This window comes from Nocardioides sp. OK12 (genome assembly GCF_024341885.1).
GTDB classification, from domain to species: Bacteria; Actinomycetota; Actinomycetes; order Propionibacteriales; family Nocardioidaceae; genus Nocardioides; species Nocardioides marinisabuli.
Genome location: NZ_BNET01000003.1, coordinates 272201 through 328943, shown reverse-complemented (window position 1 = coordinate 328943; position 56743 = coordinate 272201). Strand labels below are relative to the sequence as shown.

Genomic DNA, 56743 nt, shown 5'->3' with positions numbered 1-56743 from the left:
TGCATGCCGTAGGTGTCGAGGTAGTAGGGGAACCGGCTGGAGCAGCCGATGCCCGAGACGAAGACGATGTTCTCGCGGCGCAGGCCCAGGTCGGGCAGGAACGACTGCACGGCCTTGAGCACGGCGTAGTCGCCGCAGCCGGGGCACCAGCGCACCTCCTGGTCGGAGGTGAAGTCCTTGCCGGTCTGCGGGGCGGCGCCCTCGTAGGCGGGCACCGAGTCGGTGCCCGAGCGCAGGCCCGGGGTGGGCAGGTCGGTGCGGTTCGGGGTGAGCGTCACTGGTGGACCTCCTGGCTGGTCGCGACGGAGAGGTCGAGCTGGTCGGCGGGGATGCCCTCGGCCTGGGCGACGAGCTCGCCGATGACCTGGGCGAGCTCGGCGGCCTTGAGCGGCATGCCGTTGACCTGGTGGTGGCCGATGGCGTCGACGAGGTACTTCGCGCGCAGCAGCATCGAGAGCTGGCCGAGGTTCATCTCGGGCACGAGGACCTTGTCGTAGCCGGCGAGGATCTCGCCGAGGTCCTTCGGGAACGGGTTGAGGTGGCGCAGGTGCACCTGCGCGACGTCGTAGCCGGCGCGGCGCACGCGACGTACGCCGGCGCCGATCGGGCCATAGGTCGAGCCCCAGCCCAGCACCAGCACCTTCGCGCGGCCGGAGGGGTCGTCGACCTGCAGCGGCGGCAGCGACTCGGCGATCCGGTCGACCTTGGCCTGGCGGGTGCGCACCATCCGCTCGTGGTTGGCGGGGTCGTAGGAGATGTTGCCGTGGCCCTCGCCCTTCTCGAGCCCGCCGATGCGGTGCTCGAGACCGGGGGTGCCGGGCACGGCCCAGGGCCGCGCCAGGGTCTCCTCGTCGCGCAGGTAGGGCCAGAACTCCTCGGTCTCGGTGACCGTGCCGTCCTTGGCCGTGCTGGTCGAGGTGTGGTTGGTCGCGGTCGCGAAGGCGGGGTCGATGCTCGGCAGGTCGGCGACCTCGGGGATCCGCCACGGCTCCGAGCCGTTGGCCAGGTAGCCGTCGGAGAGCAGCATCACGGGGGTGCGGTAGGTGATGGCGATGCGCGCCGCCTCGATCGCGGCGTCGAAGCAGTCGCCGGGCGACTGCGGGGCCACGATCGGCACCGGCGCCTCGCCGTTGCGCCCGAACATCGCCTGGAGCAGGTCGGCCTGCTCGGTCTTGGTGGGCAGGCCGGTCGAGGGGCCGCCGCGCTGCACGTCGACGACCAGCAGCGGCAGCTCGGTCATCACGGCCAGGCCGATGGCCTCGGACTTCAGGGCCACGCCGGGCCCCGAGGTGGTGGTCACGCCCAGCGCGCCCGAGAAGGAGGCGCCGATGGCGGCGCCGACGCCGGCGATCTCGTCCTCGGCCTGGAAGGTGGTGACGCCGAAGCCCTTGTGCTTGCTGAGCTCGTGGAGGATGTCGCTGGCCGGGGTGATCGGGTAGGAGCCCAGGAACAGCGGCAGCCCCGACTGCACGCCCGCGGCCACCAGGCCGTAGGACAGCGCCAGGTTGCCGGTGATGTTGCGGTAGGTGCCGGCCGACATCGGGGCCGGCTTGACCTCGTAGCGCACCACGAACGTCTCGGTGGTCTCGCCGAAGTTCCAGCCGGCCCGGAAGGCCGTCAGGTTGGCGTCGCGCACGGCGGCGTTCTTGGCGAATTTGCGGGCCAGGAAGGTCTCGGTGCCCTCGGTGGGGCGCCCGTACATCCACGACAGCAGGCCGAGGGCGAACATGTTCTTGGCCCGGGCGGCGTCCTTGCGCGAGAGGCCGAACTCCTTGACCGCGCCGACGGTCATGCCGGTCAGGTCGACGGGGTGCACGTTGAAGCCGTCGAGCTCGGAGCCCGGGGTGTCCAGCGCCTCGAGCGGGTTGGCGTCGTAGCCGGCCTTGGTCAGGTTGCGCGCCGAGAAGTCGTGGGTGTCGACGATGATCGTGGCGCCCTTGGGCAGGTCGCCCAGGTTCGCCTTGAGCGCGGCCGGGTTCATCGCCACCAGCACGTCGGGGGCGTCACCGGGCGTGAGGATGTCGTGGTCGGCGAAGTGCACCTGGAAGGAGCTGACGCCCGGCAGCGTGCCCTGGGGGGCGCGGATCTCGGCCGGGAAGTTGGGCAGCGTCACCAGGTCGTTGCCGAAGGAGGCCGACTCGGCGGTGAAGCGGTCGCCGGTCAGCTGCATCCCGTCGCCGGAGTCGCCCGCGAAGCGGATGATGACGCGGTCGAGCTGCTTGACCTGCTTGGTGTTCTCGGACACGAGGTGCCACTCCTGTGGTTGCTGCGCGGACAGACCGGCCGAGCATACTGCGGGTATGTCGGAATGAGAACTCGTTCTAGTTCTCGTGACTCCGGGCTCGCCGGACGCCCTCCACTGTACGGCGGGGGCGTAGCAGGACCGCGCCCCAGCCGAGGAGTGAACGGTGTCCGCGGCGACCGCCCGGACGTGCTCTCAGCGGTAGTTGGTGAACTGCACCGCGAAGTCGTAGTCCTGCGCCTTGACCAGCGCGATGACCTGCTGCAGGTCGTCGCGCTTCTTGGAGGAGACGCGCAGCTCGTCGCCCTGGATCTGCGCCTTGACGCCCTTGGGGCCCTCGTCGCGGATCAGCTTGGAGACCTTCTTGGCGTCCTCGGAGGAGATGCCCTCCTTGAGCGCGATCGAGATCTTCGACTGCTGGCCCGAGGGGCGCGGCTCGGAGGCGTCGAGCACCTTGAGCGAGACGTCGCGCTTGACGAGCTTGCCCTTGAAGACGTCGAGGACGGCGCTGGCGCGGTCGTCGGCCGAGGCGCTGATCTCGATGGCGTGCTCGCCGGACCACTCGATGCTCGCCCCGGTGCCCTTGAAGTCGAAGCGGGTCGCGATCTCGCGGGCGGTCTGCCCGAGCGCGTTGTCGACCTCCTGGCGGTCGATCTTGGAGACGATGTCGAAGGACGAGTCGGCCATGGGGTCCACCTGGTTCTCGGTCGTAGCGGTCTGGTCGGGGCGCGCGGGGTGCCTGCGCGGGGTGCCGCGGCAGTTTGCGGTCGCGCCCGGGGGCTGCGCTATTGTTTCGTCTCGTTGTCGCGTGGCCAAACGCCCGCACGGCAGCACCCTGGCAGATTGCCCGAGCGGCCAATGGGAGCGGACTGTAAATCCGTCGGCTTTTGCCTTCGAAGGTTCGAATCCTTCATCTGCCACAGCACCACCGAGGAGCCCCCGAGCAGCGCCTGGCGCCGCTCGGGGGCTCTTCTGCTGTCCGCCGCGTAACCGCAGCCGTCCCCTCCCGTTGTCCGGGCATGACCCGACGCGCCGGCTCCGCCCTGCTCGCCCTGACCCTGGCCGCCCTGGCCCCCGTGCTCGCCGCCCCCTCGGCGCTGGCGCACCAGGGTGGTGACCTGCCCACCAACACCCGGGCCGCCGAGGTCGCCACCGAGGGCGAGGGCGTGGCGATGGAGTACGTCGCCAACCTGCAGTACGACGACAGCGGCGAGGCGCAGAACGGCTCCGACATCGAGTTCATGCGCCTGGGCAAGCGGGAGTACGCGCTGGCCGGCACCCTGCGCGGTGGCCTGCAGATCATCGACATCACCCGGCCCCGCAGGCCCAAGCCGGTCGCGGTCTACGACTGCGACATCTCCCAGGGCGACATCCAGGTCTGGAAGCGCCGCGGCCGGGTCCTGGCCAGCTACACCGCCGACGGCACCGTGGGCGCCGCCGGCGCCGCGTCGCGCTGCGGCACCGAGCTCGGCCTCGAGGCCGGCGACGCCGGCACCGTGATCGTCGACGTCACCGATCCCAAGCGCCCCGGGACCGTGAGCTGGCTGCCGGTGCCCGCGGGCTCGCACAACATGACGATCCACCCCAGCGGCAAGTGGCTCTACAACTCCAACTCCGACCTGCTCACCGCCGGGCCCGAGCCGATCATCACCATCTACGACATCCGCCGCCCGACCCGACCGGTGAAGGTGCAGGACTTCGCGATCCCCTTCGTGCCGACCTCGCTGGGCTCGGAGTCGCACGACATCACCTTCAGCGCCGACGGCACCCGCGCCTACTCCGCGGCGCTCTCGCAGACGCTGGTGCTCGACACCACCGACCCCGCGGACCCCGCGATCATCGGCCAGATCGTCGACCCGGCCGTCAACGTCTCCCACCAGGCCGACCCGGTGACCCTCAAGGACTCCGACGGCGTCAAGCGCACGATCCTCATCGTCACCGACGAGCGTGCCGGCGCCGCGGCCTCGGTCGAGTGCCCCGGCGGCGGCCTGCACCTCTACGACATCACCGGCGACCTCGAGACCGCGCCCGCCAAGATCGGCACCTGGTTCGCGCCGGCCTACTCGGTCCAGGACGGCGCCACCTGCACGTCCCACGTGCTGCGCATCTACCCGCGCCAGAAGCTGCTGACCATCGCCTGGTACGCCAAGGGCGTGCGGGTGCTCGACATCTCCGGGCTCGCCGACGCCGCCAGCGACCCGCTGGCCGGCCCGGCCGCGATCGCCTTCGGCGACGGGGTGGGCATGAAGGAGGTCGGCCACTTCGCGATGCCCGACTCCGACGCCTGGTCCTTCAAGACCAACAAGATCAAGCGCAACGGCTCGTTCTTCGGCTACGCCAACGACCTGGTCCGCGGCTTCGACGTCTTCCGGTACGACGGCTCGACCATCGGCGACGTCAAGCCCCTCAAGCCCCGCGACCTCAAGCCGCGCCGCCAGCGCAGCGTGGGCGCCGACCGGGTCGACGCCTCCACCGCCGCCGGTCTCGCGCTGGTCGTGCCGGCGACGCTCGGGGCGCTGCTCCTGCACCGCCGGGCCGCGCGCCGCCGCCGCGACTGAGAGGTCACTCGGAGGGCAGCAGGCCGGCGTTGAAGGGGGAGTCCTTGCGCGAGATCAGCTCGCGGCGCTCCTCGGCGCTCAACGCCTCCAGCTGGGCCACCACGTCGGCCGGGAAGCCGCTGACCTCGGGTGCCGCGGCCAGCGGGACGACCGTGTGCACCACGCGGTCGGCGTACACGTGGACGGTGTTGAGGCCCTGGTGGCCGTCGACGCCGGAGACGAAGCGCTCCAGCGGCGCCGGGTCGGTGGTGTAGCACGACGCGGAGGCGACGCTGACCGGGATGCCGGCCAGCGTCGAGTGGCTGGAGTAGTGGTAGTGACCGCCCAGGATGGCGCGCACGTCGGAGCCCGCGAGCACCTCGGCCAGCAGGTGCTGGTCGGCCAGCTCGATGGTCTCCGCGGCCCGCAGCATCGGCAGCGGGATCGGTGGGTGGTGCATCGCCAGCACCGTGCCGTGCGGCGCCGGCACGGCCAGCTCCTCGGCCAGCCAGACCAGCTGGGCCGGGGTGATCTCGCCGTGGTGGTAGCCGGGCACCGTCGTGTCCAGGGCGATCACCCGCAGCCCGTCGACGTCGTGCACCCGGTCCTGGGGGGCGTGGGGGTCGGCGTCGTCGCCGAAGAGCCCGCGCGCGTAGGGCTCCCGCTCGTCGTGGTTGCCCATCACCCACACCACCTGCGCACCCATCTGGGCCGCAGCGGGCTCGACCAGCTCGCGCAGCCGGGCGTACGCCGCCGGCTCGGCCTTGTCGGCCAGGTCGCCGGTGAGCACCAGCGCCTGCGGGGCGGGGTGCACCCGCCGCAGCCGCTCGAGGGCCAGCCGCAGACCCGCCTCGGGGTCCACGACGCCGTACTGCAGGGCGCCGCCGGCGAGCAGGTGCGGGTCGCTGAGGTGGGCCAGGACGTGGCCGGCGGGCGGGTGCTGGCCCAGCTGCACGGGGGAGGTCACCCCGTCGAGCCTAGGCGACCGGCTGGGGGTGGGCGGCGGCCTTGTAGAAGCCGGAGAAGGTGATCCGCGAGGCGGGCAGCCCGAGCCGGCGCAGGTGCCGGCGCCCACCGGTGGCCAGCGACGACTCGCCGACCACGAAGGCGTAGTCGCGGGGGTCGACCGGTCCGGTGCGGCTCTCCAGCACCTCGAGGGCCCCGGCGCCCGGTCGCCCGTGGTGCCCGCCGCGCCTGACCCAGGTGACCTCGACGCCGGCGGGGTGCACCAGCCGGTGGTCGACGTCGTCGTCGGTCGGCACCTCGAGCACGGCGGTCCCCACCGCGGTGGGGGCCAGGCTGCGCAGGATGCCGCGGACGCCCGGGAGCCCGGACTCGTCGGCCGCGAGGTGCACCCGCCGGGTGCCGGCCGGCGGGTCGAACATCGGCCCCTGGTCGAGCAGCGCCACCGGGCTGCCGGGGGTCGCGCCGACCGCCCAGCGCGCCACTCTGCCCGCGAGGTCGCCCGCGCCGTCGACGTGCAGCACCACGTCGAGGTCGATCTCGGTGCCCGTGCCGGTGCGCCGCAGGTCGGCGACGGTGTAGTTGCTGCAGTGCGGGCGCTGCTCCTCCGCGATCGCCAGGTAGGCCTGCCACCACGAGCGGCCCTCGACCTCGGGCAGCACCAGGGCGGCGCCCGGGGTGGCCGGCACGAAGAGCCGGAACCAGTGGTCGTGGCCCTGCCAGTCGAACCCGTCGAGGGCGGGCCCGCCGACGGTGACGCGCTGGAAGGACGGGGAGGTGCGGGTGGTGCGCAGCACCGTGGCGCGCGACATCCGGGGGTCCGAGGGCATCAGCCGGGGCAGCTCGCTCATGGCGGCACCCTACTTAGGCAAGCCTTGCTTTACTAGACGTCCCCGGGAGTTCGGGTGTCACTGGGCTCCAGCCCGGGCAGGATGGGTGCGTGTTCACCCCCCCACCTCACCGACCGGTACACCGGTCACACCCCTCGCCACGACGTCGCCGGCCTCCCCCTGGTGGTGGTGCTGCTCCTGGTGCTGCTGGCCGTCGCCCTGCCCGCGCTCGGGCTGCTCGCGGGGGCGGGGCTGATCGTGTCGGGTCGGACCCGGCAGGGGGCGCTGGTCCTCGCCGTGTCCGTCGTCTCCTTCGGCGGCTGGCTCCTCTGGCTCGTCTAGCGCGCCGGGAGCACCCGCCCGCTGACCTCGCCGAGGGTGATCCGCCCGCCGCCGGTGCCGGGAGCGCTGTAGCGCAGCACCACCTCGTCGCCGTCGTCGAGGAACCGCTCACCGCGCCAGAGCTCGATGAGCGAGCCGACCTCGTCGTCGCCCGGGCCGCTGATCGTGCCGCTGGCGTAGAGGTCGCCGGTGCGCAGGCTGGCGCCGTTGACGGTCAGGTGCGCCAGCATCTGCCCGGGTGACCAGTACGTCGTGCGGTAGCGCGGGCGGCTGACCACCTCGCCGTTGAGCACCACCTCGACGTCGACGTCGAGGCCCCGGGTGTGGCCCGGGTCGAGGTAGTCCAACGGCTCCGGGTCCTGGCCGGGCAGGTCGCACCACGCGGCCTCGAGCGCGGCCAGCGGGGTCACCCAGTGGCTCACCGAGGTCGCGAACGACTTGCCGAGGAACGGCCCGAGCGGGACGTACTCCCAGGCCTGGATGTCGCGCGCCGACCAGTCGTTGACGCCGACGACGCCGAAGACGTGGTCGGCCAGCCCGGCGGCCGGCACCGGGTCCCCCAGCGAGGAGGGGGTGCCGACGACGAAGCCGAGCTCGGCCTCGATGTCGAGGCGCTGGGAGGGGCCGAAGACCGGGGCCTCGCCCGCACCGGGCGCCGGGCGCCGCTGGCCGCGGGGCCGCACCACCGGCGTGCCACTGGGCACGACCGTGCCGGCCCGGCCGTGGTAGGCCACCGGCAGGTGCTTCCAGTTGGGCAGCAGCGGCTCGCTGTCGGGCCGGAACATCCGGCCCAGGTTGGTGGCGTGGTGCTCGGAGGCGTAGAAGTCGACGTAGTCGGCGACCTCGAACGGCTGGTGCAGCTCGACATCGGCGAGCGGGATGCCCTCGGTGGTGGCGGCCAGCGAGGCCGCCTGCTCGCGGGTCTGGCGCCACACCTCGGGACCCAGCGCCATGAAGGCGTTGAGCGAGGGCGCCGCCATCTCGGGGCGGCCGGTCGCCTCGTGCAGGTCGAGCACCGTGTCGCCGAGGCGGACCCCCACCCGGCGCGGGCCGCCGTCGCGCGAGAAGACGGCGTACGGCAGGTGGTCGGGGCCGAAGCCGCCCCTGTCCTCGTGCGTGAGGTCGGTCATGCGAGCACCCCCAGGGTGTCGAGGTCGGCGAGCGGTTCGGAGACCGAGCAGGAGCCGAAGGAGCGGAACCAGCGGCGGGCGCCGGCGAGGTCCTCGGCGGCCACCGCGGCGGCCAGGGCGGCGCCGTCGCGCTCCTCGAGGGTGGCGACCACGTCGTCGCGACCGGCGCCGTCGAAGGCGCGCCGGGTCGCGAGGAGCACGTTGAGGAAGCCGTGCCGCTCGGCGCCGTCGTCGGCGGTGTGGCGCACCGCGCGGTGCAGCCCCGCGGTGCACTTGAAGGCGGTCTCGCGGTCGAGGGCGGCGTCGATCCAGGCCGCCAGCGTCGTCGAGGTCGGGTGCGCGTCGGGGTCCAGCCCGCCGGTGCGGAACTTGAGCAGCAGCTCGGCCGAGGCGACCTCGTCGGCCGCGGCCAGCCAGCCGTACGTCGGCGGGCCGGGCAGGGCGGGCAGCTCGACGTGCACCGCGACCTCGTCGTCGAGGTCGCCCGCGGCGCGGGCCGCGTCGACCGCGGCGACGACGCGCCGGGCGTTGCCGGCCAGGTCGTCGAGGTCGCGCAGCGCGACCTCGAGCCGGGCCAGGGTGTGCCCGTGGCGGGTGGCCAGGGCGGTGGGGCCCCCGACCTGGCCGGCGCCGCCGGTCAGCACGACCGCGAGCGGTGGCCCGGGCTCGACCTGGGGCAGGTCGGTGTCGCGCAGCACGAAGGCGCCGACCAGCGGCTCCTCGCGCTCGCGGTAGGCAGCCAGGGCGGCGTCGAGCGGGGCGTCGCCGGGCGGGAAGACCGCAGCGTCGTCGACGAGGCCGCGCCAGAGAGGTTCCGTGGTGGCAGGCACGCCGCTACTCTTACCACGACGCGGATAGCGGACACATCTGTCCGACTTTCGAACAGTGAGGAGACGGCCGGTGGCCTACTACCGACGGCTCGGCGAGGTGCCGGGCAAGCGCCACACCCAGCTGCGCGACTCCGAGGGGGCGCTCTACCGCGAGGAGCTGATGGGGGAGGAGGGCTTCTCCTCCGACTCCTCCCTGCTCTACCACCGCGGCGTGCCCTCGGCGCTCGTGGCGACCGAGGTCTGGGAGCTGCCCGACCAGACCCGCACCCCCAACCACCCGCTCGCACCGCGCCACCTGCGCCTGCACGCGCTCGAGACCGGTCCCGACGCGGTCACCGGGCGCCGCCTGGTGCTCGGCAACAACGACGTGCGCATCGCCTACGTCGTCACCGGCACCGACGCCTCCCCGCTCTACCGCAACGCCATCGGCGACGAGTGCGTCTTCGTCGAGGCCGGCAGCGGGGTCGTCGAGACCGTCTTCGGGGCGGTGGCCTACCGCGCCGGCGACTACGTGGTGGTGCCGCGGGCGACCACGCACCGGTGGCTGCCCGCCGAGCCGAGCCGGCTCTACGCCATCGAGGCCAACAGCCACGTCGCCCCGCCGAGGCGCTACCTCTCGCGCTACGGGCAGCTGCTCGAGCACGCGCCGTACTGCGAGCGCGACCTGCACGGCCCCGCCGAGCCGCTGCTGGCCGAGGGGCGCGACGTCGAGGTGCTCGTCAAGCACCGCACGTCGGCCGGCGTGGTCGGCACCCGGATGGTCTACGACACCCATCCCTTCGACGTGGTCGCCTGGGACGGCTGCCTCTACCCCTACACCTTCAACATCGACGACTACATGCCGATCACCGGCAAGGTCCACCAGCCGCCGCCGGTGCACCAGGTCTTCGAGGGCCACAACTTCGTGGTCTGCAACTTCCTGCCCCGCAAGGTCGACTACCACCCGCTGGCGATCCCGGTGCCCTACTACCACTCCAACGTCGACTCCGACGAGGTGATGTTCTACGTCGCCGGCGACTACGAGGCCCGCAAGGGCTCGGGCATCGGGCTGGGCTCGGTCTCGCTGCACCCCGGCGGCCACGCCCACGGCCCCCAGCCCGCCGCCATCGAGGCCTCGCTGGGCGCGGAGGCCTTCGAGGAGTCGGCCGTCATGGTCGACACCTTCGCCCCCCTCGAGCTCGGCGAGGCCGCCCTGGCGGTCGAGGACCCCGACTACCCCTTCAGCTGGGCCGGGCGCCGCCTCTGACGGCCGAGCGGTCACTTTCGCACCACCGACCGGTCACTTTCGCACCGACCGGAGGTGCGGAACTGACTGCTGGGTGGTGCGGAAGTGACCGCTCGTGCGTCAGCGGCGGGTGCGCAGGTGGGCGTCGACGGCCGCGGGGGACAGGGCCGCGTCGATGGCCAGGGCGGCGCAGCCGAGCAGGCCCGCGGCCTCGCCGTGGGCGGCGGGCAGGAAGCGCAGGTCGCGCACCGCGCCGGGGTGGGCGCGGGAGTAGAGGCTCTCGCGCACGCCCGCGGTGTAGAGGTCGAAGGCCGCGCCCATGTCGCCGCCGACGACGACGGCCTCGGGGTGCAGCAGGTTGACCGCGACGGTGAGCACCTCGCCGAGCTGGCGCCCTGCCTCGCGCAGCAGGTTGCGCGCGAGCGGGTCGCCGTCGAGGGCGAGGGCGACCAGGTCGCGCACGTGGCGGGCCTCGATGCCGGCCTCCTGCAGCTTCCCCACCAGCGCCCACCCGCCCGCGACGGTCTCGAGGCAGCCGGTCGCGCCGCAGCGGCACAGCAGGTCGCCGGCCACGTCGACCCGCGTGTGGCCCAGCTCGCCGGTGGTGCCGCGGCGCTCGCCCACGATCCGCCCGTCCGCGACCAGGCCCATCCCCAGGCCGGTCGAGGCCTTGACCACCAGCATGGTCGCCGCGGCCGGCACCCGGCCGAAGAGCTCCGAGCGGGTCAGGGCGGCGGTGTCGTTGTCGAGGTGCAGCGGCGCGTCGGTCAGCGTGGCGACGTACGACGCCAGGTCGACGCCGTCCCAGCCCTTCAGCACGGGCGCGTCGACGCTGGTGCCGCGGGCCGGGTCGACGCTGCCGGGCAGGCTCATCCCCACCCCGACGACGGGGGGAGTGGTCCCCTCGAGCAACCGGCCCAGGCGGGCCACCACGTCGGGCATCAGCTCGGAGGCGGCGATGCCGGGCTCGTGGTCGCGGGTGTCGCTGCTGATCTCGCGCCCGGCGAGGTCGAAGACGCCGACCTGGCTGCGGGAGCGGCCGACCGCGATGGCGAGGACGACCGCGGCGTCGGGGTCGAGCGCCAGCGCGCCCGCGGGCCGGCCGCCGGTCGAGGTGCGCTCGCCGCCCTCGACCAGCAGCCCGGCGGCGAGCAGGGCGCCCAGGCGCGCGGTGACCGCGCCGCGCGAGAGCCCGCTCAGGCGCACCAGGTCCGCGCGGGTGCCGGCCTGGCCGGTGCGCACCAGGGTGAGGAGGTCGCCGGCGGTGGAGCCGGGGCTGCGCTCAGTCATCTGGCGATTACAGCACCGACTTTTGCCCGAAACAATCGGAAGAGGGCTTGTAACGATCCAAAGTCTTTGTCACTGTTGACCCATGACCTCTTCCGACGTCGCGGCGACGCTCCCCCAGGCGTGCGACTTCACCGTCTTCGGCGGCACCGGTGACCTGGCGATGCGCAAGATCCTGCCTGCGCTCTACCACCGCGACCTCGAGGGCCACCTGCCCCCCGACACGCGCATCATCGGCGTCTCGCGCTCCGAGATCGACGACGACGGCTACCGCGCCGAGGTGCGCGCCGGCCTCGAGACGTACCTGGCGCCCGAGCACCTCGACCCCGCGGCGGTCGAGCGGCTGCTCGAGCGCTGCCACCACCTGTGCCTCGACGCCGGCTCCAGCGAGGGCTGGCACCTGCTGCACGACCTGCTCAAGGACCGTGAGCACGCCGACGAGACGGTCCGGGTGTTCTACCTCGCCGTCGCCCCGCGGCTCTTCGGGCCCACCTGCGAGCGCCTCGCCGAGATCGACGTCGTCGACGAGCGCGCCCGGGTGGTGATGGAGAAGCCGATCGGTCACGACCTGGCCTCCGCGCGCGAGGTCAACGACGCGGTCGGGCAGGTCTTCGAGGAGCGCCAGATCTTCCGCATCGACCACTACCTGGGCAAGGAGAGCGTCCAGAACCTGCTGGTCACCCGCTTCGCCAACACCTTCCTCGAGCCGCTGTGGAGCTCGCGCTGGGTCGACCACGTGCAGATCACCGTCGCCGAGACCGTCGGTGTCGGCGGCCGCGGCGGCTACTACGACCACGCCGGCGCGCTGCGCGACATGGTGCAGAACCACCTGCTCCAGCTGCTGTGCCTGGTGGCCATGGAGCCCCCGACGTACGTCGGCCGCGAGAACGTGCGCGACGAGAAGCTCAAGGTGCTCCAGGCGCTCAAGCCGATGGCCCCCGAGGACGTCGACCGCGACACCGTGCGCGGCCAGTACGCCGCCGGGCTGACCGCCGAGGGCCCGGTGCCGTCGTACGCCGACGACCTGGCCGGCCCCGACCCGCAGGACGCGCCCGACTCGTGGACCGAGACCTTCGTGGCGCTCAAGGCCGAGGTGCGCAACTGGCGCTGGGCCGGGGTGCCGTTCTACCTGCGCACCGGCAAGCGGATGGACCGCCGCGTCTCCGAGATCGTCGTGGTTTTCAAGGAGCCGCCGCACGCGATGTTCCCGGGCTCGGAGGGCGCGACCACCCCCAACCGCCTGCACATCTGCGTGCAGCCCGACGAGGGCATGCGCCTGCACCTGACGGCCAAGGAGCCCGGCCCCGGCGGCATCCGCCTGCGCCCGGTCTCACTCGACCTCTCCTACGCCGACGCCTTCGACCAGCGCTCGCCCGAGGCCTACGAGCGGCTGCTGATGGACGTCATCCGCGGCAACCCGACCCTCTTCATGCGCCGCGACGAGGTCGAGGCCGCGTGGTCGTGGGTCGAGCCCGTCCTGGCCCGCTGGGCCGACTCGTCCGAGCGGCCGCGCCGCTACCCCGCCGGGACCCCCGGCCCGTACGCCGCCGCGGCGCTCCTGGAGCGTGACGGCCGAGCCTGGCAGGAGACCGACCAGTGAGCACCCCCATCGAGATCCACCCCGTCGTCGCGGCCGTCACCGAGCGCGTCGTGGCCCGCAGCGCCGCCACTCGCGCGGTGTACGTCGAGCGCAACCGCGCCGCGGCCCAGGCCGGCCCGGCCCGCACCCGTCTGGCCTGCGCCAACCTGGCGCACGGCTTCGCCGCCGCCGAGCCGGCCGACAAGGAGGCGCTGCGCGGCACGGTCAAGCCCAACCTGGCCATCGTCACCAGCTACAACGACATGCTCTCGGCGCACCAGCCGTTCGAGACCTACCCGCGCCAGCTCAAGAAGGCCGTGATCCGCGCCGGCGGCATCGCCCAGGTCGCCGGCGGCGTGCCCGCCATGTGCGACGGCATCACCCAGGGCCGCGCCGGCATGCAGCTCTCGCTGCACAGCCGCGACGTGATCGCGATGTCGACGGCGATCGGGCTCTCCCACGACATGTTCGACGCCGCGATGATGCTCGGCGTCTGCGACAAGATCGTGCCGGGCCTGCTGATCGGGGCGCTGTCCTTCGGGCACCTGCCGACCGTGTTCGTGCCGGCCGGGCCGATGGCCTCGGGGCTGGGCAACAAGGAGAAGGCCGCGGTGCGCCAGCGCTACGCCGAGGGCCTGGCCACCCGCGAGGAGCTCCTCGAGGCCGAGGCGGCGTCGTACCACTCGGCGGGCACCTGCACCTTCTACGGCACCGCCAACTCCAACCAGCTGCTGATGGAGGTCCTGGGCCTGCACCTGCCCGGCGCCTCCTTCCCCAACCCCGGCACCCCGCTGCGCTCGGCGCTCACCGACGCGGCGGCGGCCCGGGTGACCGCGATCGCCCGCGGCGCGGCCGAGCCGGCCGCGATCGGCGACGTCGTCGACGAGCGCTCGCTGGTCAACGCCTGCGTCGCGCTGCTGGCCAGCGGCGGCTCGACCAACCACACGCTGCACCTGGTCGCCATCGCGCGCGCCGCCGGGGTGGACCTGACCTGGGACGACCTGTCGGAGCTGTCGGCCGTGGTGCCGTCGCTGTGCCGGATCTACCCCAACGGCTCCGCCGACGTGAACCACTTCCAGGCCGCCGGCGGGATGCCGTTCCTGGTGCGCACCCTGCTCGACGCGGGGCTGCTGCACGAGGACGTGCAGACCGTCGCCGGGCCGGGGCTGCGCCGCTACACCGAGGAGCCGCGGCTGCTCGAGGACGGCACGGTGACCTGGGTCGAGGGCCCCACCGAGTCGCTCGACCACGACGTGCTGCGCCCCGCCACCGACCCCTTCGCCCCCGACGGCGGGCTCCGGGTGCTCGACGGCCCGCTGGGTCGCGCGGTCATCAAGACCAGCGCCGTGGCCGGTGAGCACCGGGTCGTCACCGCCCCGGCCGTGGTCTTCGAGGACCAGGCCGACCTGCTGGCCGCCTTCGAGCGCCACGAGCTCGACGGGCGCGACCTCGTCGCCGTCGTACGCCACCAGGGCCCGGCCGCCAACGGGATGCCCGAGCTGCACAAGCTCACCCCGGCGCTCGGCGTCCTGCAGGACCGCGGCCAGAAGGTCGCGATCGTCACGGACGGCCGCATGTCGGGGGCCTCCGGCAAGGTGCCCGCCGCCATCCACGTCACGCCCGAGGCGGCGCTCGGCGGGCCGCTGGCCCGCATCGTCGACGGCGACGTCGTCACCGTCGACGCCGTGGCCGGCACCCTCACGGTCGCCGACCCCGACACGGTGCTGGCGCGCCCCGCGGCCCAGCGCCCGGAGGCGGCCTCCGACCTGGCCGGCACCGGTCGCGAGCTGTTCGCCATGTTCCGTGGCACCGTGGGCCCGGCCGACGCCGGCGCCAGCGTCTTCCCCTTCCCCGCGGCCCAGGAGGCCCCCGTTGCCCAGCACGTCTGAGTCCCTGCTCGACCTCGCGCCCGTCATCCCGGTCGTCGCCGTCGAGACCGTCGCCGAGGCGGTCCCGCTGGCCCGCGCGCTGGTCGCAGGCGGGCTGCCGGTCATCGAGCTGACCCTGCGCACCCCCGTGGCCCTCGACGCGGTGCGCGCCGTCGCGGCCGAGGTGCCCGAGATCGCCCTGGGCGTCGGCACCGTCACCACGCCGGCCCAGGCCGAGCAGGCCGCCGAGGCCGGGGCGTCGTTCCTGGTCTCGCCCGGTGCCACGCCCGGGCTGCTCGCGGCGATGCTCGGCACCGGCCTGCCGTTCCTGCCCGGCACCGCCACGGTCTCCGAGGTGCTCGCCGCGCTCGAGGCCGGTGTCAGCGAGATGAAGCTCTTCCCCGCCGAGGCGTCCGGGGGAGTGGCGCTGCTGCGCGCGATCTCGGCCCCGGTGCCCGCCGCCCGCTTCTGCCCCACCGGCGGCATCACCGTCGCCTCCGCCCCCGACTACCTGGCCCTGCCCAACGTCGGCTGCGTCGGCGGCACCTGGATCACCCCCCGCGACGCCGTCGAGTCCGGCGACTGGGGCCGCATCGAGAAGCTCGCCGCCGAGGCCGCCGCCCTGCGCTGACCAGCCCCACCCCCGACCCGTCGCAAATCTCGCGCTGACCCGGCCCAAATCTCGCGCTGACCCGGCGCAAATGTCGCGTCGACCCGGCCCGGTCCCGCGGCATGATGGGCGGGTGAGCGAGGCGTGGGAGTTCGAGGCCGAGGTCTGGCTGGCCGAGGGTGGCTCGTGGGCGTTCGTGACCCTGCCCGGCGAGGTGGACGACGACGTACGCCTGCTGGCCGGGCCGCGCTCCGGCTTCGGCTCGGTGCGGGTCGAGGTCGTGCTGGGCGCGACCACGTGGCGCACCTCGGTCTTCCCCGACAAAGCGCGCGGTTTCGTGCTGCCCCTCAAGAGCCAGGTACGCCGGGCCGAGGGCGTCGACGTCGGCGACCGGGTGCGGCTCCGGCTGGTCCTGGTGTAGATCTGCGCCGGCTCGACGCGAAGTTCGGGACGGGTCGGCGCGAGATCTGGGCCGGGTCGGCTCAGGCCGCGACCTCCTGGCGGGTGAAGCGCTTGTAGGTGAAGGCCGTGCCGAGCAGGACGACCGGCACGCTGACCAGCGCGCCGACGCCGCAGAGGAGGAAGCCGGCGCCCGCGACCAGGGCTCCGACGACGTACCAGACGAGCGCGTTGGCGAGGTTGTCGATGACCAGCCGCACGCTGGACCCGATCGCCTCGACCGCGCCCATGTCGCGGTCGATGACGAAGTACATCGTGTACGACGTCGCGAAGCCGACCACCAGCCCGGGCAGGTAGCACAGCAGGGTGCCGATGAAGGTCAGCGCCGAGACGATGAGCGCGGCGAGGACGACCGGGCCGAGCTTGTCGGTGCGGACCACGTCGCTGAAGAGGAACGGCCGACCCTCGGTGACCGCCAGGCTGGCGCGCACGAGACCGGCGCCGATCACGAGCGCGACGAGCAGCATCAGCGCGCTGACCAGGGCGCTGACCACCAGCGAGGCCACGAAGCCGGTGCCGTCGGTGCAGACGAACTCGCCGGAGGCGTCGACCCCGCACTCCGCGTCGCTGGTCAGTGCGGCGCTCAGCCCGACCCCGATGCCCCCGACCACCCCGAGGGCCACGACGAGGACCAGCGCGGAGAGCAGGATCTGCGCGACGTTGGCCTGGAACTTCGCCCACCCGTAGGCGAGGGCCTCGCCGACCGACCAGGCCGGTGGTCCTCCCGGCTGCCCTCCGGGCGGTCCCGGCGGCGGAGCGCCGTACCCCTCTCCGGGCGGCGGCGGCGGTGGCGGCGGCTGGTTGACCGACATGGCGGACTCCTTGGCAGGGGAGGGCTGGCGTGCGTCCGGTCCGCGTCAACCTAGCCCCGGCCCGGTCCGCTCGCGAGGTGGTCCAGAGCGCTGCCGGTGCAGGTCCGGGCCGGGTCGACGCGAGATTCGGGCCGGGTCAGCGCGAGATATGGGCCGGGTCGGCGGCTAGTCTCGGGAGGGTGAGCAACCCCGACCCGGACCCCGACGAGGTCACCTGCACGCCGGGCCCCCCGGCGGCCGGGGTCGAGGTGCTGCCGCCCCGGGAGGTGCCGCTCGGCGGCCCCCGCGGCATGCTCGTACGACGCACGCTCCCGCAGCGCTCCCGGTCCCTGGTCGGCGCGTGGTGCTTCATCGACCACTACGGCCCCGACGACGTCGGCGCCACCGGCGGGATGCGGGTCACGCCGCACCCGCACACCGGGCTGCAGACGGTCAGCTGGCTGTTCACCGGGGAGGTCGAGCACCGCGACAGCGCCGGCCACCACGCGGTCGTGCGGCCCGGCGAGCTCAACCTGATGACGGCCGGGCGCGGCATCAGCCACTCGGAGATCTCGACCACGACCACCGGCACCCTGCACGGCGTCCAGCTGTGGGTCGCGCTCCCCGACGCAACCCGCCACGTCGACCCCGGCTTCGAGCACTACGCGCCCGAGCCCGTCGAGGGCGTCGGCTGGCGGGCCCGCGTCTTCCTCGGCGACCTGCTGGGGCAGCGCTCCCCGGTGCGCACCCACACGCCGCTCGTGGGGGCAGAGGTGCTGCTAGACCCCTTCGCGACGCTGCACCTCGACGTCGACCCCGACCACGAGCACGGCGTGCTGGTGGACCTCGGCGCCGTGCAGGTCGACGGGGTCGCGGTGGCGGCCCACGAGCTCGCGCACGTGCCGCTGGGCCGGGGCAGCACGACGCTGGTAGCCGGCGACGAGCCGGTGCGGCTGCTGCTGCTCGGCGGCACCCCGCTGGGGGAGTCGATCGTGATGTGGTGGAACTTCGTGGGCCGCAGCCACGAGGAGGTCGTGGGCTTCCGCGAGGAGTGGCAGGCGCAGGTCGAGCGCGACGGCGAGGTCGTCGCCGACGCCCAGCAGGTCGCGCCGGGCCGCTTCGGGGTCGTCACCGGCGACCACACGCGCCCGATCCCGGCGCCGGCGCTGCCCCACGTGCGTCTCAAGGAGCGCGGGTGAGCGCAGGCGTCGGGCCCGTGGTGGGCGCCGACGACGGCGTGCCGCGCTGCCCGTGGGCGGGCGCCGCGCCGAGCACCATGCGCGACTACCACGACGCCGAGTGGGGCCGGCCCGTGCACGGCGAGAGGGCCCACCTCGAGCGGTTGACGCTCGAGGCGTTCCAGTCGGGCCTGTCGTGGGCGACGATCCTGGCCAAGCGGCCCGCCTTCCGCGAGGTGTTCGCCGGCTTCGACGCCGAGCGGGTCGCGTCGTACGACGACCGCGATGTCGAGCGGCTGATGGCCGACGCGCGCATCGTGCGCAACCGGCGCAAGATCGAGGCGGCGCTGGTCAACGCCGCGGCCACCGTGGCGCTGCGCGCCGACGGGGGTCTGGAGGCCCTGGTGCGGTCGCACGCCCCCGCGGCCCCGCCGGCCCCGGCCACGACCGCCGAGCAGCAGACCACCTCGGCCGAGTCGCTCGCGCTGAGCAAGGAGCTCAAGCGCCGCGGCTTCGTCTTCGTCGGCCCGACCACGATGTTCGCGCTGATGGAGGCGATCGGGGTCTTCGACCCCCACCTGGTCGGCTGCCACCGCCGGGGCCGGTGAGGGGCCGGTGCTGACCGGACTGCTCTGGCTCCTGGGCTGCCAGCTCGTCGGCCAGCTGGTCGTCGACGCGACCGGCGTGCCGGTGCCCGGTCCGGTGGTCGGCATGGTGCTGCTGCTCGTGGTGCTGGTCGTGCGCGACCCGCCCGACGACAGCCCCGTGCACCGCACGGCCGACGCGGTGCTGCCGCACCTGCAGCTGCTGCTCGTGCCCGCGGGCGTCGGCATCGTGGCGTACGCCGGTGTGCTGCGCGACGACCTCGTGGCCGTGCTGGTGGCGCTGGTCGGGTCGTGGTTCCTGGGCCTGGCGGTGGTCGGGCTGCTCGCCGACCGCCTGGGCCGGCGCACCCGCGTCGTCGACGCCCCCGACCCGGGCCGCGCCCCGTGAGCGCCCTGCTCGACCAGCCCCTGCTGTGGCTGGTCGTCACCCTCGCCGCCTACCGGCTCGGCCTGTGGCTGCGCGACCGCACGGGGGCCCACCCCCTGGCCCAGCCCGTGCTGGTGGCGATCGTGCTGGTCGCGACCCTGGTCGTGCTCACCGACGTCGACTACGCGTCGTACGCCGACGACACGGCGCTGATCACCTTCGTCCTCGGCCCCGCCACCGTGGCGCTCGCCGTGCCGCTGCACCGCCAGCTGGCCCGGCTGCGCGGGTTCGTGCTGCCGCTGCTGACGGCGGTGACGGCCGGTGCCGTGGTCTCGGTGACGTCCGTGGTCGGGCTGGTGCGCCTGCTGGGCGGCGACGAGCTGCTCGCGCGCAGCATGGCGCCCAAGGCCACCACGACCCCGGTCGCCATCGCCGTGTCCGACACCCTCGGCGGCCTGCCGCCGCTGACCGCCGCGGTGACGATCACGGCCGGCATCCTCGGCGCGGTCGCCGGTCCGTCCGTGCTGAGCCTGCTGCGGGTCCGCGACCACCGCGCCCGCGGCCTCGCGGTCGGCTCGGCCTCGCACGGCATCGGCACCGGCCGGATGATCGTCGACCACCCGGTCGAGGGCGCCTTCTCGGGCCTGGCGATGGGGCTGACCGCGCTGGCCACGAGCCTGGTGGCGCCGCTCCTCGTCGCGCTGATGCTCTGACGCGGGGCGGTCGCGCCGCTAGGTTCGGCCCCATGCCGGCTCCCGAGACCCCTTCGCGCGTGCACGCCGTCACCGACGACGCCCTGGGCCACCTCGACGCGGTGGGCGTCGTGGAGGCGATCGCGTCCGGCGCGGTCGGTGCGACCGAGGTGGTGGAGGCCGCCATCGCCCGGACCGAGGCCGTCGACCCCGTGCTGGGGGCCGTGGCCTGGCGGGTCTGGGAGCGGGCCCGGGCCGAGGCGGCGGCGCCGCGGGGCGGCTTCTTCTCCGGGGTGCCGACCTTCGTCAAGGACAACGTCGACGTGGCGGGGATGCCGACCCTGCACGGCACGGACGCGTTCGTGGGCCGCCCGGCCGCCCGCGACGGTGACCTGACGCGCATGTACCTGGCCACCGGCCTCGTCGCCCTCGGCAAGACCCGCCTCTCCGAGCTGGGCATGAACGCGGCCGCCGAGCACCCGCGCCTGGGCCCGGTGCGCAACCCGTGGGGGACCGGGCACACCGCCGGGGCGTCGTCGGCGGGCTCGGCCGCGCTGGTGGCGGCCGGGGCCGTGCCGATCGCGCACGCCAACGACGGGGGCGGCTCGATCCGCATCCCGGCCTCGGTCACCGGGCTGGTCGGCCTCAAGCCCACCCGCGGCCGCCTGGCCCAGGACGCGCTGCTGCGCCGGATGCCGGTGCGCATCGTCAGCGACGGCGCGCTGACCCGCTCGGTGCGCGACACCGCGGCGTTCCTGCGCGAGGCCGAGAAGGTCTACCGCGACCTGTCGCTGCCGCCGGTGGGCGACATCACCCGCCCCGGCCGCCAGCGGCTGCGCATCGGGTTCACCACGTCGGGGGCCGGGCGCAGCGCCAGCCCCGAGGTGGCCGAGCAGACGCTGCGCACGGCGGCCCTGCTCGAGGAGCTGGGCCACCACGTCGAGGAGGTCGCCGCCCCGGCGCCGGCGTCGTTCCCCGACGACTTCCTGCTCTACTGGGGCTCGCTGGCCGCCGCCTCGGTCGTCGGCGGGCGCAGCCAGCACGGGCGCACCTTCGACCGCACCCGCCTCGACGAGCTCACCCACGGCCTCGCCGACCACGTACGCCGCCACCTCCCGCGGCTGCCCGGCGCAGTGGCCCGGCTGCGGCGCACGGCCGGGGTCTCGGCGCGTTTCCACGAGCGCCACGACGTGCTGCTGAGCCCGACCCTGGCCACCGCGACGCCCCCGGTGGGCCACCTGGCCCCCGGCCTGGGCTACGGCTGCGTCATCGAGCGGCTCCAGGAGTGGGTGGCCTTCACGCCGTGGCAGAACGCGACCGGCGACCCGGCGGTCTCGCTGCCCCTGGCGCGCACCGCGGACGACCTCCCGCTGGGCATGATGCTCAGCGCCGGGCACGGGCGCGAGGCGCTCCTGCTCGAGCTGTCGCTCGAGCTGGAGCAGGCCCGCCCGTTCACGCATCTGGGCAGGTCAGAGCCGGTGTGACCGAGAGCGCGCACCCTCGATTTCCACTCCCCGGGGGGTGTGTGTAATCTTCTTCCGCGTTGCCCCTTTAGCTCAGTCGGCAGAGCGTCTCCATGGTAAGGAGAAGGTCTACGGTTCGATTCCGTAAAGGGGCTCTGGGAGAGGGTTGCCCGCCGGACTATCCTGGCGGGCGGACCCGGCCCCGTGGCGGGGTAGCTCAGGTGGTTAGAGCACACGACTCATAATCGTGGTGTCGCGGGTTCGAGTCCCGCTCCCGCTACTGCACCTGACGAGCGACACCCCAGCACTTTCGAACCGACGCAAGGACTTCCCCGTGGCCTCCAAGAGCTCCGACGTTCGCCCCAAGATCACTCTCGCCTGCACGGAGTGCAAGGAGCGCAACTACATCACCAAGAAGAACCGCCGCAACGACCCCGACCGTCTGGACCTGGCGAAGTTCTGCCCCCGGTGCCGTCAGCACACCACGCACCGCGAGACCCGCTGAGGCCAGCGGCTCCACTGCTCGTCGCGAGCGGCCCGTCCGGGACACCGGGCGGGCCGTTCGTCGTTCCCGGACGCTAGGTTGGAGACATGGCGCTGGACCCCTCGATCGTCGGCCGCACGTTCCCACCCACCCGGCCGTACGCCGTGACCGAGGAGCGGCTGCGCACCTTCGCGGCCGCCACCGGAGCGACCTGGGAGTCCGGCCCCGCGCCGGCGACCTTCCCCATCGTGCTGGCCTTCGAGGCGATGAACACCTTCCTCGAGGCCGAGCAGGTCGAGCTGCGCCGCATCGTGCACGGTGAGCAGCGCTTCGCCTACGAGCGCCCGGTCGTGGCCGGCGACGTGCTGACCGCGAGCCTGACCGTGGCCTCGCTGCGCCAGATCGGCGGCAACGACATCATCGGCACCCGCAGCGAGGTCCACGACGAGAGCGGCGCGCTGGTCTGCACCGCCGGCGCCACCCTGGTGCACCGAGCGGAGGAGCAGGCATGAGCAGCCTCGAGCCCGGCGCCGCCCTGGCGCCGCAGGAGTACGTCGTCACCCGCGCCGACCTGGTCCGCTACGCCGGCGCGAGCGGCGACTTCAACCCGATCCACTGGTCGGAGCGGGTGGCCACCCAGGTCGGCCTGCCCGGCGTCATCGCCCACGGCATGTACACGATGGCGCTCGCCGCGCGGGCCGTCGCCGAGTGGACCGGGGGCGCCCCGGTGCTCGAGATCGGCTGCAAGTTCACCAGCCCGGTCGTCGTGCCCGACGACGACACCGGCGTCGTCGTCGTGGTCGGCGCGACCGTCAAGTCGGTCGAGGAGGGCCGCGCCACGCTCGCGCTGGAGGTCACCTGCGCGGGCCAGAAGGTGCTCGGCATGCCCCGCGCCGTGGTGGGCGTCGATGGCTGACCCGGACGGCCAGGCCGGCCCCCGGCTGGCCGAGCGCACCACGCTGCGCCTGGGCGGCCCCGCGCGCCGGTGGGTGCGCGCCGAGACCGAGCAGGACCTGGTGGCCGCCGTGGCCGACGCCGACGCGGCCGGCGAGCCGGTCCTGCTCCTGGGCGGCGGCAGCAACCTCGTCGTCGCCGACGAGGGCTTCGCCGGCACCGTGGTGGAGGTGGCCACCCGCGGGGTGGCCCCCGACATTCAGGCCGGCGGCGAGGAGGCCGCCTGCGGCGGCGTCCTGGTCGAGGTGGCGGCGGGGGAGGACTGGGACGCGCTCGTGGCCACCGCCGTCGAGCGCGGCTGGGTCGGGATCGAGGCCCTGTCGGGCATCCCCGGCAGCGTCGGCGCCACCCCGGTGCAGAACGTCGGCGCCTACGGCCAGGAGGTGTCCCAGACGATCGCGTCGGTGCGCACCTACGACCGCCGGGACCGGCAGGTCCGCACCCTGGCCAACGCCGACTGCGACTTCTCCTACCGGCACTCCCGCTTCAAGGCCGAGCCCGGGCGCCACGTGGTGCTCTCGGTGACCTTCCAGCTCGCGACCGGCACCCTCGGCGCCCCGGTGCGCTACGGCGAGCTGTCGCGCGTGCTCGGGGTCGAGCCCGGCGCCCGCGCGCCGCTCGCCGCGGTGCGCGAGGCGGTGCTGGGCCTGCGGGCCGGCAAGGGGATGGTGCTCGACGCCGACGACCACGACACCTGGAGCGCGGGCTCGTTCTTCACCAACCCCGTCGTCGACGCCGCCCTCCTGCCCGAGGGTGCCCCCGCCTGGGAGCAGCCCGACGGGCGCGTCAAGACCAGCGCGGCCTGGCTGATCGAGCACGCCGGCTTCGCCCGCGGCTACGGCGCCGACGTCGGCACCGGCCGGGCGCGGCTCTCCTCCAAGCACACCCTGGCGCTGACCAACCGCGGCGCGGCCTCGACCGACGACCTGCTGGTGCTGGCACGCCACGTCCGCGACGGCGTGCAGCAGCGCTTCGGCATCCGGCTGGTCAACGAGCCGGTGCTGCTGGGCTGCGACCTCGACGGGGCCTGAGCGCCCGCCGCGCCGGGGTCTACGGCGCGGAGGCGCCCACGATGAGCAGCGCGACGAACAGCACGGCCCCCAGCAGCGCCAGGCCCAGCAGCACGGTCGAGACGATGCCCAGCACCATGCCCGCCCCGGCCTCGCTGGCCCCGGAGTACTGGTGCGGTGCTGCCTCGATCTCACGCTTGGCCCTGCGCCCGGTCCACCAGGCGAAGGGGCCCACCACCAGGGGGAGCCCGCAGAGCATCAGGCCGCCGGCCAGCGACACGATGCCGAGCACCAGCGCGGTGTTGGCCGAGGGGTGCATCGTCGGGCCGGGCGCCGGGTAGCCGGGCTGCGGGTAGCCGGGCTGGGCGTAGCCGTAGGGCTGCTGCGGCGGGGGGTAGCCCTGCTGCGGGTAGCCCTGCTGCGACCAGGGGTCCTGCCCGTACACCGGCGGCTGCTGCCCGTACGGCGGCGGCGGGGGCTCCTGCCCGGAGGGCTGGTGGGTGGAGGGGGTCGTCTCGTCCGGGTCCCGATCAGTCACCCAGGCATCCTCTCACCGCGCCCGGCCGGTCACCGGTCGCGGTCGGGGGCCGCCAGCCAGGCGTCGATGTCGGCCAGGGCCCGCTCCCGCACGTCGGAGGGCGCGCGCGAGCCGCGCAGCGACATCCGCGCGAGCTCGGCCAGGGTCGCGTCGTCGAGGTCGTGCGCGGCGCGCATGGTGGCGTACTGCCCGGCCAGGCGCGAGCCGAAGAGCAGCGGGTCGTCAGCGCCGAGCGCGACCTGCGCGCCACCCTCGAGCAGGGTCGGCAGCGGCACCGACGTCAGGTCGGAGTAGACCCCGAGCGCGACGTTGGAGACCGGGCAGACCTCCAGGGTCACCCCGTCGGCGGCGACCCGCTCGAGCAGCGCGGGGTCCTCGGCGATGCGCACCCCGTGCCCGAGCCGGTCGGCGTGCAGCTCGTCGAGGCAGGTGCGGGCGTGCTCGGGCCCGCGCAGCTCGCCGCCGTGCGGCGCCAGCAGCAGGTCGGCGCGGCCCGCGATGCGGAAGGCGGCCGCGAAGTCGGCGGTGGTGCCGCGCCGCTCGTCGTTGGACAGCCCGAAGCCGACCACCCCGCGCCCGGCGTACTGCGCGGCGAGCCGGGCCAGGGTGCGGGCGTCGAGGGGGTGCCGGGTGCGGTTGGCCGCGACCAGCACCCCGATGCCCAGCCCGGTCTCCCGCGAGGCCTGGGCCGCCGCGTCGAGCACCAGGTCGGTGAAGGCGGTCGCCCCGCCGAAGCGGGCGGCGTACCCGCTGGGGTCGACCTGGATCTCCAGCCAGCGCCCGCCGTCGGCCACGTCGTCCTCGGCGGCCTCGCGCACCAGGCGTCGTACGTCGTCCTCGGTGCGCAGCACCGACCGCGCCACGTCGTAGAGGCGCTGGAAGCGGAACCACCCCTTCTCGTCGGCGGCGCTCAGGCGCGGCGGCCAGTCCTCGACGAGGGAGTCGGGCAGGACCACCTGGTCGCGCTCGGCCAGCTCGAGCAGCGTCTCGTGGCGCATCGAGCCGGTGAAGTGCAGGTGCAGGTGGGCCTTGGGCAGCTGGTGCAGGTCACGCAACGTCGGGTCCCCACGACTGGCTCATGACGTCCACCCTAGAGCCCACCCCGGAGCCCGACGTCGAGCCCGGGGGCGCGCCGGGGGCCGGGGCCGGTTTGGACGCGGCCGGGACCTTCCCCGTAGACTCCTCGTTTGGTGGAGCCCCACATGCTTCGGCGTGCCCGGGTGCCACCGGAGGGCACTAGCTCAACTGGCAGAGCATCGGTCTCCAAAACCGAAGGTTGGGGGTTCAAGTCCCTCGTGCCCTGCAGGACATCTGGTCGGTGAGGCCGGACGGACGAGCGAAGGAATGGTGACGGCGTGTCGGACAGCAAGCCGGTCCGCGACGGCGAGAAGGCCGAGCGCACGAACCCGGTGACGTTCTACCGACAGGTGGTCGCCGAGCTCCGCAAGGTCGTCTGGCCCACCCAGGAGCAGCTGGTCACGTACTTCATCGTGGTCATGGTCTTCGTCCTGATGATGATGGCGATCATCTCGGCCCTCGACCTCGGTCTGGGTCGCTTGGCGTTCTTCGTCTTCACCGGCCAGTCCGACCAGTGACCGCAGCCGCGACGGGTGACCGCCGCGGCCACGGCCCCCCGCGACCGGCGCACGCCGGCGCAGGCAATTGAGCACAGCAACGTGATGGAGCAGCGCGTGACGGAGCAGTACGACTCGGTCGAGACCGAGGAGACGGAGACGTCGGAGAACCCCGAGGTCGACCCGGTGGAGCCGGTGTCGCACCCGGAGGCCGACGAGGCCGTCGACGGTGCCGTCGACGACAGCGCCGCCCAGGCGGTCGCCGACGCCGAGGCCGACGAGGCGGAGGTCGCCGACGAGGTCGAGGCCGAGGCCGAGGGTGAGCCCGAGGAGGACGCCGACGACCCGCTCGAGGCCTTCCGCCGCGAGCTGTGGGCCAAGCCGGGCGACTGGTTCGTCGTGCACACCTACTCCGGCATGGAGAACCGGGTGAAGTCGAACCTGGAGAACCGCATCATCTCCCTCAACATGGAGGACTACATCCACGAGATCGTGGTCCCCACCGAGGAGGTCGCGGAGATCAAGAACGGCCAGCGCAAGATGGTCAAGCGCACCGTCCTGCCCGGCTACGTGCTCGTGCGCATGGACCTGACCGACGAGTCCTGGTCCGCGGTGCGCCACACGCCCTCGGTCACCGGCTTCGTCGGCAACTCCCACCAGCCGGTCCCGCTCACCATGCGTGAGGTCGAGGACATGCTGGCCCCCGCCGTCGTGGCCCGCGCCGAGGCCGAGGCCGTCGCCGCCGGCACCGCCTCGCCGGGCTCGCCGACCACCGCCAAGAAGCCCGTCGAGGTCGCCGACTTCGAGGTCTCCGACTCGGTCATGGTCGTCGACGGTCCGTTCGCGACGCTGCACGCCACGATCACCGAGATCAACGCCGAGGCCCAGCGGGTCAAGGCGCTCGTCGAGATCTTCGGCCGCGAGACGCCGGTCGAGCTCAGCTTCAGCCAGATCCAGCGGGTCTGAGGCACCTTCCGCCCGGTCCGATTGGGCCGGCGGGGTCCGCGCGCCGCACAATGGTGGGCGCGACACGCAACACGCAGGTGGCAGAGGGCCTCAACCCGCCCTCGTCATGACCACGAGAGAGAAAGAGAACCAGCTTCATGCCTCCCAAGAAGAAGATCGCCGCACTGGTCAAGGTGCAGCTGCAGGCCGGCGCCGCGACGCCCGCCCCGCCGGTCGGTACCGCGCTCGGTCCCCACGGCGTCAACATCATGGACTTCTGCAAGGCCTACAACGCGCAGACCGAGTCCATGCGCGGCAACGTGATCCCGGTCGAGATCACCATCTACGAGGACCGGTCCTTCACCTTCATCACGAAGACCCCGCCGGCCGCGGAGCTGATCAAGAAGGCCGCCGGCCTCCAGAAGGGCTCCGGCGTCCCGCACAAGGAGAAGGTCGGCAAGCTGACCAAGGACCAGGTGCGCGAGATCGCCCAGACCAAGCTCCCCGACCTCAACGCGAACGACATCGACGCCGCGATGAAGATCGTCGAGGGCACCGCCCGCTCCATGGGCATCACCACCGACTGATCACGCGACCGACCCAGTCGTCGCACGTCGTCGCACCCCGCGCGGGTCGGCGTACCGCACCTGTGGCAGGGCCGCGCTGGCCCACCTGACCACACCTGGACCAAGAAGAGAGAGACCAGACATGCAGCGCAGCAAGACCTACCGCGCGGCCGCGGAGCAGTTCGACCAGGACGAGCTCCACGCCCCGCTGGCCGCGATCAAGATCGCCAAGACCACCAGCAAGAAGAAGTTCGACGAGACCGTCGACGTCGTCATGCGCCTCGGGGTCGACCCCCGCAAGGCCGACCAGATGGTGCGCGGCACCGTCAACCTGCCCCACGGCACCGGCAAGACCGCTCGCGTCCTGGTGTTCGCGAACGGCGACAAGGCCGAGGCCGCCCGTGAGGCCGGCGCCGACGAGGTCGGTGGCGACGAGCTGATCGAGAAGGTCAACGGCGGCTACCTCAACTTCGACGCCGTCGTGGCCACCCCCGACATGATGGGCAAGGTCGGTCGCCTCGGCCGCGTCCTGGGCCCCCGCGGCCTGATGCCGAACCCGAAGACCGGCACCGTGACGCCGGACGTGGCCAAGGCCGTGTCCGACATCAAGGGCGGCAAGATCGAGTTCCGCGTCGACCGCCACGCCAACCTGCACTTCATCATCGGCAAGGCGTCCTTCAGCGAGATGCAGCTGGCCGAGAACTACGCCGCCGCCCTCGAGGAGGTGCTGCGCCTCAAGCCGGCCAGCTCCAAGGGCCGCTACATCAAGCGCGTCACCGTCTCCACCACGATGGGCCCGGGTGTGCAGGTCGACCCGAACCGCATCAAGAACGTCGCGTCCGAGGACGAGGCCCAGGCCTGACCTGCTCAGCCGCCTGAGCCCTCCGGGGACGACGAAGGCCCGGCCCCTCCGCGGAGGGGCCGGGCCTTCGTGCGTCTGCGGCCGGGGCCGGCGGGGGTCAGGCGGTGAGGGCCTCCGCGGCGGCCAGGGCCACGCAGGTGGCCACGCCGGCCATGGCGGTCTCGACCTGGTCGAGCGGCGGGAAGGTCGGGGCCAGGCGGATGTTGCGGTCGCGCGGGTCCTGGCCGTGCGGGTACGACGCCCCGGCGGGGGTCAGCGCGATGCCGGCCTCCTTGGCCAGCTGCACGACCCGGGTCGCGGTGCCGTCGAGCACGTCGAGGTTCACGAAGTAGCCGCCGGTCGGGCGGGTCCACTCGGCGATCTCGAGGCCCTCCAGGCCCTCGGTCAGGGCCGCGTCGACGGCGGCGAACTTGGGGGCGATCAGGGCCCGGTGGCGGCGCATGTGCTCGCGCACGCCGTCGGCGTCGCCGAAGAGCTCGACGTGGCGCAGGTGGTTGACCTTGTCGGGGCCGATCGAGGCCATCGACAGGTGCTGGAGGAACCAGGCCTTGTTGGCCTCCGAGGTCGCCATGACCGCGACGCCGGCGCCGGCCCAGGTGATCTTGGAGGTCGAGGCGAACATGACGGGGCGGTCGGGGTTGCCGGCGGCCGCGGCCAGGCCCAGCGCGTCGGCGCTGTGCGCCTCGTCGTCGGTGAGGTGGTGCAGCGCGTAGGCGTTGTCCCAGAAGACCCGGAAGTCGGGCGCGGCGGTCGGCATCGACATCAGCGCCCGCGCGACCTCGGGGGAGACCACCGAGCCGGTCGGGTTGGCGTACGTCGGCACCACCCACATGCCCTTGACGGCCGGGTCGTCGGCGACCAGGGCGGCGACGGCGTCGACGTCGGGCCCGTCGGCGTTCATCGGCACGCTGAGCATCTCGATGCCGAAGTCGGCGAGCATGGAGAAGTGGCGGTCGTAGCCGGGGACCGGGCAGACGAACTTCACGACCGGCTCGTCCTTCCAGGCCCGCTCCGAGCCCGGGCCGCCCCACAGCAGCAGGTAGGTCAGCGCCTGGTGCATCATCGTCAGGCTCGAGTTGCCGCCGCAGATCAGCTGGGCGGTCTCGACCTCGAGCAGCTCGGCGAAGATCTCGCGCAGCTCGGTGAGCCCCTCGAGGCCGCCGTAGTTGCGCACGTCGGCGCCGTTGCGGTCGGTCGTGCCGGTGGGCAGGTCCAGGAGCCGGTCGGACAGGTCGAGCTGGTCGCTGGCGGGCTTGCCCCGGGTCAGGTCGAGCGTGAGCCCGCGCGCGCGGAGCGCGGCGTAGGCCTCCTGCTGCGCGGCGCGGAAGGACGCGAGCTCGTCGGGGGACAGGGAGCGGAGCGGCGTGCGCGAGGTCATGGTGCCGATCCTGCCAGGCAGCAGGCGACGAGCCGATTTGGCCGTGCCCCCGTGGACGCCGTAATCTCCTGCTCGTAACCAGAGACCGCCGGTCGTCGCGCCACGCACGTGGGGTGACCGAAGGCTCCGAGTGATCGGGCGACCAGCGCAGGAGTACAGAGCCACCCGTCACGGACGGGAACCCGCCCTGAGCCTGCGCTCGGGGCGTTCGTCGTCTCAGGGCCAGGCCCACCGGACCACGGTCTCACCGTCCGGAAGGAGACCCATGGCGCGGCCAGACAAGCAGGCAGCCGTCGCAGAGATCGTTGAGCAGTTCAACACCTCTGCTGGCGCTGTGCTGACCGACTACCGCGGTCTCACCGTGAAGGAGCTGCAGGACCTGCGCCGCTCCCTCGGCGAGAACGCCAACTACGCCGTGGTCAAGAACACGCTCGCCAAGATCGCCGCCAACCAGGTGGGCATCTCCGGCTTCGACGACATCCTCGTCGGCCCCACCGCCATCGCCTTCATCGAGGGTGACGTGGTCGAGGCCGCCAAGGGTCTGCGTGACTTTGCCAAGGCCAACCCCGCTCTGATCATCAAGGGCGGCATCCTGGACGGCAGCCCCCTCTCCGCGCAGGAGGTGGCCAAGCTGGCCGACCTCGAGTCGCGCGAGGTCCTCATGGGCAAGCTGGCCGGCGCGATGCTCGCGTCGCTCCAGAACGCCGTCTCCCTGTTCCAGGCCCCGATCGCCCAGGTCGCCCGTCTCGCGGGTGCGCTGGAGTCGAAGGCCGAGCAGGACCCCTCGATCCTCGCAGGTGGTGCCGGGACCCCGGCCGCCGCCGAGGAGGCCCCGGCTGCGGCCGAGGCCCCCGCCGACGAGGCCCCCGCTGCGGCGGAGACCTCCGACGAGGGCGACACCGCCGAGGCCTGAGTCGTCCCGACTCAGCACGGCAGCACACCACCTGAAACCCGGCCGAACCGCACCTGACCCGGTGCCGGCCACCTAACGGAAGGAACCGCCACCATGGCGAAGCTCAGCACCGACGAGCTCCTCGACGCGTTCAAGGAGATGACCCTCATCGAGCTCTCCGAGTTCGTGAAGCAGTTCGAGGAGACCTTCGACGTCACCGCGGCCGCCCCGGTCGCCGTGGCCGCCGCCCCCGCCGCCGGCGGTGCCGCCGGTGGCGACGAGGCCGCTGCGCAGGACGAGTTCGACGTCGTCCTCGAGGCCGCTGGTGACAAGAAGATCAACGTCATCAAGGAGGTGCGCGCCCTCACCTCGCTCGGCCTGAAGGAGGCCAAGGAGCTGGTCGAGGCCGCCCCCAAGGCGATCCTGGAGAAGGTCGACAAGGCTGCGGCCGAGAAGGCCAAGGAGTCCCTCGAGGGCGCCGGCGCCACCGTCACCCTCAAGTGACGACCTGTCACTGACACCGACGACCCCCGTCGACCTGATGGTCGACGGGGGTCGTTGCATTTGGGTCCGCGTCCGGGGTCGCGTTTTCGCAGGTGGGGCGCGGTGAGCGACCCGAACGGGTGAGTGGTGACGGGTTGGTCTCGAAACCCGGCGCCGGAGTGACGGACGTGACAATAATGCGTAACCTCACGGCGCAGGCAGCGTTGTTACTGATGAGTGTGAGCCGGTCCGGGCTCCAGCACGGGACGACGAGCGCAGACCGCGAAGGGGAGCACGGCATGGGCGTGGAGATCGAGGTCAACGACCTGACCAAGTCGTTCGGCAAGCAGCTGATCTGGGGTGACGTGTCGCTGACGATCCCCGCCGGCGAGATCTGCGTGATGCTCGGGCCCTCGGGCACCGGCAAGTCGGTCTTCCTCAAGACGCTGATCGGGCTGCTCAAGCCCGACCGGGGCTCGATCATCATCGAGGGCACCGACATCGCCTCCTGCTCCGAGCGCGAGCTCTACGAGATCCGCAAGCTCTTCGGGGTGCTGTTCCAGGACGGCGCGATGTTCGGCTCGATGAACCTCTACGACAACATCGCCTTCCCGCTGCGCGAGCACACCAAGAAGAGCGAGTCCGAGATCCGCGCCATCGTCATGGAGAAGCTCGACCTGACCGGCCTGATCGGCACCGAGCAGAAGCTGCCCGGCGAGATCTCCGGCGGCATGCGCAAGCGCGCGGGCCTGGCGCGCGCGCTGGTGCTCGACCCCGAGATCGTGCTCTTCGACGAGCCCGACTCGGGCCTCGACCCGGTGCGCACCTCGTTCCTCAACCAGCTCATCGTCGACCTCAACGCCCAGATCGACGCCACGTTCCTGATCGTGACCCACGACATCAACACCGCCCGCACGGTGCCCGACAACATCGGCCTGCTCTACCACAAGCACCTGGCCATGTTCGGTCCCCGCGAGATGCTCCTGAGCTCGGAGGAGCCGGTCGTGCGCCAGTTCCTCAACGCCCAGAAGATCGGCCCGATCGGCATGTCGGAGGAGAAGGACGCCGACGAGCTGGCGGCCGAGTCCGACCAGGAGCTCCCGCCCCTGCCCCCGATCCCGATGCAGCTCGAGCCCTCCAACGGCATCCCCCGCCGCTCGCAGCGCGAGCCCGGTGCCTGGTGCCGCGAGCAGGGCGTGACCCCGCCGCCGGGGTCCTTCGAGGACAACATCTCCATGGCTCCCGGGGCCTGAGGGGGACCGGAGACACGTGGCAACCACAACGGCGACCCGGGTGCTCGCCCCCTTCGGGGCAGCGGGCAACCTCTTCGCCTTCGCCCTCGACGTGGGGCGTGGGCTCTTCCGTCGTCCCTTCCAGCTGCGCGAGTTCATCCAGCAGGCCTGGTTCATCGCGTCCGTCACCATCATCCCGACCGCGCTGGTCGCCATCCCCTTCGGCGCGGTCATCGCGCTGCAGGTCGGTGGCCTGATCAAGCAGTTCGGCGCCCAGTCCTTCACCGGCTCGGCCTCGGTGCTGGCGGTGGTCCAGCAGGCCGCGCCGATCGGCACGGCCCTGCTGATCGCGGGCGCGGGCGGCTCGGCGATCGCCGCCGACCTCGGCGCGCGCAAGATCCGCGAGGAGCTCGACGCCATGATGGTGCTGGGCATCGACCCGATCCAGCGGCTCGTGGTGCCCCGGGTGCTCGCGGCGATGCTCGTCGCGGTCTTCCTCAACGGCCTGGTCAGCGTCGTCGGTGTGGCCGGCGGCTACGTCTTCAACGTGGGGCTCCAGGGCGGTACGCCCGGTGCCTACATCGCCAGCTTCACCGCGCTGGCGCAGCTGCCCGACCTGTGGGTGGGCCTGCTCAAGGCGCTGATCTTCGGCATGATCGCCGCCATCGTGGCGGCCTACAAGGGCATGAACGCCAACGGCGGCCCCAAGGGCGTGGGTGACGCGGTCAACGAGTCCGTTGTCATCACCTTCGTCCTCCTGTTCATCGTCAACTTCGTCCTGAGTGCGATCTACCTCCAGGTCGTCCCCCCGAAGACGGGCTGAGGCAGATGGCAAGCATCAAGTCGGTCTACACCAAGCCCGCCGGAGCGCTCGACCGCCTCGGCGAGGAGCTGGCGTTCTACATCCGCGCCCTGATCGCCTCGCCGCGCTCGATCAAGCGCTACCCGCGCGAGATCCTGCGCATCCTGGCCGAGGTCACGCTCGGCTCGGGCGCGCTGGCGGTCATCGGCGGCACGGTGGGCGTCATCCTGGCGATGACGTTCTTCACCGGCGCCCAGGTCGGGCTGTCGGGCTACGCCGCGCTCGACCAGCTCGGCACCGCGCCGTTCGCCGGGTTCGTCTCGGCCTACTTCAACACCCGCGAGATCGCCCCGCTGGTGGCCGGCATCGCGCTGGCGGCCACCGTCGGCTGCGGCTTCACCGCCCAGCTCGGGGCGATGCGGATCTCCGAGGAGGTCGACGCCCTCGAGGTGATGGCGATCCCCTCGATGCCGTTCCTGGTCACCACCCGCATCGTCGGCGGCCTGATCGCGATCATCCCGCTCTACGTCGTGGGCCTGCTCTCCTCCTACTTCGCCACCCGCCTGACCGTCACCCAGTTCTTCGGCCAGAGCGCGGGCACCTACGACCACTACTTCAACCAGTTCCTGCCACCGGGCGACGTGCTGTGGTCCTTCGGCAAGGTGCTGGTCTTCGCGGTCGCGGTGATCCTGATCCACTGCTACCACGGCTACAACGCCGGCGGCGGCCCCGCCGGCGTGGGCGTCGCGGTGGGTCGCGCGGTGCGCACCAGCATCGTGGCGGTCAACGTGATCGACCTGTTCCTGTCCATGGCCATCTGGGGCTCCAGCACCACCGTGCGGTTGGCGGGTTGAGACGATGATCCTTCGACAGTTCAAGCTCCTGGGCATCGTCTTCCTGGCGATGCTGGTGGGCGGCGCGTGGCTGACCTACGCCATCTTCACCAAGAAGTTCGTCGACTACGACGAGGTCACCCTGCAGAGCTCGCGCATCGGCCTGCAGCTGCCCGAGCGTGCCGACGTCAAGATCCGTGGCGTCATCGTCGGCGAGGTGCTCGACTACGTGCCCACCGAGGCCGGTGCCGACATCACGCTGGGGCTCTACCCCGACGACATCGACACGATCCCGGCCGACGTCACCGGCTCGATCGTGCCCAAGACCCTCTTCGGCGAGAAGTACGTCGCGCTGGTGGTCGAGGGCGACGACGTCGGTGGGCCGAGCATCGAGGCCGGGGCGGTCATCGACCGCACCGAGGTCGCCACCGAGGTCGAGAAGGTGCTCTCCGACCTCAACCCGCTGCTGCGCACGGTCCAGCCCGCCGAGCTGAACATGACCCTCAACGCCCTGGCCACCGCCCTCGAGGGCCGCGGTGACCAGCTCGGCGAGAACCTCGAGACGCTCGACTCCTACCTCAAGCGGTTCAACCCCCAGCTGCCGGGCGCGATCGAGGACCTGCGGCTGACGGCCGAGGTCTCCGACATCTACGCCGACGTGCTGCCCGAGGTGGGCCAGATCCTGCGCGACCAGGTCACCACCCTCGGCACGCTCGAGGAGCAGTCCGACACGCTGAACGCGCTGTTCCGCGACGTCAGCGCCTTCTCCGGCAGCGCCCGCACCTTCCTGGCCGAGAACGAGCAGAACCTGATCCGGCTCGGGGAGGTCTCCGAGCCCCAGGTGCGCCTGCTGGCCAAGTACTCCCCGCAGTTCACCTGCCTCACGCGCGGCATCGTCAACGCCGGCAAGCTCCAGGCCGAGGCGTTCCGCAACTTCACCCTGCACATCGTGCTGGAGACGCTGCCCAACCAGCCGCGCGGCTACAACGCCAACGACCAGCCCCGCTACGGCGAGGACCGTGGGCCCAACTGCCTCAACCTGCCCAGCCCGCCCGGAAGCCAGGAGAACCCGAACCAGGTGCAGCCCGACATGGACGACGGCGTCGACGAGCCGACCGGCAAGGGCACCAGCCGGGTCACCCCGGGCCCGTCCTTCGACGCAGGGCAGGGCTACGCCGGCAGCCTGGCCGAGAGCGAGCTGCTCAAGTCGCTGCTCGCGCCCGGCATGGGCGTCAGCGCCAGCGACGTCCCCGACCTCGGTGCCCTCCTGCTGGGCCCGATGGCGCGCGGCGCGGAGGTGAGCCTGCGATGAGCAAGGTCCTCGATGCCCAGACCGCCGGCGCGCTGGTCAAGCTCCTGATCTTCGTGGTCGTCACGCTGCTGGCCACGGGCGTGCTGATCATCACGATCGGCAACATCTCCTTCGCCGACTCCAAGGAGTACAAGGCGGAGTTCGTCGACGCCACCGGCGTCGTGTCCGGCGACGACGTGCGGGTGGCCGGCGTCAAGGTCGGCACCGTCACCGATGTCGAGGTCGTCGACCGCACCCGTGCGCTCGTCAGCTTCGACCTCGAGGAGGAGGTCACGCTCACCGAGGCCAGCCGGGCGTCGATCCGCTACCGCAACCTGGTGGGCCAGCGCTACATCTCGCTGACCCAGCAGGTGGGGGAGACCACCGCCCTCGAGGAGGGCGACACGATCGACGTCTCCAACACCTCGCCGGCACTCGACCTCACGGTGCTCTTCAACGGCTTCAAGCCGCTGTTCCAGGCGCTCTCCCCGGCCGACGTCAACAAGCTGTCCTACGAGGTCGTGCAGGTCTTCCAGGGCGAGGGCGGCACGCTCGAGAGCCTGCTGGCCAGCACCGCCTCGGTCACCAGCACGCTCGCCGACCGCGACGAGCTGATCAGCGACCTGATCACCAACCTCGACCAGGTGCTCGACAACATCGCCGACCGCGACGACCAGCTCAGCGACCTCATCGTGAACTTCCGGACCCTGGTCAAGGGGCTCAAGCAGGACCGCGGCGCGATCCTCGGCTCGCTCGAGCAGATCTCGCTGCTCTCCGAGCAGACCTCTGACCTCGTCGGGGGCATCCGCCAGCCCTTCACCAACGACGTCAAGCAGCTGCGGCGCCTGGCCGGCAACATCAACCGCAACAAGGGCGAGCTCGACCGGGCCCTGCAGGTGCTGCCGATCAAGCTGACCAAGGTGGGGCGCACCGCGATCTACGGCTCCTACTTCAACTTCTTCCTCTGCGGCTTCGAGGGACGGGTCCGGCTGCCCGGGGGCAGCCCGGTCCCGGTGAACTTCAACACCGGTGCGGAGAGGTGTGATCTCGGATGACCCCCTTCCGTGAGCGGAACCCCGTGATCGTGGGACTGGTCAGCCTCAGCGTGCTGGCGGTGCTGCTGGTCGCGGCCTTCCGCGCCCAGGACCTGCCCCTCATCGGCGGCGGCGACACCTACTACGCCGAGTTCTCCGAGGCCGGCGGGCTCCAGCCCGACGACGAGGTGCGCATCGCCGGCGTCCGCGTGGGCCAGGTCAAGAGCATCGAGCTCTCCGACGGCGTCGTGCGGGTGGCCTTCCAGGTCAAGACCGACTCCGGGTTCGGCCCCGACAGCCGCGCCGACATCAAGGTCAAGACGCTGCTGGGCTCGATGTACCTCTCCGTCGACCCGGCCGGGTCCGGCCAGCTCGAGGAGGGCGCCACCATCCCGGTGGCCCGCACCACCTCGCCCTTCGACGTCGTCGAGGCCTTCGAGGGCCTCGCCGACACCGCGGGCGACATCGACACCGACCAGCTGGCCCGGTCGCTGACCACCCTGGCCGACCTGACCCGCAACACCCCCGAGGAGTTCCGTGCCGCGCTCGACGGCGTCTCGCGGCTCTCGACCAACATCGCCGACAAGAACGAGGAGATCGGCAGCCTGCTGACCAACCTCGAACGGGTCTCGACGGTGCTGGACGACCGCGACGAGGACCTCGTCGACCTGATGAAGGACGCCGACGTGCTGTTCCAGGCGCTGGTGGCCCGGCGCGACCAGATCCACCGGCTGCTGGTCTCCACCACCGAGCTCTCCACCGAGCTGACCCGTCTGGTCCGCGACACCCGCAGCGACCTGACGCCTGCCCTCGAGGAGCTCGAGGAGGTGCTCGCGGTGCTGAACAAGAACGAGGACAACATCGACGACAGCATCCGGCTGATGGCGCCGTTCTACCGCGTCTTCGCCAACACCCTGGGCAACGGTCCCTGGTTCGACACCTACATCCAGAACTTCCCGCCGATCCCCGAGGTCCTGAACGGAGGTGGCATCTCGTGAGCGCCGTCCGCCGCTTCGCCGTCCCGCTGGTCGTCCTCGCCCTCCTGGTCGCCGCCGCGCTGACCTTCCTGGGCGGCGAGGACCGCAAGATGCTCACCGCCCAGTTCCCGCGCACGGTGTCGGTCTACGAAGGCTCCGACGTGCGTGTCCTCGGCGTGCCGGTGGGCCAGGTCGAGACCGTGGTGCCCTCGGGCACCGAGGTCGTGGTGACCATGTCCTACGACGCCGACGTGCAGGTGCCGGCCGACGCCAGCGCCGTCATCATCGCCCCCTCCATCGTGGGTGACCGCTACATCCAGCTGACCCCGGTCTACGAGGACGGCGACGAGATCGCCGAGGGCACGATCCTCGGCGTCGACCGCACCTCGGTGCCGCTGGAGCTCGACGACATCTACGCCAGCCTCGATAGGCTCAACGTCGCCCTGGGCCCGGAGGGCGCGAACAAGAACGGTGCGCTCAACGACCTGCTGCAGGTGACGGCCGAGAACTTCGGGGGACAGGGCGCCGCGTTCAACCAGACCATCGGTGACTTCAGCCGGCTCTCCGAGACGCTCGACGACAACAAGGACGAGCTCTTCTCCTCCCTCAGCGAGGTCCAGGCCTTCGTCAGCACCCTGGCCGAGAACGACACCACGGTGCGCCAGTTCAACCAGTCGTTGGCCGACGTCTCCGAGCTGCTCGCGGGGGAGCGCCATGAGCTGGCCGCCTCGCTGGGCAACCTGTCCACCGCGCTGGGCGAGGTCAACGACTTCGTGAAGACCAACCGCGACGTCCTCGGACGCGACATCAAGGGGCTCAACCGGGTGGCCAAGGTGCTGGTCAAGCAGCGCAACAACCTCGACGAGGTGCTCTCCGTGGCGCCGCTGGCGCTGAACAACCTGTACCTGACCTACAACCCCCAGGCCGGCACGCTCGACACCAACGCCAACATCGGCAACCTTGAGAACCAGCTCGTGAACGACCCCTCGCTGCTGCTGTGCACCGTCGTGAACTCCGTCGACCCGACCGGGGGCCTGTGCGACCTGGTGCAGGACACCCTGCCGCGGCCCGGAGCGCTCGACGCCCTGCGGGGCGGCGGCACCACCGCCGCGGACCCCGACCCGTTCGACCCGTCCCTGGGTGGTCTCGTGGAGGTGACCCGCTGATGCGCAGGACCCGACTGGCCCTCGCCATGGTGGCGGCGTCGCTGACGCTGAGCGCCTGCGACTTCGACGTCTACCAGCTGCCCCTGCCCGGCGGCACCGACACCGGTGACGACCCGATCACCGTGACCGTGCAGTTCGCCGACGTGCTCGACCTGGTGCCCAAGTCGACCGTCAAGCTCAACGAGGTCGACGTGGGGAAGGTGACCGACATCGAGCTCGACGGCACCGTCGCCGAGGTCACCCTCGAGCTGCGCAACGACACCGACCTGCCCGACGCCCCGCTGGCCGAGATCCGCCAGACCAGCCTGCTCGGCGAGAAGTTCGTCTCGCTCTCGGCCCCGGCCGACGGCGGCAGTGGCGAGCTCGGTGACGGCGACGTCATCCCGCTCGACCGCACGGGCCGCAACCCCGAGGTCGAGGAGGTGCTCGGTGCGCTGAGCCTGGTCCTCAACGGCGGCGGCGTGGCCCAGCTCAAGACGATCACCCAGGAGCTCAACCTCGCCCTCGAGGGCCGCGAGGACTCCGCCAAGTCGGTGCTGACCCAGGTCGACACGCTGGTGGGCACCCTCGACGACAACAAGGCCGACATCGTCGACGCCATCGCGAGGCTCAACGACCTGGCGCTCGCGGTGCGCGAGCAGCAGGACGACATCAACCTGGCCCTCGACGAGCTGCCGACCGCCCTGGTCTCGCTGGACCGCCAGCGCGAGGACCTGGTCGGCATGCTCCAGGCGCTCGACCGCCTGGGTGACGTGGGCGTGCGCGTGATCAGGGCGACCAAGCAGGACACCATCGCGACGCTGACCCAGCTGCAGCCGGTGCTGACCGAGCTCGCCGACTCCGGCGACGCCTTCGTCAAGGCGTTCAACGTCTTCCTGACCTACCCCTTCGTCGACGAGGTCGTCGGCCGCGACCCGCAGGTCGCCCGCAACCTGCACATGGGCGACTACACCAACCTCGACATCCAGCTCGAGATCGACCTGTCCGGCGGCATCACCGGCGTCCCCAGCGAGCTGCCCACGCTGCTGCCCACCGACCTCGACCCGACCAAGCTGCTCGGCGACGTCGCCGCGTGCCTGCAGAGCGGGAGCCTGACCTCCAAGGCCTGCCAGAAGGTGCTCTCGACGCCCGAGAAGCTGCTGAAGCTGCAGGAGGTGTGCCTGAAGAAGAAGAACAAGGACACCGTGGTCTGCAAGCTGCTGGCCAACGTGCCCGGCCTGCCCAACCTGGGCGGCGGCGGTGGCGGTGGGGGCCTCCCCGGCCTCCCCGAGCTGCCGATCGTCGGGGGCCTCCTGCGCCCCGGCTTCGACACGGAGCGCGGCCCGACGATGGCCGAGCTCGCCGCGATCTACGACGAGGACCTCGTGACCCTGCTCGTGCCCGGGATGGTGTCCCGATGATCACTCGCCGCACCAAGGTCCAGCTGCTGGTCTTCGTGATCATCACGCTGCTCGGCGTCTCCTACGTCGGCGCGCGCTACGCCCAGCTCGACCGGCTGTTCTACGACAGCTCCTACACCGTGGTGGCCCACCTCGAGCGCTCCGGCGGCATCTTCGCCGGCGGCGAGGTCACCTACCGAGGTGTGGGCGTGGGCCGGGTCGACAAGCTCGAGCTGACCGACGAGGGCGTCGACGCCTACCTGTCGATCGAGAACGACTACGACACGATCCCCGCCGACACCCTCGCGGTGGTCGGCAACCGCTCCGCGGTGGGTGAGCAGTACGTCGAGCTGCAGCCGAAGGTCGAGACCGAGCCCTACCTCGAGCAGGGCTCCGAGATCGCGCTGGAGGACACCCGCACCCCGATCGCCGTCGAGGTGCTCCTCGAGAACCTCTCGACCACCGTCGGCTCGGTCGACCGGCAGGCGCTGCGCACCACGGTCGGCGAGCTGGGTGAGGCCTTCGCGGGCACCGGCGAGGACCTGCAGCGCATCATCGACACCGGCAACTCCTTCATCGAGACCGCCAACGACAACTTCGACGTCACCACGGCGCTGATCCGCGACTCCAACGTGGTGCTCAACGGCCAGATCGCCTCCGAGAGCGCCATCCGGACCTTCGCCGACCAGCTGGCCCTGTTCTCGGGCACCCTGGCCGACGCCGATCCCGACCTGCGCCGCCTGATCGCCAACGGCTCGCCCGCCGCGGTGCAGCTGCGCGGCCTCATCGAGGACAACCGCGTCGAGCTGGGCAGCCTGGTCAACAACCTGGTCACCACCGGCGAGGTGGTCGTGCGCCACCTCGACGGCATCGAGCAGCTGCTGGTCATCTACCCGTACGTGGTCGAGGGCGGCTTCACGGTCGTCTCCAAGTCCCCCGACACCGGCCTCTACGACGCCCACTTCGGCCTGATCATCACCGACAACCCCATCTGCCACGACGGCTACCAGAGCACCGACACCCGGCCTCCGCAGAACGGCGAGAACCGCCCGATGAACGAGGACGCGCGCTGCGAGGAGCCCCCCACGGTCAGCAACGCCCGTGGTGCGCAGAACGTCAACCCCCGCCCGGCGGCGCAGTACGACCCGTCGTCGGTGGTGGCCTCCTTCGACCCCGACACCGGCGAGCTGACCTGGGGCGACCGGCCCCCGGCGGCGTTGTCGGCACCGGGTAGCGTGGCCCCGCCCACGCTCGGTAAGGAGTCCTGGAAGTGGCTGTTCCTCCAGCCGCTCGTCGCCGACCGGTGACGAGCGACGAGACCGACCCGCACGACCCGGCAGCAGGCACCACCTCGCGCGTCGCAGCGCCCGGCTTCCGCCTGGCGCTGGCCGCCGTGCTGGTCGTGCTCCTCGTCGCAGGTGTCGTCGTCGTGGGCTACGTGGTCGCCACCCGCAGCTCCAGCGCCGACGGCAACCTCGCCGAACGGGTCTCCAACGTGGCCCAGGGCCGCAACGAGATCCAGGAGGAGCGCGAGCAGGTCATGGAGGTGGCCAGCCAGTTCATGCTGCGGGTCAACACCTACGGCCCCGACCTCCTCGACGAGGACGGCCGGATGCCGGAGTACCGCGAGCTGGTCTCCGAGCTGATCACCGCCAAGTTCCGCACCGAGTTCGAGGAGTCGGTCGGCACCGCCGAGCAGACCGTGGCCCAGGCCGGCCTGGGTCGCACCAGCGAGGTCTACGCGGTGGGCGTCTCGACGCTCGACGCCGACTCCGCGACCGCGCTGGTCGCGGGGCAGTTCACCAACTCCTTCGCCCAGGGCGACGACGCGGAGCGGGCCGAGGGCACGCCCTCGCAGTACCGCGTGCGCGTCGAGCTGGTGCGGGTCGAGGGGGAGTGGCAGGTCGACGACTTCGCCCCGGTGACCGGCCAGGGCGTGCTGCCCGCCGAGCCCACCGAGCCCGGCGACGGCAGCGGCAGCGGCGACGGCAGCGACGGCAGCGACGGGGGAGAGCAGTGAGCGCCACCGGGGCCAGCTGGTACGACGTGCTGGGCGTCGAGCCCGACGCGAGCACCGAGGAGGTGCGCAGCGCGTGGCGCTCGGCGATCGCCGACCTCGACCCCAGCGAGCGCCGCTTCCGCCTGCTCAACCAGGCCGCGGAGGTGCTCCTGGACCCCGCGCGCCGGGCCGAGCACGACGCCGCCCTCGAGGCGGGGCGCAGCGACGAGCCCGAGCCCGAGGAACCGGTCGCGACCCCGACGACCTCCCCGGCGACCCCGACGACCCCGGCGGCTGCCGTGCCGCCGACCGGGTCCCGGCTCCCGCTGGTGCCCGGCTGGGCGCTGGTGGTCCTGGCCGTGCTGGCGGTGCTGTCGGTGAGCGCGGCCGTGGTGGTGTGGGTGCAGCCCAACGAGCGCGTGGTCTCGGCCGCCGAGGGCGGCAACGAGATCGAGGAGTCGGCCGAGCAGGCGCGCGCCACGGCCGAGCGTGCCGTGGGCCCGGTCCTGTCCTACGACTACCGCTCCTTCGAGGAGTCCACGGCGGCGGCGCGCTCCTACATGACCGTCGACTACCAGGAGGACTACGACCAGCTCGTGGCCGCGCTCGAGCCGAACCTCGAGGAGGTCCAGCCGGTCGTGGAGGTCGAGGTGGTCGACTCCGCGGTGGTGCGCACCAGCGGTGACCGGGTCGACGTGCTGCTCTTCGTCAACCGGCCCACCCTGAACAAGGGGATGGACGAGCCCGTGGTCTACAAGGACCAGGTCACGATGCGCATGGTGCGCGAGGACGGCACCTGGCTGGTGGACGACCTGTCCACCACCCCGCTGCAGGAGTGAGCCGGCGCGGGCGCCCCGGCACGGCCGGGGTGCTTGACCCCGTCGCGCCCAAGGCTCATCATCATCGGGACATCCATCGTCTCCGGTGCGTGCATATCTTGTCGCGCCCGTGATCTTGGGGTAACGTAGCGCTTTGCGCCTGCCCTCAAATGCCCTCAAGCCTGCCCGGTGGCTGTGTGGTGGTGGACTGGCGCCATCGATGAGCAGACCCGTCGAAGGACTCACTCTTGGCCGCGCGCTCCGCATCCGCCGTTTCTCGTGCAACCCGCCGCATCTCGTTCGCGAAGATCGCCGAACCTCTCGAGGTTCCCCAGCTCCTCTCCCTCCAGACCGACAGCTTCGACTGGCTGGTCGGCAACGACAAGTGGACCGCCGAGGTCGAGCGTCGCCGTGCCAACGGCGACGACGTCTCGGAGAAGTCCGGTCTGACCGAGATCTTCGAGGAGATCTCGCCGATCGAGGACTTCAGCGAGACCATGTCGCTCTCGTTCGAGAACCCGGTCTTCTACGACCCCAAGTACACCGTGGACGAGTGCAAGGAGAAGGACTTCACCTACTCCGCCCCTCTCTACGTCTCGGCGGAGTTCACCAACAACGACACCGGTGAGATCAAGGGCCAGACGGTCTTCATGGGCGACTTCCCGCTCATGACCCCCAAGGGCACGTTCGTCATCAACGGCACCGAGCGCGTCGTGGTCTCCCAGCTGGTCCGCAGCCCGGGCGTCTACTTCGAGCGCTCCGCGGACAAGACGTCCGACAAGGACATCTACACCGCCAAGCTCATCCCCAGCCGCGGCGCGTGGCTGGAGTTCGAGATCGACAAGCGCGACCTCGTCGGTGTGCGCCTCGACCGCAAGCGCAAGCAGAACGTCACGGTGCTGCTCAAGGCCCTCGGCTGGACCAACGAGCAGATCCGCGAGGAGTTCGGCCAGTACGAGTCGATGATGCTCACGCTGGAGAAGGACCACACCGAGACGCAGAAGGACGCGCTGCTCGACATCTACCGCAAGCTGCGTCCGGGCGAGCCCCCCACGGAGGAGGCCGCCCAGACCCTGCTGAACAACTACTACTTCAACCCCAAGCGCTACGACCTGGCCAAGGTCGGTCGCTACAAGATCAACAAGAAGCTCGGCCTGACCGAGGCCTTCGACCAGCAGACGCTGACCGTCGACGACGTCGTCGCCGCGATCCGCTACATCGTGGCCCTGCACGACGGTCGCGAGGAGGTCGAGGCGCCCGCGGGTCCGCTCGACATCGCCGCCGACGACATCGACCACTTCGGCAACCGTCGCATGCGCACGGTGGGCGAGCTGATCCAGAACCAGCTGCGCACCGGGCTGGCGCGCATGGAGCGCGTGGTCCGCGAGCGGATGACCACCCAGGACGTCGAGGCGATCACGCCGCAGTCGCTGATCAACATCCGCCCGGTCGTCGCGGCGCTGAAGGAGTTCTTCGGCACCTCGCAGCTGAGCCAGTTCATGGACCAGACCAACCCGATCGCGGGCCTGACGCACAAGCGTCGTCTCTCCGCGCTGGGTCCCGGCGGTCTGTCCCGCGACCGCGCCGGCATGGAGGTCCGCGACGTCCACCCGTCGCACTACGGCCGCATGTGCCCCATCGAGACCCCTGAGGGCCCGAACATCGGCCTGATCGGTTCGCTGGCCTCCTACGGGCGGATCAACCCGTTCGGCTTCGTGGAGACCCCCTACCGCAAGGTCGTCGAGGGTCAGGTCACCGACCAGATCGACTACCTGACGGCCGACGACGAGGACCGCTACGTCATCGCGCAGGCCAACGCCCAGCTCGACGACGACCTGCGCTTCGTCAACGAGCGCGTGCTGGTGCGCCAGCGCGACGGCGAGGTCTCCGAGATCCTGGCCGGCGAGATCGACTACATGGACGTCTCGCCGCGCCAGATGGTCTCGGTCGCCACCGCGCTGATCCCGTTCCTCGAGCACGACGACGCCAACCGCGCGCTCATGGGCGCCAACATGCAGCGCCAGGCCGTCCCGCTCATCAAGAGCGACAGCCCGCTGGTCGGCACCGGCATCGAGTACCGCGCCGCGGTCGACGCCGGCGACGTGGTCGTGGCCGAGAAGGCCGGTGTCGTCAAGGACGTCTCGGCCGACCTGGTCGAGACCATGAACGACGACGGCAGCTACTCCTCCTACAAGCTGGCGAAGTTCCGCCGGTCCAACCAGGGCACCTGCATCAACCAGCGCCCCCTGGTCTCGGAGGGTGACCGCCTCGAGGTCGGCAGCCCGATCGCCGACGGCCCCTGCACCGACGAGGCCGAGATGGCGCTGGGCACCAACCTGCTCGTCGCCTTCATGCCCTGGCAGGGCCACAACTACGAGGACGCGATCATCCTCTCCCAGCGCCTGGTGCAGGAGGACGTCCTCACCTCGATCCACATCGAGGAGCACGAGGTCGACGCCCGCGACACCAAGCTGGGCCCCGAGGAGATCACCCGGGACATCCCGAACATCTCCGAGGAGGGTCTGGCCGACCTCGACGAGCGCGGCATCATCCGCATCGGTGCCGAGGTCGTGACCGGCGACATCCTCGTCGGCAAGGTCACGCCCAAGGGCGAGACCGAGCTGACCCCCGAGGAGCGCCTGCTGCGCGCGATCTTCGGCGAGAAGGCGCGCGAGGTGCGCGACACCTCGATGAAGGTCCCCCACGGCGAGTCGGGCACCGTCATCGGCGTGCGCGTCTTCGACCGCGAGGACGGCGACGAGCTGCCCCCGGGCGTCAACCAGCTGGTCCGCGTCTACGTGGCGCAGAAGCGCAAGATCTCGGTGGGCGACAAGCTCGCCGGTCGCCACGGCAACAAGGGCGTCATCGCCAAGATCCTGCCGATCGAGGACATGCCGTTCATGGAGGACGGCACCCCGGTCGACGTGGTGCTCAACCCGCTGGGTGTGCCGCGACGGATGAACATCGGCCAGATCCTCGAGCTCCACCTGGGCTGGCTGGCCAAGCAGGGCTGGGACCTGGACCTCGCCGACGACACCTCGGACGCGGACTGGAAGCAGCGTCTGATGAAGATCCACGTCGACAAGGCCGAGCCCAACACCAAGGTGGCCACCCCGGTCTTCGACGGTGCGCGCGAGGACGAGATCACCGGGCTGCTCGGCTCGACGATCCCCAACCGCGACGGCGTGCGGATGATCGACGGCACCGGCAAGGCCGACCTGTTCGACGGCCGCTCGGGCGAGCCCTTCCCGGACCCGGTCTCGGTCGGCTACATGTACATCCTCAAGCTGCACCACCTCGTGGACGACAAGATCCACGCGCGCAGCACCGGCCCCTACTCGATGATCACCCAGCAGCCGCTCGGCGGTAAGGCCCAGTTCGGTGGCCAGCGCTTCGGTGAGATGGAGGTCTGGGCGATGGAGGCGTACGGCGCCGCCTACGCCCTGCAGGAGCTGCTGACGATCAAGTCCGACGACGTGCCGGGTCGCGTCAAGGTCTACGAGGCGATCGTCAAGGGCGAGAACATCCCCGACTCGGGCATCCCCGAGTCGTTCAAGGTGCTCGTCAAGGAGATGCAGTCGCTGTGCCTGAACGTGGAGGTCCTCTCCCAGGACGGCACCAGCATCGAGCTGCGAGACGCGGAGGAGGACGTCTTCCGCGCCGCCGAGGAGCTCGGCATCGACCTGTCGCGTCGCGAGCCGAGCTCGGTCGAAGAGGTGTGAGCACGGTGGCCGGCGCGCACGTCGCGCCGGCCACCGCTCCCGCCCCCCACGTCTGACTTTTTTCAAGAACCAATGAAGGGTTGCAGCCAAGGTGCTCGACGTTAACTTCTTCGACCAGCTTCAGATCGGTCTGGCCACCGCGGACGAGATCCGCACGTGGAGCCACGGCGAGGTCAAGAAGCCGGAAACCATCAACTACCGCACGCTCAAGCCGGAGCGTGACGGCCTCTTCTGCGAGAAGATCTTCGGTCCCACCCGGGACTGGGAGTGCTACTGCGGCAAGTACAAGCGCGTGCGCTTCAAGGGCATCATCTGCGAGCGCTGCGGCGTCGAGGTGACCCGTTCCAAGGTGCGTCGCGAGCGGATGGGCCACATCGAGCTCGCCGCCCCGGTCACCCACATCTGGTACTTCAAGGGCGTCCCCAGCCGTCTGGGCTACCTGCTCGACCTCGCCCCGAAGGACCTCGAGAAGGTCATCTACTTCGCGGCCTACATGATCACCTCGGTCGACGAGGACGCCCGCCACCGCGACCTGTCCTCGCTCGAGGGCAAGGTCGGCCTCGAGCGCGAGCGCCTCGAGAAGCGTCGCGACCAGTCGCTGGAGGACCGCACCCGCAAGCTGGAGGAGGACCTCGCGGCCCTCGAGGCCGAGGGCGCCAAGGCCGACGCCCGCCGCAAGGTGCGCGACGGTGCCGAGCGGGAGATGAAGCAGCTGCGCGACCGTGCGCAGCGCGAGATCGACCGCCTCGACGAGGTGTGGAACACCTTCAAGTCCCTCAAGGTCCAGGACCTGATGGGCGACGAGATGCTCTACCGCGAGATGAAGGCCTGGTTCGGCAAGTACTTCGAGGGCCACATGGGCGCCGCGGCGATCCAGAAGCGCCTCGAGGACTTCGACATCCCCGCCGAGGTGGAGTCGCTGCGCGACACCATCGCCAACGGCAAGGGCCAGAAGAAGGTCCGCGCCCTCAAGCGCCTCAAGGTCGTCGACGCCTTCCGCAAGACCGGCAACGAGCCGCGGGGCATGGTCCTCGACGCCGTCCCGGTCATCCCGCCGGACCTGCGTCCGATGGTGCAGCTCGACGGTGGTCGCTTCGCGACCTCCGACCTCAACGACCTGTACCGCCGCGTGATCAACCGCAACAACCGGCTCAAGCGGCTGCTCGACCTCGGCGCGCCCGAGATCATCGTCAACAACGAGAAGCGGATGCTCCAGGAGGCCGTCGACTCGCTGTTCGACAACGGCCGTCGTGGTCGCCCCGTCACCGGGCCGGGCAACCGCCCGCTGAAGTCGCTCTCCGACATGCTCAAGGGCAAGCAGGGTCGCTTCCGCCAGAACCTGCTCGGCAAGCGCGTGGACTACTCGGGCCGTTCGGTCATCGTGTCGGGTCCGCAGCTGAAGCTGCACCAGTGCGGTCTGCCCAAGCAGATGGCGCTCGAGCTCTTCAAGCCGTTCGTCATGAAGCGCCTCGTCGACCTCTCGCACGCCCAGAACATCAAGTCCGCCAAGCGGATGGTGGAGCGTGCGCGTCCGGTCGTGTGGGACGTGCTCGAGGAGGTCATCACCGAGCACCCGGTGCTGCTGAACCGTGCACCCACCCTGCACCGCCTGGGCATCCAGGCCTTCGAGCCGCAGCTGATCGAGGGCAAGGCCATCCAGATCCACCCGCTCGTGTGCGGCGCGTTCAACGCCGACTTCGACGGTGACCAGATGGCGGTGCACCTGCCGCTGTCGGCCGAGGCCCAGGCCGAGGCACGGATCCTGATGCTGTCGACCAACAACATCCTCAAGCCCTCGGACGGCCGTCCGGTGACCATGCCCTCGCAGGACATGATCATCGGCTTGTTCTGGCTGACCACGGACCGTGAGGGCGAGCCCGGCGAGGGCCGTGCGTTCTCCAGCGTCTCCGAGGCGATCATGGCCTTCGACCGCCAGGAGATCACCCTGCAGTCGAAGGTGAAGATCCGCCTCGACGACGTGGTGCCGATGGTGGACCCCGACCTGCCCGTGCAGCCCGTCCCGGCCGCCACGACGACCACGGTCGAGACCACCCTGGGTCGCGCGCTCTTCAACGAGACGCTCCCGGCCGACTACCCGTTCGTGAACTACGAGGTCGGCAAGAAGCAGCTCGGCGCGATCGTCAACGACCTGGCCGAGCGCTACACCAAGGTCGAGGTCGCCGCCTCGCTCGACGCGCTCAAGGACGCCGGCTTCCGCTGGGCGACCTTCTCGGGCGTCACCGTCTCGATCGACGACGTCACGACCCCGGCCGACAAGCTGGAGATCCTGGCGCCGTACGAGAAGCAGGCCGCGAAGGTCCAGAAGGACTTCGAGCGGGGCCTGATGACCGACGACGAGCGCCGTCAGGAGCTCGTCGAGATCTGGACCGACGCCAGCCGCAAGGTCGGCGACGCGATGGAGGAGGCGTTCGACCACGCCAACCCCATCCACATGATGGTCGCCTCGGGTGCGTCCGGAAACATGAACCAGATCCGTCAGGTCGGCGCCATGCGAGGCCTGGTGGCCAACCCGAAGGGCGAGATCATCCCGCGCCCGATCAAGGCGAACTTCCGTGAGGGCCTCTCGGTCCTGGAGTACTTCATCTCCACCCACGGTGCTCGCAAGGGTCTGGCCGACACCGCGCTGCGTACCGCCGACTCGGGCTACCTGACCCGTCGCCTGGTGGACGTCTCGCAGGACGTCATCATCCGTGAGGACGACTGCGGCACCGAGCGCGGCCTGCCCAAGCGGATCGGTGAGCGTCGTGAGGACGGCACCGTGGTCAAGGCGGAGAACGCCGAGACCGCGGCGTACGCCCGTGCGGCCGCCACCGAGGTCACCCACCCGGAGAGCGGCGAGACCCTCGCCGTGGCCGGCGAGGACCTCGGCGACGTCAAGATCGACGAGCTCGTGGCCGCCGGCATCGAGGAGGTCAAGGTCCGCTCCGTGCTGACCTGCGACGCCAAGACCGGCACCTGCGCCAAGTGCTACGGCCGCTCGCTGGCCACCGGCAAGCTGGTCGACATCGGCGAGGCCGTCGGCATCATCGCGGCCCAGTCGATCGGTGAGCCCGGCACGCAGCTGACCATGCGTACCTTCCACACCGGTGGTGTGGCCTCGGCCGACGACATCACGCAGGGTCTGCCCCGCGTGGTCGAGCTCTTCGAGGCCCGCTCGCCCAAGGGCCGCACGCCGATCGTCGAGGCGGCCGGTCGGATCGAGATCGAGGACACCGACAAGGCCCGCAAGGTCCTGGTCACCCCCGACGACGGTTCCGAGGTCCAGGAGTACCCGGTCTCGAAGCGCTCGCGCCTCAACGTCGAGGACGGCCAGCACGTCGAGGTCGGCCACCACCTGACCTCGGGCACGCCCGACCCGCAGGACGTCCTGCGGATCCTCGGTGTGCGCCGTGCCCAGGAGCACCTCGTCGACGAGGTCCAGCAGGTCTACCGCTCGCAGGGCGTGTCGATCCACGACAAGCACATCGAGATCATCGTGCGCCAGATGCTGCGTCGCATCACCGTGATCGAGTCGGGCGACACCAACCTGCTGCCCTCCGACCTCGTGGACCGCGTGATCTTCGAGTCCGAGAACCGTCGCGTGGTCTCCGAGGGCGGCAAGCCGGCCTCGGGCCGCCCGGTGCTCATGGGCATCACCAAGGCCTCGCTGGCGACCGAGTCGTGGCTCTCGGCGGCCTCCTTCCAGGAGACCACCCGGGTGCTCACCGACGCGGCGATCCACGGGCGCAGCGACTCGCTGCGCGGCCTGAAGGAGAACGTGATCATCGGAAAGCTGATCCCGGCGGGCACCGGCCTCGAGCGGTACCGCAGCATCCGGGTGGAGCCGACCGAGGAGGCCCGCGCCGCGGCGTACTCCGTGACCGGTTACGACTCCTACGACTACGAGTTCGGCGGCAACGCCGGCGGCCAGGCCGTCGCCCTGGACGACTTCGACTTCGGGTCGTACCAGAGCTGATCTCCACCTGAGCACAGCTCGACACCCAGCCCGCCCGGTCCCACCGGGCGGGCTGTGGTCATTTCGGGGACGCCCGGTCGGGGCGTTGCGCGGGCCGGCGCGGCGTGGTGCGCTGGGTGCTCACCTATCGGGAGGCGACGACGTGGACGAGCAGCCGGGCCAGGACGAGGTCGAGCAGGTCGAGCGTGAGCGGGCGGAGCGGCTGGCGGCCGAGAACCGGCCCGAGGGGGCCGAGGTCGACAACACCGAGCGCGACTTCGACCCCGAGAAGGGCATGTTCACCGACCGCGACGAGTACGACGCGACCGGGCAGGTCTACCCGCCGGTGGAGGAGCAGGACACCTAGCCCGGGACGGGTGGACTTGGGGCGCGCCCGACCACCTGGGAGAATCACGGCGTGAGCCTCCCGACCCAGACCGACGTCCTCGTCGTCGGTGCCGGACCGGCCGGGTCGGCGGCCGCCGCCTGGGCCGCACGCGCCGGCCTCGACGTCCTGCTGACCGACGCTGCGGTCTTCCCGCGCGACAAGACCTGCGGCGACGGGCTGACCCCGCGCGCGGTGCACGAGCTGTCGCTGCTCGGGCTGGAGGACTGGCTGCGCGCCCACACCGTCAACCAGGGGCTGCGCGCCCACGGGTTCGGCCAGACCCTGCTGCTGCCCTGGCCCGGCGGGAACCTGCCCTCGTGGGGCAGCGCCGTGCCGCGCACCGAGCTCGACGACCACCTGCGCACCGCGGCCATCAAGGCCGGGGCCCAGGCGCTCGACGGCGTCCGGGCCGTCGACGTCGTGCGCGAGGGCGACCGGGTGCGCGCGGTCGTGGTGGAGCGTCGCGGACCCGGCGGACGCGACGACGTGGAGCGGTTCGAGATCGGCTGCCGGCGCCTGGTGGTCGCCGACGGCGTGCGCTCGCCGCTGGGCAAGGTGCTGGGCCGCGAGTGGCACCGCGACACCGTCTACGGCGTCGCGGGTCGCTCCTACGTCGCCTCCACCGAGTCCGACGACCCGTGGATCAGCTCGCACCTGGAGCTGCGCGGCGAGGACGGCGCGATCCTGTCGGGCTACGGCTGGATCTTCCCGCTCGGCAACGGCGAGGTGAACCTCGGCGTCGGCACGCTGGCCACCGCGAAGCGCCCGGCGAACATCGCCGTCAAGCCGCTCATGCAGTTCTACGCCGACGAGCGTCGTGAGGGCTTCGGCCTCAGCGGCGAGCTGCGGGCGCCGACGTCGGCGCTGCTGCCCATGGGCGGTGCCGTCTCCGGCGTCGCCGGGCCCAACTGGGCGCTGGTCGGCGACGCCGCCGGCTGCGTGAACCCGCTCAACGGCGAGGGCATCGACTACGGGCTCGAGACCGGTCGACTGGTCGCCGAGCTGATGGCCGACCTCAACCCCGACCGCGACCGGCTCGCCACCGACTGGCCGGCCCTGCTCTCGGCGCACTACGGGGAGTCGTTCTCCGTCGCGCGGCGGCTCGCGGGCCTGGTCACGGTGCCGCGGCTGCTGCCGACGCTGGGGCCGGCCGGGATGCGCTCGGACCGGCTGATGACGCTGGCACTGCGGTGGATGGGCAACCTGGTCACCGACGAGGACCGTGACAGGTCCGCGCGGGTGTGGCGCTGGGCCGGGCGCCGTTCGCTGGCCCTCGACGCCCGACCCCCCTTCTCCTGAGCGGCGAGGCGGCGTACGGCGCGACCGTCCGGCTGGGCCGGGTGGCGCTCCGGGCGCTGCAGGTCACCAGCCGCTGGTCGGGCGAGGAGTACCTGCCCGAGCACGGTCCGGTGCTGCTGGCGAGCAACCACGTGGCCTTCGCGGACTTCCTCTTCGTGGGCCAGGCCGCCCTCGCGCGCGGGCGCCACGTGCGCTTCCTGGCCCGGCACGACGTGTGGCACGCACCGCTGGTCGGGCGCGCGATGACCGCGATGCGCCACGTCCCGGTCGACCGGCGGGCGCCGGCGGCGGCCTACCTGCGCGCCCGCGCGCTGCTGCGGGAGGGCGAGGCGGTGGGTGCCTTCCCCGAGGCCGGGGTCTCGCACTCCTACACGGTGCGCGCGCTGATGCCCGGCGTGGCGGCGCTGGCGCGCGAGCTGGACGTGCCGGTGGTGCCGGTGGCGGTGTGGGGCACCCAGCGGCTCTGGCCGCTGCGCCGCGAGGCGCACGAGCCCTCGCCGCGCCCGGACCTGGCCCGTGGCCGCACGGTCGACGTACGGTTCGGCGCGCCGCTGCGCGTGGCCCCGACCGCCGAGCTGGTCACGACCACGGCTGAGCTGGGCGAGCGGCTCACGGGCCTGCTCGAGGACCTGCAGCGGCTGCCCGAGCACCGACCGCGACCGGGGGAGCAGGCACGGTGGTACCCCCGTCACCTGGGCGGGACGGCGCCCTCGCGCCGCGACGCCCGGGCGCTGGAGGAGTCGCCGAGGTCGGCGGTGCGGCCCACCTGGGGGCCGCCCGACTAGCGCCGCCGGGCGTCGGAGGTCTGTGAGCGGGGGTCGAGGCGACCTCCGGGGCCCTCGTGGAAGAGCCACCCGAGCGGGCGGCGCCCCTCGGAGCACGCGCCCTCGTCGCGGGACCGGGTGGTCGCGTCGTCGCGCACCACGGCCAGCTGGACCGTCGAGGTGCGTCGCCCCGCGTGTGCGCCGGTGTCCGGTCGCTTCGACATCGTCGTGCCCCCTCGCTCCGAGACGCCGGTCGCGACCCCCCGTCGCGACGTCCAGGACAACGCTAGAGAGGCAGCGTCAAACGGACGGCAACACGGGCCACCCACGGGGTCCACAGCTCAGGAACCCCGAGAACCCCGTCCGTCTTCGAGGGGCGCGGGAGAGTGTGGAGCCTGCGATGAACCAGGTTGATCCGGGACTCCACACTTTCTGCCCCGGCCCAGGTGCCCAGCGAGGCACGCGCTCACGCCGGTCGAGGTACACCACCCCGCTGCCCCCTTGCCGCCGCTGGGGCTCGATGGAACCGAATGGCGCTGCTGGGGCATCTTTACTTGTGTGACGCCTGACGAGACCGCCGACTTCGAGGCGTTCATGGCCGCCCGCTGGGCGGGCCTGGTGCGTGCAGCGGTGCTGATGGGCGCGGACCTCCATGCTGCTGAGGACCTCGCCCAGGCGGCGCTGGTCGACTGCCACCGTCGTTGGGGTCGCGTGCAGCTCGCCCAGGACTCCGCGGCGTACGTGCACCGCATCCTGATCAACAGGATGCGGGCGAGCCGCCGCCGTCGGTGGCGCAGCGAAGTGCCGACCGACCCAGCGACCCAGCGCGATCTCCAAGCGACGCTGTCCGCGGGCGGTGACGTCGCAGAGTCCGTGTCTGTCGCGCACGGGGTCCGCGAAGCGCTGGCTGGGTTGCCGCTCGCTCAGCGGCAGGTGGTGGTGCTGCGCCACTTCTGTGACCTCTCGGAGCAGCAGACGGCCGACGTCCTCGACGTCGCCCCGGGCACGGTCAAGAGCCGGCTCTCGAGGGCCATGACAGCACTGGCCGCCGACCCCCGCCTGGTCCCGCTGCGAACGGAGGCAGAGCGATGAGCAACGACCTGACCGAGCTGGTCGCCCGCGCGGGAGACGACATCCCCGTCGCCGCCCCACCGGTCGGCCTCGTCCTCGCCGCGTCCCGTCGACGCCGGCGCCGGACACGCATCTGCCTAGGAGCCGCTGTCGCCGGTCTCGGTGTGGCCACGGTCGCGTCGGCGTACCTCGTCGGGGCCAGCCTCGACGACACGGCACTGGACCCCGCTGAGGGCCCCCGGCAGCACCAGGAGGCCACCACCCCGGTGGCGCCCGAAGCCAGCCAGAAGCTGGACCCGAGCCTCGGCGCGGAGCCGGAGGGCGACGGTGGATGGATGAGTGAGGGGTGGGACGGGGAGACGTCGCCGGCCGGCACCTTCCCCGCCGTCGCCGACAACGGCGCGCAGGGGTACGTGTCCGTCGCGGACATGAGCGACAGCGACTACCACTGCTCGAGCCGGCCTGCATGTGACCGCCTGGTCGACGACCTCACCGCGGCCGGCTACCTGTCCTCGACCGGTGCCTTGACCGTTCCCGTCCGCGACGCGGACGGCACCCGCGTCGGGGTCCTGACCCGAGGTGTCGTCCACCGACCCGGCGAACCGCTCGGCAAGCGCAAGAACCCGGCCGAGGGGTACCCCCGCAACGACGCCGGTCAGACCTACGGCGCCGACACCGGCACCCGCGAGCCCGACCTGGTGGCCACGAGCGGCGACCATGGCCTGCGGGGCTACACCCTCACCGCCGAGCAGTCTCCGGCTACTCCCGCGCAGGCCCTCGAGTGGCAGGAACGCTGGGCGGCACTGGCCCACGGACCGATACTCAACGTCTACGCCGAGGACGGCAGCACGCTCCTCGACACCTTCACCCTGCAGCTGGGAGACAGCGCCGCACACTGATCCGGGACTGCTGCGGGCCGCCGCAGGGGGTGGACGCAGTCGGCTCAGAACTCGGCCGCCGCGACCTCGCAGAGGTTGAGGTGCGGGTGCTCGGCGTCGTTGACGACGTAGTAGGAGGAGAGCACGAAGCGGCGGGTGCGGCCGTGGGCGGTCCACCACAGCCGCAGCATGCCGTTCTCGGGCAGCGTCACCGGCGGCACCGCGCCCAGCACGGGGTCGTGCTCGAGGGTGTCGGTCTCGACGTGGTCGTCCACGGCGCCCTCGCCCTCGATGCGCTCGTAGTAGAGCGTCGCCTCCCGGTCGTCGGTGCGCAGCAGCACGTCCTGGCGCCCGCCGTCGCCGCCGTCGGGGGAGCAGGTCAGCTCGAGGTCACCGAGCCCGTCGAGCGGTGTGACCTGGCGGCTGGGGCCGGCGAGGCCGTCGGCGTCGCCGTGCCAGTCGACGCCGATGGAGGTGTCGGTGACGGTCTGGAGGGTGGCGGCGATCCGGCACGACCGGTACTGGCGCGGGTGGTGGAAGCCGTTCCAGTACCAGTTGATCTCGAGCGAGGTCGACGGCGTGCGTGCCGCGCCCGCGGCCGGCTGGTGGCGACCGGGGCGCTGGCTGACGACGCCGTGCATGAAGCCCGAGGAGTAGTTCTCGACGGGGGTGGCCTGGTTGAGGCCCTCGTGGGCGCTGCGACCGGTGCCGCCGCGGCCGTCGTCGTCGGCGTCGGCCCAGCGGTAGACGCGCACGTTCTTGACCGCGACCGCGGGGCCCGCCTTGTCCTCGTGCTTGGCCAGCCACATCTGCGTCTCGGCCGAGCGGTCGTACGGGGTCAGCTTGACCATCGTGTTGCGCGGCTTGCAGACCAGCTTGAGGGTGCCGATGCCCGGGACCGGGGTGGAGCGCACCTGGCGGCCGCCGGGACCGTTCCAGTCCAGGACGATCTTGCGGCGGGTGGCGTCCTCGACGCGGCGGGTCGCCACCCGCTCGGCGGGCGTCGCGGACGCCCCGCCCGCGCCGGGACGCTCCGCGCCGGTCGCCGTGGTCGGGGGCAGCAGCGAGCCCACGAGCGCCACCAGCACCCAGGCCGCGACCCCGCGGGCGGGGCTCACCGGGCCGGCTCCGCCGGCTGGGTGGCCGGTGCGGCCTGCTCGGTCTGCGGTGCCTCCTCCAGCGTGACGAGGTCGGGCTCCTCGCGGCCGGTGACCCAGTCGAGCTGGCGGTCGATCTCGGCCTGGGAGAGCGCGACCAGCTGGGCGTCGACGGCCGCGTCACCCGCGCGGTCGAGGAAGTGCTCGAGGAACTCGGCGACCTCCGGGCGGTCCAGGGAGCGGGTGGTGGTGGTCAGCAGCATCCGGCGCGACAGCGGGTACTCGCCGCTGGTGATGGTGCGCTGGGAGGGGAAGATGCAGTTGCGCTCTCCGTCGGGGTCGGTGACCTCGAAGGGGCGCAGCTGGTCCTCGAAGAGCTCGTAGTAGCTGAACAGGAAGTAGCCCACGTGCCCGCGGGTGCGCTGCACCCGGGCGCGCGCCGCGGCGGCGGCGTCGTAGCGCGCCACCACCGCGTTCTTCTCGTCGGTCAGCACGAACATCTCGCTGCGGGCCGCGGCGAGCGCCTCCTCGGCGCGCACCACGCGCTGGCGGTCGGCGGCCTGCTGGTCCGCGGGACGCTGGTCGCGCACCCCCTTCTCGACCTCGGCGTGGGCCACCTCGACCTCGGCCTTGGCGTCGTTGACGACCTGCCACTGCTCCGTGAGCCGGCTCTTGGCCAGGTCGCGCTCGCGGGAGCGGTCGCGCAGCTGCAGCGCGAGGTCCTCGTCGCGCTCGCGCCCCACGACGAACAGCCGCGAGCCCTGGTCGGTGTCGAAGGTGCGGTAGTCGGAGCGCAGGTTGATCAGGGAGGGGTCGGGGGCGTCGAGCACGGTGCGGCCGAAGAACTGGAAGGCGTTGTTCTCTCGGTTGGGGCCGGCCACCTCGAGCGGTACGTCGTCGTAGCCGTCGCCCAGCTGCGACCACGTCGCGACGGGGGAGCCGGCCCGGTAGACCTCGCGGACCTGCTGGGTGCTCAGGCAGTCGCCGCCCACGTCGGTCTCGTTCTTGATGGCGACCACGACCGCGTCGGAGGCGACCTGGAGCTGCACGACGTCGAGGCCCACGGAGCGGCAGGCCTCGAGCTCCTCGGGCGCGACGGCGCGGGTGGAGTCGACCACGTCGACCTCCCCGTCGCACAGCGACGCGAAGGCGGCGTCCTCGCCGCGCCGGGAGACCTCGACGTCGACCGACGAACCGCTGCGCTGGAAGGCGGTCACCTCCTCGCTGGTCAGGGTGCCGTCGACGCCGTCGATGGTGACGACGCCGGAGGTGGGCGAGGGCAGCGCACGGTTGGCCTGGCGCACGCGCTGCGCCTCGACCTGGCCGTCGCGGTAGTCGCGGGCCTGCGCGTCGG

General features: G+C 71.9%; 55 protein-coding genes and 4 tRNA genes (2 of these 59 cut by a window edge). 44 read left to right on the top strand and 15 right to left on the bottom strand.

Translation table 11 applies throughout. The annotated features are described in order from the left end of the window. The 3 genes from OCU29_RS09025 to OCU29_RS09015 all read right to left on the bottom strand — a co-directional run. On the bottom strand, positions 1-278 hold the 5' end (the start) of the coding sequence (locus OCU29_RS09025; RefSeq protein ID WP_370463664.1) for a 2-oxoacid:ferredoxin oxidoreductase subunit beta. The gene continues 853 nt to the left of window position 1, outside the view; 278 of the gene's 1131 nt are visible here — the first part of the coding sequence; its start codon is at positions 276-278; its stop codon lies beyond the left edge, outside the window. Next, positions 275-2245, bottom strand: a complete 1971-nt coding sequence (locus tag OCU29_RS09020) for a 2-oxoacid:acceptor oxidoreductase subunit alpha (protein ID WP_261819650.1) — start codon at positions 2243-2245, stop codon at positions 275-277. Before OCU29_RS09020 ends, OCU29_RS09025 begins: the two co-directional genes overlap by 4 nt. 192 nt (positions 2246-2437) lie before the next feature. Beyond that, on the bottom strand, positions 2438-2929 hold the full coding sequence (locus OCU29_RS09015) for a YajQ family cyclic di-GMP-binding protein (RefSeq protein WP_179614419.1): 492 nt from the start codon (positions 2927-2929) through the stop codon (positions 2438-2440). A gap of 150 nt (positions 2930-3079) precedes the next feature. Between OCU29_RS09015 and OCU29_RS09010 the strand changes: the two genes are divergently transcribed. Both OCU29_RS09010 and OCU29_RS09005 read left to right on the top strand, forming a co-directional pair. Then, positions 3080-3162: transfer RNA gene (locus OCU29_RS09010), tRNA-Tyr, on the top strand. 99 nt (positions 3163-3261) lie between these two features. Continuing rightward, positions 3262-4800: an LVIVD repeat-containing protein gene (locus OCU29_RS09005; RefSeq protein ID WP_261819649.1), complete on the top strand. Its 1539-nt coding sequence runs from the start codon at positions 3262-3264 to the stop codon at positions 4798-4800. A 4-nt stretch (positions 4801-4804) separates the two neighbouring features. Here OCU29_RS09005 and OCU29_RS09000 read toward each other — a convergent pair whose 3' ends face one another. Continuing rightward, positions 4805-5746: a metallophosphoesterase gene (locus OCU29_RS09000; protein ID WP_258017101.1), complete on the bottom strand. Its 942-nt coding sequence runs from the start codon at positions 5744-5746 to the stop codon at positions 4805-4807. 10 nt (positions 5747-5756) lie between these two features. Beyond that, positions 5757-6593, bottom strand: coding sequence for a siderophore-interacting protein (locus OCU29_RS08995; RefSeq protein WP_261819648.1), 837 nt, complete (start codon positions 6591-6593; stop codon positions 5757-5759). A 162-nt stretch (positions 6594-6755) separates the two neighbouring features. Here OCU29_RS08995 and OCU29_RS08990 point away from each other — a divergent pair, with 162 nt between their 5' ends. Further along, positions 6756-6914, top strand: coding sequence for a hypothetical protein (locus OCU29_RS08990; RefSeq protein ID WP_261819647.1), 159 nt, complete (start codon positions 6756-6758; stop codon positions 6912-6914). Here the strand turns inward: OCU29_RS08990 and OCU29_RS08985 are convergent. After that, positions 6911-8044 (bottom strand): fumarylacetoacetate hydrolase family protein, encoded by a 1134-nt coding sequence (locus OCU29_RS08985; protein ID WP_261819646.1) that lies wholly within the window; start codon positions 8042-8044, stop codon positions 6911-6913. The two genes, OCU29_RS08990 and OCU29_RS08985, sit on opposite strands and share 4 nt — an antisense overlap. Further along, a complete protein-coding gene (locus OCU29_RS08980; protein WP_261819645.1) occupies positions 8041-8874 on the bottom strand; it encodes a hypothetical protein in 834 nt (277 codons plus the stop codon). The genes OCU29_RS08985 and OCU29_RS08980 overlap by 4 nt, the downstream gene beginning before the upstream one ends. Before the next feature lie 70 nt (positions 8875-8944). Between OCU29_RS08980 and OCU29_RS08975 the strand changes: the two genes are divergently transcribed. Further along, positions 8945-10120 carry a homogentisate 1,2-dioxygenase gene (locus tag OCU29_RS08975; protein ID WP_261819644.1) on the top strand — a complete coding sequence of 392 codons (1176 nt, stop codon included), beginning with the start codon at positions 8945-8947 and terminating at the stop codon, positions 10118-10120. 99 nt (positions 10121-10219) lie between these two features. Here OCU29_RS08975 and OCU29_RS08970 read toward each other — a convergent pair whose 3' ends face one another. Beyond that, entirely contained in the window at positions 10220-11389 is a 1170-nt protein-coding gene (locus OCU29_RS08970; RefSeq protein WP_261819643.1) for an ROK family protein, read from the bottom strand. Positions 11390-11471: 82 nt separating this feature from the next. On the opposite strand from OCU29_RS08970, the gene zwf reads away from it, so the two are divergent. The 4 genes from zwf (at position 11472) to OCU29_RS08950 (ending at position 15864) form a co-directional block, all read left to right on the top strand. Then, positions 11472-12986: a glucose-6-phosphate dehydrogenase gene (gene zwf / locus OCU29_RS08965; protein ID WP_261819642.1), complete on the top strand. Its 1515-nt coding sequence runs from the start codon at positions 11472-11474 to the stop codon at positions 12984-12986. A gap of 14 nt (positions 12987-13000) precedes the next feature. Further along, positions 13001-14854, top strand: a complete 1854-nt coding sequence (gene edd, locus OCU29_RS08960) for a phosphogluconate dehydratase (RefSeq protein ID WP_368858980.1) — start codon at positions 13001-13003, stop codon at positions 14852-14854. After that, positions 14838-15464 carry a bifunctional 4-hydroxy-2-oxoglutarate aldolase/2-dehydro-3-deoxy-phosphogluconate aldolase gene (gene eda / locus OCU29_RS08955; protein WP_179614410.1) on the top strand — a complete coding sequence of 209 codons (627 nt, stop codon included), beginning with the start codon at positions 14838-14840 and terminating at the stop codon, positions 15462-15464. Before edd ends, eda begins: the two co-directional genes overlap by 17 nt. 112 nt (positions 15465-15576) lie before the next feature. Next, the gene (locus OCU29_RS08950; protein WP_261819640.1) at positions 15577-15864 is read left to right on the top strand and encodes a DUF1905 domain-containing protein; all 288 of its coding nucleotides are present in this window, start codon (positions 15577-15579) and stop codon (positions 15862-15864) included. A 61-nt stretch (positions 15865-15925) separates the two neighbouring features. Here OCU29_RS08950 and OCU29_RS08945 read toward each other — a convergent pair whose 3' ends face one another. Then, complete coding sequence (locus OCU29_RS08945; RefSeq protein WP_179614408.1) at positions 15926-16714, bottom strand: hypothetical protein; 789 nt, start codon at positions 16712-16714, stop codon at positions 15926-15928. Between the two features lie 179 nt (positions 16715-16893). On the opposite strand from OCU29_RS08945, the gene OCU29_RS08940 reads away from it, so the two are divergent. The 11 genes from OCU29_RS08940 (at position 16894) to OCU29_RS08890 (ending at position 23467) form a co-directional block, all read left to right on the top strand. Further along, positions 16894-17892, top strand: a complete 999-nt coding sequence (locus tag OCU29_RS08940; protein WP_261819639.1) for a pirin family protein — start codon at positions 16894-16896, stop codon at positions 17890-17892. Then, positions 17889-18479, top strand: a complete 591-nt coding sequence (locus OCU29_RS08935; protein ID WP_261819638.1) for a DNA-3-methyladenine glycosylase I — start codon at positions 17889-17891, stop codon at positions 18477-18479. The genes OCU29_RS08940 and OCU29_RS08935 overlap by 4 nt, the downstream gene beginning before the upstream one ends. Before the next feature lie 7 nt (positions 18480-18486). After that, positions 18487-18864: a CidA/LrgA family protein gene (locus OCU29_RS08930; protein ID WP_261819637.1), complete on the top strand. Its 378-nt coding sequence runs from the start codon at positions 18487-18489 to the stop codon at positions 18862-18864. After that, positions 18861-19556 carry an LrgB family protein gene (locus OCU29_RS08925; protein ID WP_261819636.1) on the top strand — a complete coding sequence of 232 codons (696 nt, stop codon included), beginning with the start codon at positions 18861-18863 and terminating at the stop codon, positions 19554-19556. The genes OCU29_RS08930 and OCU29_RS08925 overlap by 4 nt, the downstream gene beginning before the upstream one ends. Before the next feature lie 32 nt (positions 19557-19588). Continuing rightward, positions 19589-21019, top strand: a complete 1431-nt coding sequence (locus OCU29_RS08920; RefSeq protein ID WP_261819635.1) for an amidase — start codon at positions 19589-19591, stop codon at positions 21017-21019. A gap of 61 nt (positions 21020-21080) precedes the next feature. Continuing rightward, positions 21081-21153 (top strand) — tRNA-Thr (locus tag OCU29_RS08915). Between the two features lie 51 nt (positions 21154-21204). Then, positions 21205-21278 (top strand) — tRNA-Met (locus OCU29_RS08910). 54 nt (positions 21279-21332) lie between these two features. Further along, the gene (rpmG, locus tag OCU29_RS08905) at positions 21333-21503 is read left to right on the top strand and encodes a 50S ribosomal protein L33 (protein WP_179614404.1); all 171 of its coding nucleotides are present in this window, start codon (positions 21333-21335) and stop codon (positions 21501-21503) included. 86 nt (positions 21504-21589) lie between these two features. After that, positions 21590-21994 carry a MaoC family dehydratase N-terminal domain-containing protein gene (locus OCU29_RS08900; RefSeq protein WP_261819634.1) on the top strand — a complete coding sequence of 135 codons (405 nt, stop codon included), beginning with the start codon at positions 21590-21592 and terminating at the stop codon, positions 21992-21994. Next, positions 21991-22398 (top strand): MaoC/PaaZ C-terminal domain-containing protein, encoded by a 408-nt coding sequence (locus OCU29_RS08895; protein ID WP_261819633.1) that lies wholly within the window; start codon positions 21991-21993, stop codon positions 22396-22398. Before OCU29_RS08900 ends, OCU29_RS08895 begins: the two co-directional genes overlap by 4 nt. Further along, on the top strand, positions 22391-23467 hold the full coding sequence (locus OCU29_RS08890) for a UDP-N-acetylmuramate dehydrogenase (protein ID WP_261819632.1): 1077 nt from the start codon (positions 22391-22393) through the stop codon (positions 23465-23467). Before OCU29_RS08895 ends, OCU29_RS08890 begins: the two co-directional genes overlap by 8 nt. Positions 23468-23486: 19 nt before the next feature. Here the strand turns inward: OCU29_RS08890 and OCU29_RS08885 are convergent, their stop codons facing one another. Then, positions 23487-23984, bottom strand: a complete 498-nt coding sequence (locus tag OCU29_RS08885) for a hypothetical protein (RefSeq protein ID WP_261819631.1) — start codon at positions 23982-23984, stop codon at positions 23487-23489. Positions 23985-24013: 29 nt separating this feature from the next. Beyond that, a complete protein-coding gene (locus OCU29_RS08880) occupies positions 24014-25039 on the bottom strand; it encodes an adenosine deaminase (RefSeq protein ID WP_261819630.1) in 1026 nt (341 codons plus the stop codon). Between the two features lie 175 nt (positions 25040-25214). Between OCU29_RS08880 and OCU29_RS08875 the strand changes: the two genes are divergently transcribed. The 5 genes from OCU29_RS08875 (at position 25215) to rplA (ending at position 27931) form a co-directional block, all read left to right on the top strand. After that, a tRNA-Trp gene (locus tag OCU29_RS08875) sits at positions 25215-25287 on the top strand. Positions 25288-25339: 52 nt separating this feature from the next. Then, positions 25340-25579: a preprotein translocase subunit SecE gene (gene secE, locus OCU29_RS08870; RefSeq protein ID WP_179614398.1), complete on the top strand. Its 240-nt coding sequence runs from the start codon at positions 25340-25342 to the stop codon at positions 25577-25579. A 15-nt stretch (positions 25580-25594) separates the two neighbouring features. Beyond that, a complete protein-coding gene (nusG, locus tag OCU29_RS08865; protein WP_370463663.1) occupies positions 25595-26524 on the top strand; it encodes a transcription termination/antitermination protein NusG in 930 nt (309 codons plus the stop codon). 137 nt (positions 26525-26661) lie between these two features. Continuing rightward, on the top strand, positions 26662-27090 hold the full coding sequence (rplK, locus tag OCU29_RS08860) for a 50S ribosomal protein L11 (RefSeq protein WP_179614397.1): 429 nt from the start codon (positions 26662-26664) through the stop codon (positions 27088-27090). A gap of 121 nt (positions 27091-27211) precedes the next feature. Further along, positions 27212-27931 carry a 50S ribosomal protein L1 gene (gene rplA, locus OCU29_RS08855; protein ID WP_179614396.1) on the top strand — a complete coding sequence of 240 codons (720 nt, stop codon included), beginning with the start codon at positions 27212-27214 and terminating at the stop codon, positions 27929-27931. A 97-nt stretch (positions 27932-28028) separates the two neighbouring features. On the opposite strand, the gene OCU29_RS08850 is transcribed toward rplA, so the two are convergent. Then, a complete protein-coding gene (locus OCU29_RS08850; RefSeq protein ID WP_261819629.1) occupies positions 28029-29309 on the bottom strand; it encodes an aminotransferase in 1281 nt (426 codons plus the stop codon). A gap of 265 nt (positions 29310-29574) precedes the next feature. Between OCU29_RS08850 and rplJ the strand changes: the two genes are divergently transcribed. The 18 genes from rplJ to OCU29_RS08760 all read left to right on the top strand — a co-directional run bounded on the left by rplJ (position 29575) and on the right by OCU29_RS08760 (position 52364). Then, positions 29575-30222, top strand: coding sequence for a 50S ribosomal protein L10 (gene rplJ, locus OCU29_RS08845; RefSeq protein ID WP_179614394.1), 648 nt, complete (start codon positions 29575-29577; stop codon positions 30220-30222). A gap of 93 nt (positions 30223-30315) precedes the next feature. Then, positions 30316-30705: a 50S ribosomal protein L7/L12 gene (gene rplL / locus OCU29_RS08840; RefSeq protein WP_179614393.1), complete on the top strand. Its 390-nt coding sequence runs from the start codon at positions 30316-30318 to the stop codon at positions 30703-30705. Between the two features lie 278 nt (positions 30706-30983). Then, a complete protein-coding gene (locus OCU29_RS08835; RefSeq protein ID WP_261819628.1) occupies positions 30984-31937 on the top strand; it encodes an ABC transporter ATP-binding protein in 954 nt (317 codons plus the stop codon). Positions 31938-31953: 16 nt separating this feature from the next. Further along, entirely contained in the window at positions 31954-32739 is a 786-nt protein-coding gene (locus OCU29_RS08830; protein WP_179614391.1) for an ABC transporter permease, read from the top strand. 5 nt (positions 32740-32744) lie between these two features. Then, on the top strand, positions 32745-33572 hold the full coding sequence (locus OCU29_RS08825) for an ABC transporter permease (RefSeq protein ID WP_179614390.1): 828 nt from the start codon (positions 32745-32747) through the stop codon (positions 33570-33572). Positions 33573-33576: 4 nt separating this feature from the next. Continuing rightward, the gene (locus OCU29_RS08820) at positions 33577-34863 is read left to right on the top strand and encodes an MCE family protein (protein WP_179614389.1); all 1287 of its coding nucleotides are present in this window, start codon (positions 33577-33579) and stop codon (positions 34861-34863) included. Further along, complete coding sequence (locus OCU29_RS08815) at positions 34860-35897, top strand: MCE family protein (protein ID WP_179614388.1); 1038 nt, start codon at positions 34860-34862, stop codon at positions 35895-35897. The genes OCU29_RS08820 and OCU29_RS08815 overlap by 4 nt, the downstream gene beginning before the upstream one ends. Positions 35898-35920: 23 nt before the next feature. Further along, entirely contained in the window at positions 35921-36874 is a 954-nt protein-coding gene (locus OCU29_RS08810) for an MCE family protein (RefSeq protein ID WP_306799014.1), read from the top strand. Beyond that, the gene (locus OCU29_RS08805) at positions 36871-38019 is read left to right on the top strand and encodes an MCE family protein (protein ID WP_261819627.1); all 1149 of its coding nucleotides are present in this window, start codon (positions 36871-36873) and stop codon (positions 38017-38019) included. The genes OCU29_RS08810 and OCU29_RS08805 overlap by 4 nt, the downstream gene beginning before the upstream one ends. Continuing rightward, positions 38019-39419, top strand: coding sequence for an MCE family protein (locus OCU29_RS08800; RefSeq protein WP_261819626.1), 1401 nt, complete (start codon positions 38019-38021; stop codon positions 39417-39419). Before OCU29_RS08805 ends, OCU29_RS08800 begins: the two co-directional genes overlap by 1 nt. Continuing rightward, a complete protein-coding gene (locus OCU29_RS08795) occupies positions 39416-40705 on the top strand; it encodes an MCE family protein (protein ID WP_261819625.1) in 1290 nt (429 codons plus the stop codon). Before OCU29_RS08800 ends, OCU29_RS08795 begins: the two co-directional genes overlap by 4 nt. Next, on the top strand, positions 40702-41418 hold the full coding sequence (locus OCU29_RS08790; RefSeq protein ID WP_261819624.1) for a hypothetical protein: 717 nt from the start codon (positions 40702-40704) through the stop codon (positions 41416-41418). Before OCU29_RS08795 ends, OCU29_RS08790 begins: the two co-directional genes overlap by 4 nt. Beyond that, a complete protein-coding gene (locus tag OCU29_RS08785) occupies positions 41415-42236 on the top strand; it encodes a J domain-containing protein (RefSeq protein ID WP_261819623.1) in 822 nt (273 codons plus the stop codon). Before OCU29_RS08790 ends, OCU29_RS08785 begins: the two co-directional genes overlap by 4 nt. A gap of 227 nt (positions 42237-42463) precedes the next feature. Next, positions 42464-45937 carry a DNA-directed RNA polymerase subunit beta gene (gene rpoB, locus OCU29_RS08780; protein ID WP_179614382.1) on the top strand — a complete coding sequence of 1158 codons (3474 nt, stop codon included), beginning with the start codon at positions 42464-42466 and terminating at the stop codon, positions 45935-45937. 91 nt (positions 45938-46028) lie between these two features. Further along, the gene (locus OCU29_RS08775; RefSeq protein ID WP_261819622.1) at positions 46029-49913 is read left to right on the top strand and encodes a DNA-directed RNA polymerase subunit beta'; all 3885 of its coding nucleotides are present in this window, start codon (positions 46029-46031) and stop codon (positions 49911-49913) included. 142 nt (positions 49914-50055) lie between these two features. Continuing rightward, the gene (locus OCU29_RS08770; RefSeq protein WP_261819621.1) at positions 50056-50259 is read left to right on the top strand and encodes a hypothetical protein; all 204 of its coding nucleotides are present in this window, start codon (positions 50056-50058) and stop codon (positions 50257-50259) included. A 51-nt stretch (positions 50260-50310) separates the two neighbouring features. Beyond that, positions 50311-51579, top strand: a complete 1269-nt coding sequence (locus tag OCU29_RS08765; protein ID WP_261819620.1) for a geranylgeranyl reductase family protein — start codon at positions 50311-50313, stop codon at positions 51577-51579. A gap of 41 nt (positions 51580-51620) precedes the next feature. Continuing rightward, positions 51621-52364, top strand: coding sequence for a 1-acyl-sn-glycerol-3-phosphate acyltransferase (locus tag OCU29_RS08760; RefSeq protein ID WP_261819619.1), 744 nt, complete (start codon positions 51621-51623; stop codon positions 52362-52364). On the opposite strand, the gene OCU29_RS08755 is transcribed toward OCU29_RS08760, so the two are convergent. Beyond that, positions 52361-52567 carry a hypothetical protein gene (locus OCU29_RS08755; protein WP_261819618.1) on the bottom strand — a complete coding sequence of 69 codons (207 nt, stop codon included), beginning with the start codon at positions 52565-52567 and terminating at the stop codon, positions 52361-52363. The two genes, OCU29_RS08760 and OCU29_RS08755, sit on opposite strands and share 4 nt — an antisense overlap. A gap of 334 nt (positions 52568-52901) precedes the next feature. On the opposite strand from OCU29_RS08755, the gene OCU29_RS08750 reads away from it, so the two are divergent. Further along, positions 52902-53435: a SigE family RNA polymerase sigma factor gene (locus OCU29_RS08750; RefSeq protein WP_261819617.1), complete on the top strand. Its 534-nt coding sequence runs from the start codon at positions 52902-52904 to the stop codon at positions 53433-53435. After that, a complete protein-coding gene (locus OCU29_RS08745; protein WP_261819616.1) occupies positions 53432-54313 on the top strand; it encodes a hypothetical protein in 882 nt (293 codons plus the stop codon). Before OCU29_RS08750 ends, OCU29_RS08745 begins: the two co-directional genes overlap by 4 nt. Positions 54314-54357: 44 nt before the next feature. Here the strand turns inward: OCU29_RS08745 and OCU29_RS08740 are convergent, their stop codons facing one another. After that, the gene (locus OCU29_RS08740) at positions 54358-55410 is read right to left on the bottom strand and encodes a hypothetical protein (RefSeq protein WP_261819615.1); all 1053 of its coding nucleotides are present in this window, start codon (positions 55408-55410) and stop codon (positions 54358-54360) included. After that, on the bottom strand, positions 55407-56743 hold the 3' portion of the coding sequence (locus tag OCU29_RS08735; protein WP_261819614.1) for a PstS family phosphate ABC transporter substrate-binding protein. The gene runs 115 nt beyond the window's last position; only the last 1337 of its 1452 coding nucleotides appear in the window; its start codon lies off the right edge, out of view; the stop codon is at positions 55407-55409. Before OCU29_RS08735 ends, OCU29_RS08740 begins: the two co-directional genes overlap by 4 nt.

Coding starts and splice junctions, on each gene's coding strand:
- OCU29_RS09015 (WP_179614419.1), bottom strand. CDS start 2,929: ATGGCCGACTCGTCCTTCGACATCGTCTCCAAGATCGACCGCCAGGAG.
- OCU29_RS09005 (WP_261819649.1), top strand. CDS start 3,262: ATGACCCGACGCGCCGGCTCCGCCCTGCTCGCCCTGACCCTGGCCGCC.
- OCU29_RS08995 (WP_261819648.1), bottom strand. CDS start 6,593: ATGAGCGAGCTGCCCCGGCTGATGCCCTCGGACCCCCGGATGTCGCGC.
- OCU29_RS08985 (WP_261819646.1), bottom strand. CDS start 8,044: ATGACCGACCTCACGCACGAGGACAGGGGCGGCTTCGGCCCCGACCAC.
- OCU29_RS08970 (WP_261819643.1), bottom strand. CDS start 11,389: ATGACTGAGCGCAGCCCCGGCTCCACCGCCGGCGACCTCCTCACCCTG.
- zwf (WP_261819642.1), top strand. CDS start 11,472: ATGACCTCTTCCGACGTCGCGGCGACGCTCCCCCAGGCGTGCGACTTC.
- OCU29_RS08945 (WP_179614408.1), bottom strand. CDS start 16,714: ATGTCGGTCAACCAGCCGCCGCCACCGCCGCCGCCGCCCGGAGAGGGG.
- OCU29_RS08920 (WP_261819635.1), top strand. CDS start 19,589: ATGCCGGCTCCCGAGACCCCTTCGCGCGTGCACGCCGTCACCGACGAC.
- OCU29_RS08900 (WP_261819634.1), top strand. CDS start 21,590: ATGGCGCTGGACCCCTCGATCGTCGGCCGCACGTTCCCACCCACCCGG.
- OCU29_RS08895 (WP_261819633.1), top strand. CDS start 21,991: ATGAGCAGCCTCGAGCCCGGCGCCGCCCTGGCGCCGCAGGAGTACGTC.
- OCU29_RS08890 (WP_261819632.1), top strand. CDS start 22,391: ATGGCTGACCCGGACGGCCAGGCCGGCCCCCGGCTGGCCGAGCGCACC.
- rplK (WP_179614397.1), top strand. CDS start 26,662: ATGCCTCCCAAGAAGAAGATCGCCGCACTGGTCAAGGTGCAGCTGCAG.
- rplA (WP_179614396.1), top strand. CDS start 27,212: ATGCAGCGCAGCAAGACCTACCGCGCGGCCGCGGAGCAGTTCGACCAG.
- OCU29_RS08850 (WP_261819629.1), bottom strand. CDS start 29,309: ATGACCTCGCGCACGCCGCTCCGCTCCCTGTCCCCCGACGAGCTCGCG.
- rplJ (WP_179614394.1), top strand. CDS start 29,575: ATGGCGCGGCCAGACAAGCAGGCAGCCGTCGCAGAGATCGTTGAGCAG.
- rplL (WP_179614393.1), top strand. CDS start 30,316: ATGGCGAAGCTCAGCACCGACGAGCTCCTCGACGCGTTCAAGGAGATG.
- OCU29_RS08835 (WP_261819628.1), top strand. CDS start 30,984: ATGGGCGTGGAGATCGAGGTCAACGACCTGACCAAGTCGTTCGGCAAG.
- OCU29_RS08825 (WP_179614390.1), top strand. CDS start 32,745: ATGGCAAGCATCAAGTCGGTCTACACCAAGCCCGCCGGAGCGCTCGAC.
- OCU29_RS08820 (WP_179614389.1), top strand. CDS start 33,577: ATGATCCTTCGACAGTTCAAGCTCCTGGGCATCGTCTTCCTGGCGATG.
- OCU29_RS08815 (WP_179614388.1), top strand. CDS start 34,860: ATGAGCAAGGTCCTCGATGCCCAGACCGCCGGCGCGCTGGTCAAGCTC.
- OCU29_RS08800 (WP_261819626.1), top strand. CDS start 38,019: ATGCGCAGGACCCGACTGGCCCTCGCCATGGTGGCGGCGTCGCTGACG.
- OCU29_RS08795 (WP_261819625.1), top strand. CDS start 39,416: ATGATCACTCGCCGCACCAAGGTCCAGCTGCTGGTCTTCGTGATCATC.
- OCU29_RS08755 (WP_261819618.1), bottom strand. CDS start 52,567: ATGTCGAAGCGACCGGACACCGGCGCACACGCGGGGCGACGCACCTCG.
- OCU29_RS08745 (WP_261819616.1), top strand. CDS start 53,432: ATGAGCAACGACCTGACCGAGCTGGTCGCCCGCGCGGGAGACGACATC.